Source organism: Enterococcus sp. DIV1279b, from assembly GCF_050531515.1.
GTDB classification, from domain to species: domain Bacteria; phylum Bacillota; class Bacilli; order Lactobacillales; family Enterococcaceae; genus Enterococcus_D; species Enterococcus_D casseliflavus.
Genome location: NZ_CP172891.1, coordinates 1,980,001 through 2,037,671 on the forward strand (window position 1 = coordinate 1,980,001; position 57,671 = coordinate 2,037,671).

Below are 57,671 nucleotides of genomic sequence, written 5' to 3' on the forward strand. Positions count from 1 at the left end.
CGTGGTGTGACGGGCGGTGTGTACAAGGCCCGGGAACGTATTCACCGCGGCGTGCTGATCCGCGATTACTAGCGATTCCGGCTTCATGTAGGCGAGTTGCAGCCTACAATCCGAACTGAGAGAAGCTTTAAGAGATTAGCTTAGCCTCGCGACTTCGCAACTCGTTGTACTTCCCATTGTAGCACGTGTGTAGCCCAGGTCATAAGGGGCATGATGATTTGACGTCATCCCCACCTTCCTCCGGTTTGTCACCGGCAGTCTCGCTAGAGTGCCCAACTAAATGATGGCAACTAACAATAAGGGTTGCGCTCGTTGCGGGACTTAACCCAACATCTCACGACACGAGCTGACGACAACCATGCACCACCTGTCACTTTGCCCCCGAAGGGGAAGCTCTATCTCTAGAGTGGTCAAAGGATGTCAAGACCTGGTAAGGTTCTTCGCGTTGCTTCGAATTAAACCACATGCTCCACCGCTTGTGCGGGCCCCCGTCAATTCCTTTGAGTTTCAACCTTGCGGTCGTACTCCCCAGGCGGAGTGCTTAATGCGTTTGCTGCAGCACTGAAGGGCGGAAACCCTCCAACACTTAGCACTCATCGTTTACGGCGTGGACTACCAGGGTATCTAATCCTGTTCGCTCCCCACGCTTTCGAGCCTCAGCGTCAGTTACAGACCAGAGAGCCGCCTTCGCCACTGGTGTTCCTCCATATATCTACGCATTTCACCGCTACACATGGAATTCCACTCTCCTCTTCTGCACTCAAGTCTCCCAGTTTCCAATGACCCTCCCCGGTTGAGCCGGGGGCTTTCACATCAGACTTAAGAAACCGCCTGCGCTCGCTTTACGCCCAATAAATCCGGACAACGCTTGCCACCTACGTATTACCGCGGCTGCTGGCACGTAGTTAGCCGTGGCTTTCTGGTTAGATACCGTCAAGGGATGAACATTTTACTCTCATCCTTGTTCTTCTCTAACAACAGAGTTTTACGATCCGAAAACCTTCTTCACTCACGCGGCGTTGCTCGGTCAGACTTTCGTCCATTGCCGAAGATTCCCTACTGCTGCCTCCCGTAGGAGTCTGGGCCGTGTCTCAGTCCCAGTGTGGCCGATCACCCTCTCAGGTCGGCTATGCATCGTTGCCTTGGTGAGCCGTTACCTCACCAACTAGCTAATGCACCGCGGGTCCATCCATCAGTGACGCAAAAGCGCCTTTCAACTTTCTTCCATGCGGAAAATAGTGTTATACGGTATTAGCACCTGTTTCCAAGTGTTATCCCCTTCTGATGGGCAGGTTACCCACGTGTTACTCACCCGTTCGCCACTCTTTTTCTTTCGATGGAGCAAGCTCCGGTGAAAGAAAAAGCGTTCGACTTGCATGTATTAGGCACGCCGCCAGCGTTCGTCCTGAGCCAGGATCAAACTCTCATAATGATTTGTTTGAATGACCATACGGTCATTAAGCTCATAAAAATTAACTTTGCTAGCTATTGCTTGCATGTATTTGTTTCAATAAATTGAAACGTCCTACACATTGGTTCGTTTGCTTGCTTTGTTCAGTTTTCAAAGGTCTACCGTGCTGTGTTAGCAACTTTTATATCATATCAGAGCGACATTTGATTGTCAACTCTTTTTTTAAAAGTTTTTTTCGCTCGTTGTTTTTCAACTTCGTAGCGGCTGTCTCAGCGACTTAATTAGAATAACAAATGATTTGTTATTTGTCAACAACTTTTTTCAATTAATTTTGTTGATTTATCAACATCAATTAACTGTTTTATTATTGCGACTTCGTTATAATATCATCTGTTTTATTTTTGGTCAAGTCTTTTTTTGAAGATTTTTCAACTGTTGTTTTGACCCGCTGGCTCAATTGCCAACGTTGAATACTTTATCATTCTATGAATGAAAGAGCAAGCTTTTTTTCTGAAATTTTTCCAATTAACAAAAATAAAGAAAAAAACTACCAAAAGGTAGTTTAATCAATATCGATCGTGCGGAAACGGATTTGATTTTGATCGTCTCGTTTTAAGGTTGTTTCTTCTTTCAAATAAGAGAACTTCTTCTCATCGATCGCTGGATTTTCAAGCATTTCTTCATACCCTGCAAAAATATCATGGATGTATTTTTTATAAGCTTTTTTCTTTTTGATTCTTTTCTTCATTTGGCACCGTCCTTTACGTGCTTATCTTAGCAAGCCGAAAGGATTCTGACAACCATTATCCACATTTTCATACCAAAAATTCACTTTGACACACTTTTTCCATTCTTTCGGCCAAGTGACAAGAATAGAAAAAGAATGTTTAGTTTGTGATCAAACGTTTTTGAAAAGCCAATCGCTCTCCATTCGGAAAAGGAAATGTTACCTCTCCTTTATATTGATAGCCAGCTGCTTGGATATTCTTTTGCATCCCAATATTGGCTTTATACGTATCGATACGCAAATCAACGATTCCTTGCTCTAATGCAACCACTTCAAGAGCTTGCAGCAATTTGGCACTTAACTTTTGCCCTTTAAAATGAGAACTGACAACGACGCGATGAATGGATAGATACGGACCATTTCCATCCCACCCTGCGCCGGTAATTGCGTTGTAGACAGGATCATCACCAGAAACCAGTGCCGCAGACGCTGCGATTTTCCCATCTATCACTAACACATAGCTTTCGCCTTTTGCAATATCTTCTTTGATTTGAGTTTCTTTTGGGCCATAGCCATTTTGCCATTGTGGTGATCCTTGAGCTTTTAAAAAAGCAATTCCTTCCTCAATCAGCGCCATTAACTCCGTTAAATCGCCCTCAGTTGTTTTACGAAATTTCTCCATTTAACCCCACCTTTCTTCTATGACTTTCTTCTATAAAAAGAAACAGAGGATGATAGAAAGTCGTCAATAGTCGTTTTAATCAATCGTTTTTAGTTTGCCTTGAAATTCACTGATTGATTGATATCCTTTTTCTTTCATGATCGTTTCTAATTCTTTCGTCAATCGTTCAAAGATAGCCGGCCCTTCTTTTTGCAACTCTGTGCCGATCTGCAACATAGAGGCACCACACAACAAATGCTCATACGCATCTTGACCATTACGAATCCCACCAGTACCAATAATTTTGATTTCTGGCTTGAGACGTGTATAGAAAGCCCGCACATTGGCTAATGCCGTCGGTTTCACATATTCGCCTCCGAGACCACCAAAACCATCTTTTGGTTTGATGACTACCGAGTCAGTAGCAGGATCGATGAATAAAGCATTCCCAATACTATTGATTGAATTGATATAGGTTAACGGATACTTATTCAATATCTTAGCCATCTCATCAAAGTGAGCCAAATCAAAGTATGGCGGCAATTTGACACCTAAAGGTTTTGTGAAAAAACCAAAGACTGTTTCAAGAATTTGATCGGTCAAAGGAAAATCATAGGCAACTTGTGGTTTTCCTGGCACGTTTGGACAAGAAAGATTCAACTCAGTGATTCCTTCAAAATCACTTTCTTGGATCTTCTTCAATAACTCAATGTTTTCAGCCACGCTCATACCAGCGACAGAGAAAAAGAAAGGCGTTTGCTGAATCATTTCCTGCTGTTTTTTGATGGCATAATCTAAGTAGTAGTCCACCCCTAGATTTGGTAATCCCATCGAATTGATGCTTCCTAACGGTAAATCGGTATAACGTGGTTCTGGATTTCCGGCACGTGCTTCTAGCGTTGCACTCTTCGTGACAAATGATCCAGCTGCTGATACCGCTAATTCATCTAATTCCTCGATCGTCATACAATGGACCCCTGAGGCGTTCATAAACGGATTTTCGTATGTATATTTCCCAAAATTCGTAGCTAACATTGATTCATTCCTCCAATCTTTTCAACTAGTTTACCGTTTCATTTCTGAAAATGCAACGGTGTCTTTGATTGGGACAGGTTTTAGAAGGAGCAACCTCTTTAATCACTGTAGCAAATCAAAAAACCATATCCATACAGCTTATTAAAGCTTGCTGAATAAATATGGTTTTTGAAAACAATCTGTTTGTGCTGTAATCAAATGTTGGTTTTTTAGAGCATGATCATGATTTTATTAAAGCTTTCACTTCTATTTACCGCTAAATCAAATGCTCTTTGAAGATCCTCTAACGGAAAGCGATGGGAAATCATATGACTGACACTTAAGCGTCCGCTTTCTAAAAAGGTGATCGAATCAAACCATTCTTTACCTGGGAAAGGTGCAGAATAGCTATTCCAAAAACCCTTAATGGTTAATTCACTGCGAAAGATTTTTTCAAATGCCCGTTGCTTAATCAAAACATCAGAATAAGCGATCCCTTGAAATCCAATTTTCCCGCCTTTTTTTGTCACTAAGAGACATTGTTCTTCGGTTATTTTAGTACCTGCACATTCCATTGCAATATCTACGCCTAAACCATTCGTTATCCGAGAAATCTCTTTTTCAAGATCTTGAACACTAGGATCGATCGTATCGGTGACACCTAAATCTAAGGCTTGTTCCAGTTTCTCTGATTGAATATCAATGCCAATGATCGTTTTCACACCCGCAATTTTTAACCATTGGATCGTCAGCAACCCAATCGTTCCTAACCCAAAAACGGCAACGACTTTGTCACTTGAAAGAGAAAATGTTTGTGAAAAACCAAGAACGATTTTTCCTTTTTGCAATTATTTCTGAAGTCACGTAAAAAACAAAAAACCTCGTAACAATGAGTCACGAGATTTTGGTGAAGCAATCTATTCTATTTATGAGTATTTAAAAACGATCCGTAGCTCATCACTTCCGCCAATAAAACGAATGGGTGAACTAAATTAAGCCATTCCTCGCAGGAAATTCCCTTCGGTTTTGGTTTTATTTATGCGACCTCATAAGTAGAAATTCTCAAGTGTTACTCGACGATACTGGCGTTTTCCATCGAAAGCGTACAATTCAAATCATTTCAAATGATAAGACACTTGAATAGGAGTTTTTTAATTGACTGTTCAACTTTTTTGAAATTGAAAACGAATAAACACATACTATATACATACAAATTTTTTACCTATCAAGTGAATTAAACCTTTTTCTTTGATACCTCAACACTCCAGTATCTCCGATGACGTATAATTTGTATTTTCCATACCCTACTTTAAATTCTAATCTTTCGCCACTTGCGATTTCAAATAAAAGATAATAGGTAATGGATTGATTCGTAAAGCCGTTTGCAGCAATATTCGTGCTACTAGTCATTCGTTTGTCTACTAGCGTGGCAAGTACTGCCACTTCTGGCGTAGATTGATCCTTTAAGAATTCGACAATATGATATAAGATAACTGCGACGAAAATAAAAGCAAATAAAGTAAATAGAAAATCCACAAAACACACTCCTTTTTTGTTTTTATGATCAAGGGAATCAACCAAATCATTTTTACAACTTAACTATAATTATACATTAATTCAATTAATTAATCTCGAATCTCTAATAAAAATATGTAACTCGCTAAATGATTGACCGAAACTGTAGTTTGGCTATCGTTTTCCTATATGTATGGTTGCATAGAACACATTTGTATATTTGTTAACCAAGAGTCAGTTGCTAGGATGAAATCACATGACCTTTGAAAAAACATTCCTAGAATCATCCTTCTTCATTCTACATTGACTCCTTAAGGAAAATTCATCGTATCCCAAAGTCTCTGACTAAATTCAGTAACTTTTCTTTAGACATGTTTTCTGGGATGCACCTTAAGGTTATCAATGTGGATGAATAAGAATTTATTCTGTGCTCTTTTTTTGTCAAAATGATCGAAGGTTTATAGAAAGTATTACTATTTCGGCAAAGTTAAATACTAACTCACTTTGAGTTGTCATATGAATGGAAAATACGTTGAGCTTTCAGGTTTAAAAATATATGATTTTCTTTAATGCTTTTAGTAAAAAAGTATAACTTTTTCACCAAGTAACTGTTTATTTAAGAAAGTATTCTAAAAAAAACTCTTCTACCAACTTTTTCAAAGTTAATAAAAGAGTTCTGTGTTTATATCCTCATTTTGCCAACTGTCCGACACCTAAGAAAACAGCTTGTTCCATCTAGTTAACAAATATGAAACAACTTTCTATGATTGAAAATCCTTAACGAATCCCCAAAGCAATCCGTGCATAACGACTCATTTTATCAGTCGTCCAAGCGGGATACCAAACTAGTTTTACTTCTGGATTTTTGACTTCTGGAATATCGCTTAATGCTTCGTGTATCGATTCAGTCAATACGTCGGCTAAGGGACAGCCCATTGTTGTTAAGGTCATTTTGATTACGGTATTGCCTGTTTCTGCATCAAATTCGACTTCATAAACTAAGCCTAGATTCACTATATCAATCCCCAACTCAGGGTCAATCACGGTTTCCAAGGCAGCCAAGACACGCTCTTTGATTGCTTCTGCTTCTACTTCAGTATATGCCACGGTTGAAGACCTCCTTTAATTCTTGTTTCAAATAATACCTTCTTTTGCAAGATTTGTAAATGGACGATCCTGGATTATGGACGGCTTTTCTTGTGTATTTTCAGTTCTGGGAAGACTCCCGTCGTTTTAAAGGTCCGTTGTTCATCATCTGTCGCAAAACGACCTGTGATCGATTGGGTCGGCACAAAGTTAATAAACGCATTGCCGTCTGCTTCTAAAACGGCTTGTTCTAAATCGTAGATCTCGTAGCGGGTCACGACCATCATGATCATATTGCCCGGTACGCCTGAATAGCCTCCGACTGAGGGGAACAAAGTCATGCCGCGAAACACATGCTTAGAAATATTTTTCCCAACAGCTTCCGCATTGGTCGTAATAATCATCGCCGTTACCTTTTGATGACTTGTGTGCAGCATGTCCACCACGTAGCTCATTGCGAAAATCGAAATGATCGTGTACAACGCACTTTCCCAAGAAAAGACGAAACCTGAGACCATGACAATAATGCCATTTAAAATAAACATATATTTACCGACTGTTTTTCCAGTCGTTTTTGATAATATCAACGAAAGAATATCCATTCCGCCGGTGGTAAAACCCATTTTCAGTGAAAACGCAACGCCGACGCCCAACAGTACGCCACCTAGCAAAGCATTAACCAAAATATTGTCGGTGATCGCTCCTTGCGGAAGGACAATTGTTAATACGGAAACGACAACGACATTGATAAAGCTCAACAGTGTCGATGATTTCCCGAGTTTGATGAACCCGAGAACAAAGATAGGCAAGTTTAAGAGGAAAATAAACAGCCCTGTACTAAGGTGAACGCCAAAATGTTCCAAGGCAAGTGCCACGATCAATTGGGCGACCCCGTTCATCCCAGCGGAAAGAACGTTTGCGGGAATCAAAAAGAAATTTAAAGCAATGGCTGCAGTGATACCTGACAGCAAAATAACCCCTATTTTTTTCAATCGTTCTGATTGTTCGTGCTTCGTTAATAACTTACTCACAATGATCTAGCTCCTTCACTAAAAATCTCCTTCCAAAGAATAGCAGTTTGTGTGAAAAAATGAAACAATTATTTGCAAAAATTTACTTTTGATTCCCGCATCGTTCGCCTCCATGTTAAAATCATAGGTAAGAGATGAGAGGAGTGATTGATTTTGGCAAAAGAAGCAAGTTTTGATGTCGTATCTGAGATCAACACAGAAGAAGTAAAAAACGCCATTCAACAGGCGGAAAAAGAATTGAAAAACCGATTTGACTTTAAAGGCTCCACGGTAGAAATCAAGATGACTGAGGGCAAACTGACGATCGTTGGAGATGACGAATTTAAGTTGGAGCAAATCAAAGATGTGCTCTTTGCGAAGATGATCAAACGGAATGTACCAACGAAAAATATTCAATTTGGCGAAACGGAGCATGCCTTGGGGGCAAAAGCTCGTCAAACGGCAGAATTGATCAATGGGATCGATAAAGAAAACGCCAAAAAAATAACGACAGCGATCAAAAACGCCAAGCTAAAAGTTAAAACTCAAATTCAAGACAATCAAATTCGGGTAACCGGCAAAAGTCGTGACGATCTGCAAGAAGTGATCCAATTGTTGCGTAAACTGCCCCTGACGATCGATTTACAGTTTACAAATTATCGCTAATCAAAAAAACTAGAACAGAGTCTAACGTGATGGTTAGGCAAAATCAGCTTTATCTACTGATTTTGCGCAACCGCTCTTGAAAGCTCTGCTTCTAGTTTTTTTCTTGCCAAAAATGAGTCAATGCCTTTGATAACTCTTGCGGCCGACGAATCTGCAAGGCATGCTGCCAGTGCAGTGGGAAAAGTTCTTGGTAACGCGGTGTCCGAAAACGTTGATCCAGCAATAACACCACGCCGCGATCGCTGACATCCCGGATCACTCGACCGGCTGCTTGCAGGACTTTATTCATCCCGGGCAGCTGATAGGCATACGCAAAGCCAGCTGCCTTTTTCTCATCGTAATATTCCCGAATCAATTCTTGCTCGTGATTGATTTGCGGCAGTCCGACTCCTACCACTGCCGCACCGATCAAGCGATCGCCTTTCAAGTCGATCCCTTCAGAAAAAATTCCACCAAGGACACAAAATGCCACTAATGTTTTTGGCTGGCTCTCTTGTCCGTCTTGACTTGTTTCTAGCAAGGATGATCGTTGCCGCTCAAGAGATTGAAACTGTGCAAGAAACGCCTCGCGCTCTACTTCGTTCATGGCTGTCCCCTGAATCAAGACCTCCACCTCTGGCGCCTGTTGGGAAAATGCTGCCGCCACATCATCCAAGTAACGATAAGAAGGGAAAAAGACCATATAGTTTCCCGCTTTCGCTGCGGTCATTTGCTGGATTGCATCAACGATTGCAGGAATGCTGGCTTCACGTTGGCGATACGTTGTTTGGATATAGTCTGCAATAAAAATCCCCTGATTTTTCGGATCAAAAGGACTTGGCAGGCGATAGCGCAAAGCTTCATTGCCGCCTCCTAACACCTCTTGATAATAGGACAAAGGAGTAAAGCTCGCAGAAAACAACAGGCTGGCCTTGCCCTTATCTAACACAGATTCCAAAAACGGCGCTGGTTCGATGCAAAATTGCCGTAGTTTGATATCATAGCGGTCGATCTCCACCGTCGTTTCGTAGTGATCATCATAAAATTCACTGATCTTCAAATAATGGTTAGCTTCAAAATACACTTGCAGCACTTCTTCTTGCAATTCATGCTCAGGATTTGCCGGCAACCATTCCTTCATCAATTCAGCTACTTTGTAGAGCTGATTGACCATCGTTTCATGGGGAGCTGCTTGATGGTGATATTCCCACTCTTCCTCTTTTGCTATTTGAGCAATAGCCGCAAATTCTTTGTCAACTTTGTTTAGGGCGCGTTTTAATTTTTGCTGGTCATTGGATAGTTTCTTCTTTAATTCCTTAAATGGCTGCCGGGTAATGGTTGCCGAATACATTTCTTTGGAACGGTTGACTAAGTTATGGGCCTCATCCACTAGAAAGAAATATTCTTCATCCGGCTCCTCAAAAAATCTTCGCAAATAAACGGTGGGATCAAACAAATAATTATAATCACCAATAATGACATCGCAAAAGACACTGACATCCAGTGAAAGCTCGAAGGGACAGACCGTATGTTTCTTTCCGTAGGTCTCGATCACTTCTCGGGTTATTTGGTTCTCGTGATGCAACAGATCCCATAATGCTTCGTTGATTCGATTGTAATAGCCTTGCGCATACGCACAGTGTTCTGGCGTACAGTTTCGTTCATCTAAAAAACAGATTTTGTCTTTGGCGGTAATCGTGACACTTTTGGTTTCACTACCGTTGTCTGCTAACTTGCTCAGTGCATCTTCGGCCACTTGTCTGGTGATCGTCTTCGCCGTCAGATAAAAGACCCGATCAGCCCCTTCTTCCCCTAGCACTTTTAATGCGGGAAACAGCGTTGACATGGTTTTTCCAGTTCCAGTTGGCGCTTCCGCAAAAAGTCGCTTGCCATTTTTTAGTGTTTTATACGCCGCTGCTGCTAACTCTCGCTGCCCTTTGCGAAAGGTTTCAAAGGGAAAAGACAGCAGCTGCAAAGACGTATTGCGGACACGGCGCCAATTCTCTTGAAAAACTAACCATTTATGATATTCCTGAAGTAATTCTTCATAAAAAACAGCTAATTCTGAAAACTGAAATGTTCTTCTCGTACGGGTGGTCAGCTTTTCAGTGGTTTGATAATAAGTCAATTGTACGGCGATTCGATCGATGGGTCTCTTCGGATCATTACCTTCAGCAGTAGGTTCCGCTTCTGGTTTCTCTTGATTTTCACTGTCACTAAGCGCTGCTTGTTCATTTTCTTGTAGTAAAAACAAATAAGCATAAACCATTCCCTGGGCAAAAAACAAATCGATTTGATCTTCAGGGATATCTTCGAACGCTGGTTCTGAAGTTTTGATCTCATCGATCACCCAAGAATTAAGAGTTGCATCAAAAAAGAGACCATCGGCACGACCTTCGACAGTGATCGAATCTTTCTCAATTTGGCTTTCTCGTTTGAAAAAGACTTCTTTTTGATACGCATCCCCAGCCTCTTTTTGTAGTTGGCGATGGATACGGGCGCCTTCTTGCGCGGTATGATTACTGACTTTGCGGCTATCAATATCGCCTCGGCGCAAAATAAATTCTACAATTTTTCTAACCGCAACTTTTCCTTTATACACGTGTTCACCTTCTCGTTTGCCATTATAGCGGATAGATTACTTTTGGAAAAGCGAACAGAAACAGCTTTTCATCCTCTGCGGAGAGTATCCTATCCAAACAGGTTTTATCACCATGAAAAAACCACTTGCAACAAAACACCTACTCATCAGATAATTGACTTCATTTTTTTTTCCAGAAAATGGGTTTGGCGAAGGATTTACAAAAAAGCCTACTCTACTCACCTAAGCAAGTAAAGCAGGGCTATTTTTGAAAGATATTTATTGATCGACTTGAATATCATAACTGACACCATTTTGGTCAAAAGCTTGTTGATTGTCTAGATCTAAGGTGAACTCAAAGGTCCGTCCATCTGCTTTGATTGTCAAATGCTTCCCTTCAACCGTGTATGATGCATCTTGATAGGTGATCTCATAAATTTGATAAGGGTCGTTGGACAACTGTACCTCTGAATGGGAAAAATGACGCTGAAAATCACTTTCGATTTGTCCTTCATACAAGGCAACATCACTAGAGCTGGCTGAACTATCTTCTAAATCTGCCATCGGCAAATACTGCTTAACGATCGTCAACTCATTCTCATGAAAATCATAAACCCCTTGGCTTTGCGGAAAGATGACACTCTCATCTTGGATCAGCATCAAATCAAGGTCCCCATTTTCAACCGTTTTTGAGGCGGAAGTAACAGTTTCAGAAACTTCTTTCGAATCGTTGATGGTTAGCTCCTCTTGGCCACAGCTCACTAAAGCGAGCGCGGCGAAGCATAGAGTGAAAAAAAATTGCAGGGATTTTTTCATAAAAAACACCTTCTTACAAAAAGTTGAGGTATACCAATCAAAACTAACGCAAGATACAGATCACACACTTTCCTCGAAGTTGGTCACGAAGAATGTTCATGCTTTTGTCAAAAACTAGACCCGTTTCAAACGAATCAACGCTTTCTTATTTTAATTAGTATAACAGCAGTTTTTTGCTAATGCGGTTTCTTAGAAAAATTTTCGAATTCCCACAATAATTCTAAGCTTTTCTCTCATCAAACTATTGGTTAGCCTTATCACCTGCCTGCCAAAGGTTGATCACAGCATCTTCACGAAGTAAAGCCTATCCGTGCCAAGCACAGGTGTATCCGTAAGCACAGCAAACGGTTCGAAGCCGACTGCTTGGTAGAATTGCGGCGCTTGGTAGTCTTGGGTGGTAACCGTCACGGAACGACACCCCGCTTTTTTACCGTGATCAAAAAGTGCTTTTATCAATTGTTTCCCGATCCCCTGATTCTGATGGCTTGGATCAACTGCTAACAATTGAATATGGATCGTATTGCCTGTCCGTTTTCCAATCACCCCACCAAGTTGATCCTGATTGTCAAAAAAAGCAAATGAAAGCTGCTCTTGATCGGAAAAGGCACTCACTGCCTCTGTTTTTTTCGTTGAATAATTTAGCCATTGACAGACTGCCTGACGATTGTCTTCTGCGTTTATCGTTTTTATCATTAATTTTTCACTCCTAAAAACCTTTCTTTGTTTCCTCTTATACTTTAAGCTATACTTATAGTCAGACACAAGTATTTGTGATCCTAGGAGGTTTTAGCATGAAAATCATTGGTTTAGTGACAGGACCCGTTCAAGAAAATTGTTACCTAATTTGGAAAGAAGATGTTTTGTTGATTATTGATCCTGGAGCAGAAGCAGCGAGATTGATCGCTGAGATCGAAAAAACAGGCGCAAAACCAGCAGCGATTTTATTGACCCACACTCATTATGACCATATCGGCGCAGTTGACCATTTGCGGGATTATTATCAGATCCCCGTTTACGTGAGTCCGCTTGAGCAAGGATGGCTAAGTGATCCTATGAAAAACCTTTCTGGCCGTCATCCTGAATTAGGAACCATCACCGCACGTCCAGCTGAATTCGAGCTAGAGTTGAAAGAGTACGAGATAGCTGGCATGTCCTTTAAGGTTGTTGCAACCCCGGGTCATTCCATTGGCAGCGTCAGTTTTATTTTTGACAATTTTGTCGTTTCCGGAGACGCCTTATTTAAAGGTAGCATTGGTCGGACAGACCTGCCAACCGGAAATTTGGAACAATTGCTGACCAGCATCCAAACGCAACTCTTTGTTTTACCGAATCAAATGGCGGTCTATCCTGGCCACGGAGAACCAACAACGATCGAAATTGAGAAACGGACCAATCCGTTTTTTAACGCATAAACGTATGACGAATCAAAAGGAGGAATAACTAGTTATGGCAAAGACGGAATTGTATGTCGTGCGTCACGGAAAAACAATGTTTAACACATTGCAGCGGGTGCAAGGCTGGTGTGACACACCATTGACTCGAACCGGTGAACAAGGCATCCACTATTTAGGCCTTGGGTTACGCGATGTGGATTTTGTAGAAGCAGTATCCAGTGACAGCGGTCGCGCGATTGAAACCATGCGTCTGATACTGGGTGAACATGTCAGAGGACCGGAGATCCCTTATCACATCGACAAACGGATTCGTGAATGGTGCTTTGGCTCACTTGAAGGGGCCTATGATGCAGAAATGTGGGGCGTTCTGCCGCGGATTCTTGATTTTCCTGATTATGATGAGATGATTGCTAATCATGTCACGTTTGAGGCGATCGCCAATGCGATCTACCACGCCGATACAGCCAATTGGGCGGAAACCTTTGATGTTTTGACCGAACGTGTCAAAACAGGGTTTGAAGATATCGCCTATCGCGTTGAGAAAAAAGGCGGCGGCAATGCGTTAGTTGTGTCTCACGGCTTAACGATCGCTTTTCTTTTGCATCTGATCAATGATGAGAACAATGTTCGTATGGATATTGAAAATGGTTCGGTCACTCGACTGATCTACGAAGACGGCAGCTTTACCATCGCCGAAGTTGGTAACACAGAATACATCAAAAAAGGCTTAGCGCTCTCTCAAGAGCTTTTGTCCTAAGAGAAACCTCTGACGGCTAATCAATTTCTTCAAGAAAGGAGCAGTTTTTGTTTTAAAAACTGCCCTCTTTTTTTAGGAAAAAGATTGGTATTCGAATCAGGAAACGGTATACTAAGAGTTGTATTTTGTCATAGAAAGGACTGGACCAATGTTTTTTACAAATTTTATAAAAGCGATTTTATTTGGGATCATTGAAGGGATCACGGAATGGCTGCCAATTAGCAGCACTGGTCACTTGATTCTTGCCGACGAATTTATCGGTTTGAATGTTACCCCCGAATTTATGACGATGTTCAATGTTGTCATTCAATTGGGCGCGATACTAGCGGTCGTCTACTTATATTTCCATAAACTGAACCCTTTTTCCCCACAAAAAAATGAAATAGAGAAAAAAGATACGTGGACGTTATGGTTTAAAGTTATTGTTGCGGTCTTGCCATCGGTTATTATCGGATTGCCGTTAGATGATTGGTTAGATGCGCACTTCTACAACTTTTTCTCCGTTTCGATCGTCTTGATCGTTTATGGGATCGGCTTTATCGTAGTTGAAAAACGAAACAAGAATAAAGCACCGAAATGTACCGATTTGAACAAATTCACCTACAAAGCGGCCTTGATTGTCGGCATGTTCCAGGTATTGGCATTGATCCCAGGAACTTCTCGTTCTGGTGCTACTATCTTAGGTGCTATCATGATCGGCGCTTCTCGTTATGTTGCTGCTGAATTTTCATTTTTCTTAGGTATTCCAACCATGTTTGGTGCCAGTGCCTTGAAAATCTTCAAGTTTTTGAAAGATGGCAATGCCTTTGATTTACAAGGAACCGTCATCTTATTAACAGGAACCATCGTCTCATTCATCGTTTCGATCATCGCGATCCGTTTCTTGATGAACTACATCAAGCGTAACGATTTTACCGTATTTGGATGGTATCGTATCGTTTTAGGAATCATTTTGATCGGCTATTGGCTGATCCAATTATAAGCAAAAAGAGCAACTCTTGTGGCACTTACCTGCCCAAGAGTTGCTCTTTTTTTGTTTGAAAGGTCTCTAGTTCCTCACGTGTTTTTGATTACCATACCGTCAATAATATCCACCGCACTTTCGGTGTCGTTGATAATTGATTCAAAACGATCATAAACATCTTTCCATTTAATGATTTCAAGAACGTCCGTTTCGTCTGTGAATAACGCTTTTTTCATTTTTGAATACAAACGGTCTGCTTCTGATTCAATCGTATTCACATCATTAATCATTTGACGCAATGTTTTTGAATTTTTGAACTTAGGAAATTCTTTTAAGGCCGTTTCAACGCCTTGTGTCGCTTGAACGATCATTCCAGCAAATAAGTTGGTTTCAGGGCGGATCTTCGTAATGACCAAATTCTCAAATAAATAAGTCAGTCCCATAATGCCATCCAAAATATCATCTAGACGCTCTGAAATGACTAGGATGTCCTCGCGATCGATAGGGGTGATAAATGAATCATATAACTCATTGGTTAGCTCAGCGATCACTTTATCCCCTTCTTTTTCCAAAGCATGAATCTCAGCTGCTGCTTCGGTCAATGCTCGTTCAGAATAATCGTTGATCAAAAGCGAAAAACGTTTGGCAGCTAAATGGCCGTTCGTCGCCAACTGCTCCATTGCTGCAAAATAATCGAATCCTTTTTTTCGTGCCATTACTTTCTCTCCTCACAAAATTAGCAATAAAATTTTCACCATTAGAAACGCAATCAATCCACAGCCAGGAAAGGTTAAAATCCAAGCATAGATCATTTCTTTTACAATGCGCCAATCAACGCTAGAAAAACGCCGAGACGCTCCAACGCCCATGATAGCGGTCGTTTTCGTGTGCGTTGTTGAAACTGGGATACCAAATACGGAAGACAAGAACAAACAGATTGCTGCAGTAACATCTGCAGAAAAGCCTTGGTATTTTTCCAGTTTTACCATATCCATCCCCACTGATTTAATGATCTTCATCCCACCGACCGATGTACCGATCCCCATGGTCAAGGAACAAAGAACCATCACCCACAGTGGGATGGCAAAGCCATTGCCGGTCTTTTCAGCAAGATTGTTGTAAAAAAGGCCTAACATGAACACACCCATGAATTTTTGTCCATCTTGGGCACCATGCAAGAAGGCATTGGCACCAGCCGCAATGGCTTGACCAACTGTAAAAATTTTGTTGGCTTTTCGCCGTTGGGTATCGCGAAAGAGCCATACGATCAGTTTCGTGATCAGAAAGCCGCCAATGAAGCCCATCAACGTAGAAACGACAAGACCGATCAAAACTTTCAGCCACTCCTCGCCATTGACTGCATGTAACCCACCAAGGGCCATGGCTGCACCAGTCAGTCCTGCGATCAACGCGTGGGATTCACTGGTTGGGATCCCAAAATACCAAGCTGCGACCGTCCAAACAACAATTGAAAATAAGGCAGCGGCTAATGCGATCTGTGAGACCCGAAAACTCCCGCCTGAATCAAAAGTCACAATGTTGCTGATGGTTTCTGCAACTTGCGCATTAAAATACGTCATCACTAGCACACCTAAGAAATTCATCACGACAGCCATGCCAATGGCGATATTCGGGCGTAAGACTCTCGTGGAGACAGCGGTTGCAATAGCATTCGGCGCATCCGTCCACCCGTTGACGAAAATCACCCCTAATGACAAGACAATCGTTAGAAACAAAGCGATATTCACATAGATTCCCCCATTTAAAAATTCCGAAGTAATCATAGCATAGAAAGCTCTTTCTGTGTAAACTTTTTATAACTATTCAGTAAAAAATGTGCAAAGAAGCATTTTTTAAAACCATAAAGCAAAAAATAGCACGGTCAAAAAACAAATTTTTGTGTTAAGTAAAATTTCTTTACAACTTTTATTGCAATCACTCTTGGCATTAGGTATAATGACTAGTGTTGATTTATACGTTTTCTAAACGTAATTGAACTTTTTTTTCGGAGGTGAAATACATGCCAAACATTGAATCTGCAATCAAACGTGTTCGCACAAGCGAAGCGGCTAATGCTAAGAATTCATCTCAAGTAAGCACAATGCGTACAGCAATCAAAAAATTTGATCAAGCTGTTGAAGCTGGTGCTGATAACGTAGATGCGTTATATAAAGATGCTGTTAAAGCAATCGATATGGCTGAGACTAAAGGATTGATCCACAAGAACAAAGCTAGTCGCGACAAATCTCGTTTAAGTAAAAAAATTGCAAAATAAGCAAATTAAGAAAGGCGCAGCAATCATCGATTGCTGCGCCTTTCTTTTTGACTTACTGTTTGCCATGTTTTAAAACAAATAGCTGGAACAAATACTCTTTGTCCATCTGACCACTTTTCACTAAGTAATCATTTTCGATCAATTCACTATATAGTGCCGCTAATTGCTTTTCTCCAAACCCCCGAGCTTGCTGCATCGCTAACTTCACTCGGTACGGATGAATCCCCAACGTTTCTGCGATATTGGCTTGCTGGTAGCCAATTTTCATCAAAATCGCCGCCTGTAACAGCAGACGGACTTGGCTGATCAAGATAGCATTGATCTTGATCGTCTCTTCCCCTTGCAATAATAGATCGTCATACAAGCGCAACGCATCCGATACGTTCCCCTTTAAGACATCGCTGGTTAATTCAAAGACATTGTGTTCCAACGTCTTAGGGATCAACTGCAAGACGATCTCTTTCGTAATTTTATTGCCATTTCCTGCATACAGCCGTAGTTTCTGTAACTCCTGCATCGCTTTTGATAGGTGCAGATCCGTTAACCGTAAAAACAAATCAAACGCCTCTCGGCTCATTTCGATGCCATCATTGGCCAACGACTGTTGGAGATACTGACGCACGTCGGCTTCTTTCATAGGTGCGACATCAATCACAACTGCGGCTTTCTTCAACTGCTTAGTAATTTTTTTCCGTTCATCTAATTTATCGACATCTGCAAAAATCACCATTACCGATGATTCCAATGGGTCTTTGATATAATTCAAAAAATCATCTAGGTCATGCTCAGGTGCATTGCTCTTTTTTTCAGCCGTTAAGAAAAATGGCCGCTCAACGAACAGTAATCGCTGATCGCCAAAAAAAGGCAACGATTGGGCTTCTTGGATCACCATATCAAGGGGATCTTTCTCCATGTCAAAGGAAGCAAAATTCAGATCATCTTTCCCAACGGAAAAACGCTCCAAAAAGGCCGTGCGAACTTGCTCTTGTAAAAACATTTCACTGCCGATGACCAGATAAATCGATTGCAACTCCTTGGTTCGAATTGCTTGCAACGCTTTTTGTAATTCCATCGTTCCCCCCGCTTTCATTCTTATCCTACCATTAGTCAATCGGATAGTCTAGCAGCGTTTTTATCAAAAATGATTGTTGTTTTTCAGACCAAATAAATTGGATCATGCCCTGCTGATCGGTTCGCAAAACGGTCTGATTTGCCAATGTTTCAAGCACCTCTTCATGAGGATGCCCGTACCGATTGTTCCGTCCACTTGAAACGATCCCGAATTGGGGATCGATTGCCGCAACAAACTCAGGTGCCGTCGAGGTTCGACTGCCATGATGCCCTAGTTTCAATACATCAACTTTTAAATTCGGATAATCATGAATCAACTTTTTTTCCCCTGCTTGTTCGAGATCGCCAGTAAACAAAAATGTTTTATCCCCTACCTTGGTTTTAATCACCATCGAATCTTCGTTTTGTCCTGCACCTGATTCTGGTGCCAATACTTGCAACTGAAGGAAATCACCCACCACTTGGCCAACCGTCGTCCAAACAACGCTTGTCTGCTTAGGCAGTTCGTTTAAAAGCTTGGCGATGCGGTGATCTTGTTCACTTCCTGGTACAAGATATAACGTTTCAACAGGGATCGCCTTCATCAATGCTAGCGCATCTCCCATATGGTCCGTGTCCCCATGAGTTAGAAACAAACCAGTAATCTTCCTGACTCCTTCCCCTTTCAAAAAAGGAATCAATGTAGATTCCGCGGCAGCTTGTCGTTTGCGCTCTTGCCAGTTTTCTTTCGGAAAAGATAGAGAACCTCCAGTATCGATCACATAAACTTCGCGATTTTTTTCTGCCTGTAAAACGATACTATCGCCTTGACCAACGTCGACATAACTAATGGTGGGTAAAACGCGATTCTGTTGAAAGACCATTGGTACAACAAGCGAAAAACAGATCACCAGCAGCCACCGTTTCTTTTGGTAACAGAGCAGGCCAAGCAAACAACAACTAGCTGCCAATCCTGCAGGAAGGGCACCCACCGTTATCGATACGCCTCCTACAGCGCCCACGACAACTTCCATAAGTAATAAAAGCTCTTCAAAAAGCGCAATCAGCCCACTGATGGTTGGGAAAAGCGTCCCAGCAATGAACATTAAGAAACAGGCTGGCAGCAAAACCAATTGAAAAAACGGTAAAAAGACAAACGTCAAAAAGCCCCCAAATAATGGAAATTCATAAAAGAGCGAGACAATGACAGGCGCAGCCAACACCGTGAGGAACTGACTGCGCCAAAACCACGCCAATTTGATCGGTCGCTGCATCATTATCAGGAAGGTCATCAAAAGACTTAGTTGCCCCGATGTTTGAAGCAATACTTTGGGATCAACGAATAAAAGAGCCGTTAAGACGATCCCATAATGATCACTTGCCGATAGCCGTTGTTGATAAAGAGTGGTCACTTGAGTAACCCACAATGCCAAGACAGCACGCCAGACACTAATGCCGCCGCCACAAATCCCAATTACGACCAATAAAAAGACCCCCATTGGCAACAGCATTTCTTTTTGCGTAAACCCCAATCGGCAGAAGCATCCGCGAAACCACTTGAAAAATAAGACGACATGCATTCCTGAGATCGTAAAGAAATGCAATAAGCCACTAGCACGATACATTTGACGTACTTCTTGAAAGTCATGGTCTTTAAAACCAAAGAGCAACGCATTGATATAGGCTGCTGAGCGTTCAGGAAAGATTCGTTGCACAGAAGAAATAACCTCTGCTCGAACTTTTGCAAGCGAAAAGTCTGAGTCTGCTGCTTCCATTCCTACAACTTGCTCGATATGGACTGTGCCAATAATTGATCGACTGGCTAGATAGGCAGAATAGTCAAACCCGTGTCGGTTTCGTGGTTTTTCAGGAAGAGAAAAAAATCCTTTCACCAGCAGCTTTCTTCCCCAAACGGATCGATCCTGCCATTGCTGTTTTTCAGTCTCTGAAGAAATCGTGTAACGGCCAATCACTTTACCTGCGGAAGATTTTGCTTCAAACGTAAGCAGATCGCCATTGATTTTGATCGTGTCTGGCAACACATTGACTACCCCTTGATACTCACCTTCTTGTATGTTTCCAGTCCGAGAAAGACAGACGCGGACACTTAACAGCAACAGTCCGACAAAACAAATCATGCACAAAAATGCTTGTCGTCTTAAGACAAGCATCACGAAATAATAAAGTGCAATGAGTCCCAGTAAGATGGACTGCACATAGTAAGCAGTCACCGAACAAGCAAAAACAATACTAAGAAATAAAAATGAATCAGTTCTCTTTTGTTGGTTGTGCATCATTCAGCACACCAAATGAAAGTTTTTCAAAATACACCGGATCAAGTTCAACTTGGTGGACGGAAGCACCTACTTGTTGAATCAATTCCATTGCATACTGATTGTTACGATAGTCATTCAAATAATGGATCGTTTTGACTCCTGCTTGCAAAATTGCTTTCGTACAGGGAAGGCAAGGGAAATGCGTCACATAGATTTCCGCATTGTCTGTTGACACCCCTAATTTTGCACATTGCAATAAGGCATTCATTTCTGCATGAATCGTCCGAATACAATGGTCATCGACAACATAACAGCCATCGTCGATGCAGTGTACATCGCCACTGACTGACCCATTGTAGCCTCCAGCGATGATTCGGCGATCTTTGACTAATGTAGCGCCGACTTCAAGTCGGGAACACGTACTGCGTAAAGAAAGTAAAACAGCTTGCGCCATAAAATACTGGTCCCAAGGGATTCTCGTATTGCTCATTCATTTGCTCCTTTGCGATTGATTAGTTCTATTCTAATCGAATTTCTTGAATTTTCAACCGTCATTTCTTAGTATTTCTTACTTTTATTTGGTTCAGTCCGTCACTGTAATCATCTCTTTCAAGGACTCAAAGGTCTTCTCTCCGATGCCTGTGATCTTTTTTAGGTCATCAATCTGTTTAAAAAAGCCATATTCTTCGCGGTAAGCGATGATTGCTTCTGCTTTTTTGGCACCCACACCTGGCAGTTCTTGCAGTTGCTGCGCATTGGCTTGATTCAGATTGATTTGTGTCACTGCTGTCTGGCTGCCACCTACTCCTGAAGCATTCATCTCCGTAAACGCTTGATCCTCTTTATGCGGGACGATCACCATCTGTTGATCTTGCAGCACCTGTGCTAAGTTTATGGCTGTTTCTAACGCCTCTTCTGTCAGACCACCTGCTTGTTCGATCAATTCATACATCCGCGCACCTGATTTTAAACGATAAATGCCCGGTTGGTGCACTTCTCCTTTGACATCGATAACTATCTCATACCCTTCATCGTGAAGACCATCTTCTTGAAGGGTTCCACCTTCCTCCATTTCAGACGATTGGCCTGCTGCATCTGCCATTGATTGCCAGTTTGTTTCTTTGTTTTGCGAGAACGGTACAAACCAGATGATCAGCAAAACCATCAAAACAGCACCACCAACTGCAAATCGCCAATAGTCTTTGAGCAGCTTCCATTGATCCATTTTCACCACCTCATAGATGAAATACGCAAAAAATAGAAAACGACAGAAAAAAGTCAACACTTTCCACGTGTCGACTTTTTCACTAGCTAAGAAGTAATCGTATATATACAGGTAACTTTCTGTTGGCTCCCCACATCCTCTATTTTCTCGCTGACTTTTCTAAAACCTTTCATCTGACTGATTTCATAGCCACATGTTCGTGGCAACTCCACCGTTAAGCGAACGGTACGATCAGTCTTTTCCCAGCTTAAAGTTACTAATCCAAACGTACTTTGTAAGGAGCCTTTGACATGAGCTACAGGTACATCGAAGGCTGGTTGTATCAGTATCCCAGCGCTTGTCATCTGAATGCCTAATAAATGACGGACAAACCAATACCCATAAGAAGCAAACATGGCATGATTCAACGAACCCTCGTAAGTGGCTGAATGTTGCGGCGTTGGAAAATGTTCCATCAAAGTGCCGTTTCCGCTTGCCAGCATTGCTGCATAACTAGGTGCAGATTTCCTCGTTAACCAATTAAAAATAATATCATTATAGCCAGCTTCAGCCAGCAACTGATAACTCCATGCCATCCCGAAGATGCCGAAAGAGAAAATCCCCTCTTGCTGCTTGATCCGTTGTACTAATTTTGGCAAGATTTGTTTTTTCTCACTGAGTCCTGTTTTCATTGCAAAGATCATGCTAGACAAGGTGCCCGCACCGTATTGCTCATTTCCTTTAGAAAACTGCTGTTTGATTTGCTGTGTCGTGTACTGGATCGCTGCTGTCACTCGCTGACAATAGTCCTCGTTACCAATGATACTCAAGTCGATCAATTCTTGGTAACGCTGTAGTAAATGCAGATACATGCAGGCAGAGCAAAAGGACTGATCTGGCGAAGTAATGACCCCGTTTCGCTGAGTTTCATCAATTGCTCCCCAATCACCGAGGCAGCACTGGGCGATATAATCAAAATCAAAAGCGAGTAAATAGTTGAGATGCCGTTCCAACTGTGGACGCAGCTTGGCAACCGCTGCTTGTTTCCCATAGGTCTTGACCAATGCCAAAGCAAGCTCTGGAACTACCAATTGCCACCCTAACGCACCACCACCATTTGATGGACCATTTGTCATGATTCCTACAAATGGCGCAGTTGCAGTCATTGCACCATCCGGTCGTTGGTCGTTGGCAAAATCCCACAACACTTTTTCCAACAACGGCTCAATCGCCAGATCTGCCATCTGTGTTGGCAATAAAGCGACGATGTCTCCGCCATATCCGAACCGCTCACGGGTGCAGTCCTCAAAATACGAGTGGATGTTGTTCAACCGCGTGGCTTGGCCAACCGCCCATAACTCATTTAAGAAGGGATCGGAGGTTTCAAGGGTTACCAACGATTTCACATCCGTATGCAGGCGATAGGCTTTGATTGCGCCTACATTCGCTTGAAGGTTGTTAGCAGGTTTCGTCTCGATCAACGCATAGCGAAAGGAATGATACGTGTAGCGGTTTTCAAAAACGAACGTCCTCGCTGCCGTTTTCTCAATGATGTCTCGTTGAACGATGGGATCATCTGGCTGCTTCCCTTCATAGGGATCGTATATGCCATAATTTCCACTGATCGTAGACGTATAATCTGGGTTGCCTTGCTCATCTAATGTTTCTGCATAGCTGATTCTGATCTGACCAATGAAATCTTTCTCAAGTGTACAAGCAAATTGACCGCTGATGATTTGACCGAAGTCAATAAGCAGTCCCGCTGCAGTTTCGGTCATTTTTTGGGGAACGATCGATTGTGTGCGCTTGATTTTAGGAATAAAGCTTGGCTTAAAACGTCCCGCGGGACCAGCAATTTGTACCGTTTTTCCTTCTGGACGAGGATCAGGTACATCGGTAACGATTTCTCCTATATAAAGATTGTTTTGCAAATAAGGCCCAAAACTACTTTGCCACTGATTGTCTGAGTAAATGTAGCGATTCTCTCCTCCGTCATTTAACTGAAGCTCCCCCCAGAAACAGGGTTTACCGATCGCTAGTTGTTTGCGGATGTTATACCGACCTAAAATCTCAATCGGAGCAGGGTTGTACCAGCCATTCGCAAGTTCAACTTCGATCCGATTGTCTCCCTCCTGTAAAAAATCAGTTAACTCATAAGTATCATAGTAGACGACTCGATCATAGTTCGTTACATCACTGTTTAAATAAACATCTGATACCGTTTTTCCATTAACAGACAAGCGATAAAAACCAAGCCCGCAGCAATCGATCACTGCATAGGAAGGACACTTTTCCAGTGTGAAGGAGCGGGACAAGCAGCTATTTTTCTCTTCTGAAAAATAAAACCGTTCTTTTTTAATTGGATCATCTAAGCGAGTGATCCACTTGCCCATGGTTTCTTTAGGTTGCTCACGCTTTTCTATCGTGAAAAACACACTGCTGTAAATGGTGACATCGTTGCCTGCTCCTGCTGTCAATTTGACTTGATATTTTTTTCGCTGTGGATGCTGTGGTAAATGGACCGCCATTTTATTCTCAGAAGCGGCTATGTTGGAAACGTCATACACTGCTTGCTGCTGTTCATTGAAGAGTTGCAATCGATAGCCTTGGTGATTGGTCATTGACCATTCAATAAGGATCGGATCATTTAAATCCACTGTTAATGGCTTTGTCTTCCCGTTGATGGTTATCGTTTCTTTCATAAGCTGCTCCTTTCGTGGGTTATTGTGCTTCTTCAATACAGATCTGCTTATCAGCAACTTTGATAAATGGCAACCAAATCATCGTTGCGATCACGATCAAGACGATTTGTAACAATGCGCCCATGATACTACCAGTGACAAAATAGCCGCTAATGATCGGCGGAGTCGTCCAAGGAATTTGTGCAAGCCCTGTTGGGATCGGGACTAACCCGAAATAAAAGGCAAAGTAAGCGACGATCGTTGTAACGGCATTCGCAAAAACAAAGGGAATGAGAAAACTGAAATTCAACATTAACGGTATCCCGAACAACGCTGGTTCACCGATATTGAAAATATAAGGAACACTAGCAATTTTTCCAACCTCTTTGTACTGTTTGCTTTTTGCTACGATCAAAATAGCAATGATCGCACCGACGACCCCAATCGAGGCAAAATGATTCCGAAAGCTCATACTGATAATATTCGTTGGAATCTCTCCCGCCACTGATGCCACACGATTTTGATCTTCAAGGACTTGATGGATTGGGTCCATCACTGCTTGAATGATCGAAGTTCCATGAAGGCCAAAAAACCACAAGAATTGCTCGAAAATTTTCACAACGACCATTCCAACTAGGGAGCCACCTAACATAGTTAATGGAATCCCAAGGGTCCCATTGATCAACGTCATGGCATCACTGTTAAATAAGGCTTCGATGATGAGTCGGATGACCCAAATCGTCGTGATGACAAGAAAAGATGGAATCACCGATTCGAATGGACCAGAAACAGCTGGTGGTACCGCTGCTGGCATTTTGATTTTGATTCCTTTGCCCTCAATTTTTTTATAAAGAACTGTACTAAAAATACCGACAATAATCGCTAAAAACATCGATTGCGCGCTAACGCGGGTGATATCTAAAAAAGTCCCTGCTTCCATTGCATCCAACGGTGTTAATAGTAAAAAGGAAACAAAAGCAGTTAAGACACATTGCAAAACATTTGTTTCAAGTTTTTCTGCCAGTGATTTTGCGAGGGAAATGACAACTAGCAAACCACCGATTGCGAGTGTGGCATTGTTGACATAGAGCAATTTCTCTTGCCAGACACTAGCATCTTCTGTTCGCAACACAATAGTAATAAAATCGGTCACTTGTTGGATCGGAAAAAAAGCAATAATCAAAAAGATCGACGCAATAAAGGTGAATGGCATGTAAGCTAACATTGCATCCCTAACTGAAGTAATATAAATATTCCCATTGACTTTACTTGCAAATGGACCAAGGGTACTTTGGATCTTATCCCCTAATGATGGTTTGTCGTGGTTCATGGTGATTCCCCATTTCTTTCGAATTTGCTGGTACTATTGACTATTATTATCATCCGGATTATGATAATTGATAACGCTACCATACAAGTATTATATACTATCTCTACCTGTCTTCAATGACGATACTCTACTATTTCATTGACTATTTTTTACCTAAGGAGAAAGCGATGGATAAACAAAACATTCTGCAGCAGTTACAACAATTGACGACTACTGAAGAAATAGCCCTTAAAAAGACGCAAACCCTTCCATACAATTATGAGGATTTCAAGAAAGTCTACACTGAGAAAAATGAGCCAATTTACCAATATACCTTCGAAAAACACCTTTCTCGTCTCATACGAAAACGACCGCAGGATAGCGGATTTCTTAAGACAAGCCAGCTCTTGATTTTAAAACATGCACGCTTTTCTTCTACGCCACTACATCAGCATGATTTTATCGAAATGAATTATGTTTTTTCTGGAACAGTCACGATCATGATCAATGAGAAAAAAGTGATCCTAAAGGCAGGTGACTTTTGCTTACTAGATACTGGGGTGATCCACCAAATTATCGAAACAAATCAAGACGACATTGTTATTAACTTTTTGATCAGCAAAGAGTACTTTTCCACCCAGATGCTCAGTCGGTTGGCCTCCAATAGCATGATCGCCGATTTTGCCATCAATGCGTTATCTGAAAGCCAAAAGCACAATCAATACTTAGTGTTTGAAACGAGTAACAACGACTATTTGATTGATGCGATTTTCGGGGTCTTGGCCCAGTTCTTCAATCCCTCCTTCGGTTCTCATGAGGTCATCCATTCCTATATGATCATTATTTTTTCCGAACTTGTTCGTAATTTCCAAGAAAAACAACGGATCGAGTCGCAAAACAGTGACCAATTGTACCTCGGAGAAGTGTTGGACTATCTGGAGAAACATTTCGCTACTTGCACACTAGCTTCGGTTGCGGAGACATTTGGATACAACCCGAGCTATTTGAGTCGCCGTATCAGTCAGCAGCTTGGTGGATCCTTTGTGACGATCCTTCAAGAATTAAAACTCAATCAAGCCAGTTTATTGTTGAGAAACTCTTCCCTACCTGTGGAACAAATCGCACACCAAGTCGGCTATAAAAATGTCTCATTCTTCTATAAGCTGTTTCAAAAGAAGTATCAGTGCTCTCCTCATGCCTACCGTCAAAACTAAACAATACTGCTGCTCACCATTTTATCGACAAAAAAACACTGCTCACTTGATGCTGCTAACGCAGCAATCTCAAATGAGCAGTGTTTTTTAACTAATCAGTTTCAAGCAATTCAGGAATTTACGACGCCGATTCTCGGTGATACAACGTTGTATAATATGGCTGTTCGCTGGTATCGATCGCAATACCGATCCCGAGAAATTGATACTCATCATTTAGAATCGTTGCCCGATGTCCCTCTGAATTCATTAAACCTTGATGGGCGTAAATACTGCTGGCTTGGCCAAATGCCAAATTTTCCCCTGCAGCAGTGAAGCTGATCCCGTCTTCTTGCATCCGATCAAATGGAGTTGATCCATCTAATCCGATATGGTCAAAGTATCGATGTTCTGCCATATCTTGGCTATGCTTCACGGCAGTCTCACTGGTTGCTTCGCTGAAACCAAGGGGTGACAAACCAAATTTCACTCGGGTGGCATTCGTTAATTCAAATAACTGTGTTCGTAAACCGCTTAAAATGGCGGCTTGATTTTGGCGAAAATCATTCGCATGGCGTGTTTCTAGGGAGCGATTGATGATTTGGATCGCAGTCACTGTATCTTCGGCATGAACATCATAGAAAAAAGTAATCAATTGATCGTCTTGCAAGAACAGATCATAGTCGGCATCCGAATCGATGCGATACCGTCGTGATCCTCGTTGTAGACTTTCTTGACGCGTCCCCATCTGATTACGAACGCTTGCTTTTGAAGATCCGATACCTAGCGTGTCATCGATAAGAATCGTATCTTGATTCGTATAGATCCCTTGCGCAATATCATGTTCATCGTACATCACCATCATGAAGTTACGAAAATCATCGTGATAGGAAGTCCAGTTCAGTCCATACCGATTCGCTGATTCATTGATCGCTTCCCCAAAGGTTTCTTCGATCACTTGTCGTGATTCATTATATAAATATGTCTGGGCAGGCGTTTCTGCCGCTGGCCTTGCTGAAGTGTCTTGTGAAAGAGAAAATTGGGACGAGAGAGATTGAGTGATCTCGTTGAGTCGGGCATCACGAAATGCCAAGCGCCCGTCTTGCCATGTGATCATCTGGCTTGCAAAATAAAGAAGCCCGATGAGAAAAATGCTTTTGATCAAGAATTTTATTTTTTTCATATGACACCTCCGTCAATGAATCTTTATGTGTTAGCTTTAGCGCGATCGTTTATCCATTCTCATTCATCCCTAGATTGGATCGCTGATGCACCCTTCCTGTCTTTTCTAAAGACTATCATTCCTGTGGGAAGTTGACCAGCTGCATCATGAAATTTCTTAGATGATCTAGGTCTTTTTAAGCTCCTGTTAAGAAACTTTTTTTACTCACGAAAACTTTGCAGCGCCATCGAACGCTCCATCAAGGGATTGGCGATTTTAGCTAATGTATGTCGATCGTATTCTTCTGGTCGCTTGATAGTGAGGTAAAGAATAAACTGTGGATCATCCGTTGGGTAGATGGAGACCGCCGAATAAATATAATCAAACTCTCCCGTCATGTAGCCTTGACCATTCTCATTGGCGATCTGAGCAGTCCCAGTTTTGACAGAAATCTCATGGTTCGTCAGTTGGTATACATCATAAGCGGTGCCATAACGTTCATCCGTCACTACATCGGTCATGTATTCTAAAACAGCATCAGCTGCTGCTTGTGAAATAGGCTGGGAAACGACTTCTGGAAAAACTTGGGTCTCTTCCCCTACTCGCCGAATCAACTGCGGACGTATCATCTCGCCACCATTGGCAAATGCACTAAATAGCTGCATCATCTGCATCTGATTGACGCCGATCGCATGGCCATAGGAACTCATGGCATAATCCACCCGATTTCTTGAAGGTAAGATCCCAGGCACTTCCCCAGGAAGCTCACTTCCTGTAACTTTCCCTAGTCCAAAATCAGTTAAATACTGTGCCCAATTATCAAAACCGATCCGTTGCTGAAGTCGAACCATCCCAGTGTTGCTTGACCAAGCTAACGCTTGCCGCATCGTCAACTCACCATTTGCTCCTGAGTCGTGGTCATTAATGACTCGATCTTCAATCTGCATACTCACAGGATTGTAGCGTTCCGTCGGATCAAAAACACCTTCATCAATAGCTGCCGCAACGGTTGCCAGCTTCAAGGTCGAACCAGGCTCATACATCTCTTCCGTAAAAAGATTACGCCAAATAAAGTGTTCATCCGCAATTCCTTCTTGGGTCTCTGGATGAAAACTAGGTCTTTGAGCCATCGTTAAAATCTCCCCAGTTTTCGCATCCATCAATAAAGCCGTTAGATTTTCTGGTCGTGTTTGTTCCATAACTTCATCCATCACTGATTCAGTGAATAACTGCAGATGAGCATCTAATGTCGTCCAAACATCATTCCCATCTACTCCTTCTTCTACGGTTTGATTGGTTGCGGGAACAGGATTCCCTGAAGCATTGACTTGAAAGGACTCTCGCCCATTTTGATTCTTCAAAAAGTCGTTGAGTACATATTCTAATCCAGAAACTCCGACTCGGATCTCTTCATCATCTGACGTTGTCCCTATCAAATGTGAAGAAAAGATACCATTCGGATAACTGCGACTTGAACGAGCATCGAAATAGATACCATTGATTCCAGCTGCATCAAACGCCGCTTCGATTTGATTTCGAGTAGTCACACTTAGACCACTGCCAACATTGCCAAATTCCACTTGAAAGACAGGCGGATCTGTTTGATTCGCACCATCTGACAAGATTGACAAAACTTGCTCGTTAGAAATAGGTAAATACTCCGAAAGAATCGCTGCGGTCTCTTCAAAGCGCGCTCTGTCTAGATACATGGGTCGTCCATTATCAATGTAATCTTCAGAAAGAACCGCTCGAACAGTATAGGAAAGAATATCTTGTGCGATCACTGTCCCCTGCCGATCAAAAATCGCCCCTCGACTTGTTTCGATCGATCTTGAACTATAATACAAATTTTCTATTCTTTCAGACAAAGAGACGCCAGCAATCACGCCGACTTGAACAATGTAAATCAAACGTGCAGAAAACCCCATAAAAAGCGCAAGACTGATTATGTATAACCAATGACCGACTAGCTTACGATTTTTCTTTGCTTTTTTCTTTCTGACCATATGATAGTCATACATTGCCAAAGCGCTCCTTTCGATTGAATATACCTCTATAGTATTGGGTATTTGTGATGATCTTGTGAGGGAAAGAACAATTATTTTTCAAAGAGTCATTTTCCTATTAAATCAGCGATTATGCTGTGATATACTTTAAAAAATATAAATTATTTTTAAGGATGTGAATAAATTTGCAAAAAATATTGATCGTTGATGATGATACTCATATGCGTGCCTTAGTGAAAACTTATGCGGAGATCGAAGGGTATCTATGTTTTGAGGCAGCGGATGGAAAAGAAACTTTGGAAAAATTAACCAATCATTCATTCGATTTGATCCTCCTAGATGTCATGATGCCGGGAAAAGATGGCTTTCAGACGCTTTCGGAAATCAGAGGCAGCTGTAACACGCCAGTCATTATGATTACCGCTCGAAAGGAAGAGTATGACAAACTCTTTGGCTTCAATCTCGGTGCCGATGATTATATTGCCAAGCCATTTAGCCCTAAAGAGCTGATGGCTCGCATCAAAGCTGTGTTGAAACGAAGCAGTCAGTTTCAGTTCGAAAAGATCGTTTTTGGTGATCTCGAAGTCAATGTTTTTTCTCATACTGTAACGATCAATGGGAATCCTCTGCCGCTTACGCCAAAAGAATTCGATCTGCTGGTCTATTTGACGAAAAATAATCATATCGCTTTGAGCCGAGAATCAATTTTAGAAGGTGTCTGGGGCTTTGATTATTTCGGAGATACCAGAACAGTGGATACACACATCAAGTCCTTGCGAGAGCGTCTAGGGGATTACCGAGAGTTGATCCAAACGGTTTGGGGAGTTGGGTATAAATTTGATTATGAAGACTAGTCGATTAGGTTTTACTTACATCAAAAGTAAATTACTCGTGCGGCTTTGGTCCGCCAATATGCTGCTGGTCATCATTGGCATCGCTTTTTTGTGGACTGTTCAAATTTTGCTCTTTGAACCAAATTATATCAATGTAACGAAAGAATCACTTTTAGAAACAGTTCAGGAAACAGCTGCCGCTATTGAAGAAATGGCAGTAGATCCAGATGATTTACCAGAAGAGCCATTACTTTTCCTCAGTAAAACGATCGTTGGGACTCTTTTCTTAGTCGACGAGGATGGCGAAATTCTGGCGGCATTTAACAATGGACAACAATTAAACATAGATGGGTTGAGCAACGAATACAACTGGTTGTTATCTCACGCACCAACTGTCCTTGATGGTGAGAGCCTGAGTGCTGTAGAAGACTTTGAAAAGTCTTCTGCCATTCTTATTGGCGTTCCTACCACTCTTTTCCAACGCCCAGCTGCCCTTTTGCTCTCCAATACGATCACTCAAATCGAAGCGCTTCAAAGCTTGAATCGACAGCAACTCTTTCTATTCACCATCATATTAACTATTTTTGCGTCAACGATCTCCTTTTTTTTAGCACAGCATTTTATTCGCCCAATCAAAACCATCAAAGAAGCCATCATCCGCTTAACCAACGGCGAGCTTTATTCCGTACCCAAACTTAAGCGTAGTGATGAATTAGGTACACTTTCTGAATCGGTTGCGGACTTAAGCACAGAACTTCAGCGAGTAGACGTCTTGCGAAAAGAAGTCATTGCCAATGTTTCTCATGAACTACGCTCCCCCCTCGCGTTGATCACTGGCTATGGGGAGATGGTACGTGATGTATCTGGAAACGACGAACGTCTTCGAAAAGAACATATGGACCTAATTATCAGCGAAGCCCACCGTATGAGTGCTATGGTCGATGACATCATGGATTTCTCTATCATGCAAGCTGGCTACACACAACTTAAAAATGAAATCTGGAATACATACGAGGTGGTTTCCTCCGTCGTTGCTTACGCAAGAGGGATCGCCAATCAATATGACATCACTGTCGATTTTGAAGCAGATCGTACGAATGGAAATGCTCTTTTTGATCGCATCAAAATGGAACAGGTTTTGCGTAATTTAATAAACAACGGCATCAACCATACACCTAAAAATGAACGACTCTTAATCAAATTAACGAATACATCTGCAGGAACAAAAGTTGCTGTCATCAATCCTGGAAAAGATATCCCTCCAGAACAACTCGAACTTATTTGGGAAAGATACCAACGCGTCCAACATCAAGCAGGACATAAAGAAGGAACCGGCATCGGCTTAGCGATCGTAAAAACCATTTTGACTTCTCATGCCTTCGAATATGGCGCTGAGTCGAAAAATGGCGTGACTTGTTTTTGGTTTGTTGTGCCGAGACTAGAAGATCAATGAGAACTACGTTTATACCGTTCATCATGAGTACTGAATGACTTACTTTCTATGCACAAAAAAAAGCCTTGATTTCTCAAGACTTAATGATTTCTTGTATTTCAGCCATTGATTGGACGGTATGGTCGGCAGATACATCTTTTAAGAGACCTTCTATATCATAAAATATCGTCTTGACACCTGCTCCTTGTCCTGCAAAAACATCCATCGTGCGATCGCCGATCATGACAGTCTGATCTTTGTCTAGTTGATACTTTTCAACAAGATAAATCAGGGAAGTTGGATCCGGTTTGCGGGGGAAGTTGTTTTCTGGGCCAACGATCTCAACGATCAGGTCTGCCATCTGTTCTTTTTCTAACAACTCTTTCGTTGAGACGACATCGCGGTGGGTCAAAATGTAGTTCTTGCCCCCAGCAGCAACCACGGCTTCTAATGTTTCTTTGGTTCCTGCAAAGGAAAGCGGCAAACGATCATCCAGCGCTTCATTTGCTTTGAATGCTTTAGTGAACTCTTGAAAATCTAAGTTGTATTTTTCAGCAACTTTTTTGGAAGATGAATCTTTCAGTATATAATAAATCTCCGCTGGATCTGGATCAAAGCCATACTCCTTCAATGTCTTGATAAAAGCTTTTAACATGATTGGGTAGCTGTCGTAAAGTGTTCCGTCAAAATCCCATATGTAAGATTGGTACATGATATCCCTCGTTTTCTCCCTTTTTCAAATGAATGAAAGTTCCATTCATTTTCAGTAACTCTAAAAAGTTTACCACACTTTGTTTGGTTTGTCTTATTTATCAAGGGATTTCCTCTACAAGAAAAAACGCCATTGACCATACAATCCTTCCGCTTGCACAAACCTACATGCAAGCGAATGTATTGCAGAACAATGAACGTTCTTCCTTACGAAAAATTACCAGCTACCAGAAACACCGCCACCGCTGCTGCTTCCTCCGCTAAAGCCGCCAAAATCATTCGAAGAACTTTGCGTATCGGCAATGACTTGTTCTTGATGGGTCACATGATTATTCATCATCACAAAGAACAACGCCATATTCATACCATGGGGGTCATACTCTTGGCGAGCATTATTCAAAACGGCTGCTCGATCAGAAGCATCAAATGAGGATAATTTGTTCGCTAAATCTGGGTGATTTTGATAAACCTGTTTCAAGTCAACTTGGAACAAGGCATCTGTTTTCACTTCCGCTAGAACATCAGAAACTTCTTTTGGAATGGCTTGTACCATCTCAGGATAGGTCGCTTTTTCCGTCACAAGTTGAGCTAAGTATCGTCCTTGCTCATTGCGTCTTCTGATCTCTTCTTTGGCTTGCTTGGCTATTTCTGCTCGATAAGCATCTGCTAAAGGCAGATTTTCGGGTAACACCGCATCAGTCAAATCGTAGTCTGCCATCCGTTCAGTCACTTCCCTGCCTAATTGGGCTTCATAGGTTTTTAAGGTGTCATGTTGTGTAAGGATCACCTGACCGAACTGTTTGACCGTGGTTTGTTTCTTCATCAGCAAGTTTGAAAAATAGGCGCCAATTGCTGGATTCGTCAAGCTGTGTTGGATGACTCGTTTATCCGCTGTCGACAATCCAGTGACCGAAGTCAATTTCGCTGGCACATAAGTCCTCGTCACATACTGCGTAAATGCTTTTTGACAATCTTTTGCTGTCTGATACTGATGGTAACGCTGATAGTTCTTTCTATTGCTAGCCCATTTCAAGAAATCTTTCTGTTGGAAGTGACTATCTTCTAACAGATGTTTCGGCAATGGCAGGTGCTCTTCAAAACGCCGTTTGGTTTTAAGATGGCGAATACCGATGAACCCGACAAGGCCTGCAGCAGCAGCTGCTACGACACCACTGACGATTTTGCCAATAGTGAACCACATCTGCTTAGTGGCTTCTGCTTCTTGTGCCTGTTTTTCTGCTAACATTTGCTTGCCATCTTGATAGATCGTCCCTAAACCAATCGTTTCATCCGCTTCTTTCATTCGCTGATAGACTTCATTAGAAGCTGCCAATATCGCTGTATCATAATCTTCATCTCGTAATGCGTCTTTGGCATCTTCATCCACTAAATCATCTTCCGATAGCTCACTGAAGACATAGGATAGTCCATCGCCATAACCCAGACGAAATTCACGATCGTCAATGGCAAAGAGAAACAATAGTCCATTATTGTCCTCTGGATTTCCTAAACCATACTCATTGAACAGTTCCAAATTACGCTCTTCAATCGATTGCCCATCTAAAGAAGGGATCGTGATCACAGCATATTCTGGTGCTCCAGTCAATGATTGAAAGCCCTCTTTATTCAAAGTATCGATTTGTTTGATCGTCTCTTGTGAAAGGACCCCGGCATCATCACGAACAAATGTCTGTCCAAAGGCAATTGATGGTTGAAGGACAAAAAATCCCATCAAACCAACAAAAACCAACATCCCAAGTTGGAAGATTTTCTTCATTTTACCACCCCTTTTCATCGTGTTATCTTTCATTGTATTCGATTTCAAATGATAAAACATCCGCCTTAAGCATGAAAAAAATAGTTACATGACTAAAAAACCTTTAAAAGACAGCATTTTGGTCGGTCTTTTAAAGGTCATTTTATCATATTTTCCTAGTAAAGGAGTACAAATTAATTTTTGAATGAATGGATCGGAGCGGGAATACGCCCCCCACGTAAAATGAAATCAGTAGACTGTGCAGGATTGGTTTTCATCACTGGTGCCGTCCCTAATAATCCACCAAATTCAATGCGGTCGCCGATTTTTTTGTCTTTCGCTGGAATGATTCGGACAGCTGTCGTCTTGTGGTTGATGACGCCGATCGCTGCTTCATCCGCAATCATTGCGGCGATCGTCTCAGCAGAAGTATCTCCTGGAATCGCAATCATATCCAAACCGACAGAACAGATTGCCGTCATGGCTTCAAGTTTTTCTAAATTCAATAAACCAGTTTCTACAGCCTTGATCATCCCTGCGTCTTCAGAAACGGGGATAAAGGCACCCGACAGCCCCCCAACATGATTACATGCCATTACGCCGCCTTTTTTTACTGCATCATTTAACAAGGCCAAAGCCGCTGTCGTTCCGTGGGTACCGACAGATTCTAGACCCATTTCTTCTAAAATCAATGCCACACTATCGCCGACTGCAGGAGTTGGCGCCAGCGAAAGATCGACGATCCCGAATGGAACGCCCAAGCGCTCTGAAGCCACGCGCCCGACCAATTGCCCCATCCGCGTGATCTTGAAAGCTGTTTTTTTGACTGTTTCCGCCACGACATCAAAGGACTCGCCTTTGACTTTTTCCAAGGCACGTTTGACGACACCAGGTCCGCTGACACCAACGTTGATTTCCACATCAGCTTCACCGACCCCATGAAAAGCCCCCGCCATAAAGGGATTGTCTTCCACTGCATTCGCAAAGACGACGAGCTTCGCACAGCCCATATCTGATGCCTCAGCCGTCTTCTTGACTGTTTCTCCCATCAGACGTACTGCATCCATGTTGATCCCAGCTTTCGTTGATCCAATATTGACCGACGAACAGACAAAATTGGTTTGAGCCAAGGCTTCTGGAATCGATTCGATCAATGCAAGGTCGCCGCCTTGATAGCCTTTTTCTACTAGTGCGCTATAGCCGCCGATGAAATTGACTCCGACTTCTTGCGCCGCTCGATCCAAGGTCTTCGCAACTTTGATACAGTCTGCGGGTGTCGGCTGGCAAGCTGCCACTACGATCGCTACAGGGGTAACCGAAATCCGCTTGTTAATGATCGGAATGCCATATTCACTTTCGATCTCTTCGCCGACTTTGACAAGATCTTTCGCTTTTGTTGTAATTTTTTGAAAAATTTTCTCACAGGTACGATCAATGTCGGCGTCAATACAATCCAATAATGAGATCCCCATTGTGATGGTACGAATATCTAAGTTTTCTTCTTCCACCATGCGAATGGTTTCAAGTATTTGATTTGTCTCCATAGTGCCTCCTATAATTTGTGCATGGTATCAAAAATCTCTTGATTTTGAATACTGATTTTTACACCTAATGTACGACCAATTTGGTGAAGCTCCTCACGAACACCATCAAAATCTTGATTGGCATCCATGTTTAAAAGCATCATCATCGTGAAGTAATCTTCCATGATCGTTTGGGACACATCTAAAATATTGATTTCTAATTCTGCTAATTTCTGGCTAACACCAGCAATGATTCCAACCTTGTCTTTTCCAATAACGGTTAATACGGCTTTCATATCCTCCCGCCTTTCATAAAATTTTTCTTATTATAGCACAACAAAACCACATTTTCGATGTAACATCAAACGAAAATGTGGTTTATTCTTTAAATGTTCGTTATTACGCCCGTTCAATCAAGTTTTCTTGGCTATCAAACTCATAAATGATCGGCTGTGCGTTAGGAATATCGATCGTATCCATGGCATCTTTTGGCACGTCTTCCAAGTATTTGACTAACGCCCGCAAGCTGTTCCCATGACCAGTAATGAGAATATTCTTATGATCTTTAAGTAACGGAACCACCTGGTCTTGCCAAAATGGGACTACTCGCGCCACCACCATCCCCAGATTTTCTCCCTTAGGTATCAAGCGAGGGTCTAAAGAATCATAGCGTCGGTCTAAATCATTTTCCTCCACATATAAAGGCGGTTCATCATATCCACGTCGCCATTTTTGCACCTGTTCTTTTCCATACTTTGCCACCATCTCATCTTTATTGACCCCTACTAATTGGCCATAATGACGTTCATTTAGGCGCCATGTTTTTTTCACAGGAACCCAAAGCTGATTGCTGGCTTCCAGAACGGCATCGCAAGTGATGATCGTTCGCTGCAGCACAGATGCAAAGGCAAAATCAAAGGAAATCCCCAATGCTTTGATCTGTTCCCCCGCAGCCCAAGCTTGTTGTCGGCCTTTTTCGGTCAGAGAAACATCCAGCCACCCTGTCCAGTAATTTTCAAAATTTGCTTCGCTTTCACCATGTCGAATCAATACGACCTTCATTCTATCGCCTCCTCTTCTCTTTTATTATCGCAAGAAATCCAAAAAATGTCTTATGTTTCGTTTTTGCCGCTTTGTTTCAGACAACTTTTTATTTTGTCATTGCAGATTCTGTTTCTCGTTTAAGCGAAGCTGCTTTCTTTCTTCATTATCCGTTATTTTCTAAGCATCCTTTCAAATAGATGTGTTTAGAAAATGGCTGCTGCTCCTTTTCCACTTTCTTCTTCCTTGGATTGCAAATAATTTGAATAAATGGTTTTACGCTCTACAACAATTTTTGACTTTTTTTCTCTGACTTATTGACTTCAACTGATGTTATGCTATGATAGTTTCTATCACTTATATGTATTTTTATACATTTATTAGTTATTATTTGCATTTTTAATAGATGCGCAGAAAAAGTTAAAGGGGCGTTTACATGAAAAGGTTTAGTAAGGGTACTGTTTTATTAGGGATCATCACAGCGTTGCTGCCGTTTTTCTTTGTCGGACAAGCACATGCAGAAGAAACCGATCCAATCTATGAAAAAGTCAAAGAAAATGGTGTATTGGTCGTGGGTTTATCTGCCGATTATGCACCATATGAATTCCGTACCAATGTTGATGGAAAAAATGAAATCGTGGGGATCGATATCTCGATTGCTCAAAAAATTGCAGATGACTTAGGGGTCGATCTGAAAATTGAGGAGCTTGGGTTCGACGCGCTGTTAGGGGCTCTAAAAACGGGTAAAATCGATGTCGTCATCTCTGGGATGGCTGCGACGGATGAGCGCCGTAAAGAAGTCAATTTCACTGACACCTATATGGAAGTCCAACAGACCGTCCTGGTTCGAGCAGAAGACGCGGATCGTTTCCAATCGACGGCTGATTTTGATGGTGTAGCTGTCGGTGCACAACGACAAACCACACAAGAAGAGCTGGCAAATACAGAATTGACTGGCTCGACCGTCACCTCTTTGCAAAGGGTGCCTGATTTGATCACCAATCTAAAATCACGCAAGATCGATGCGATCGTGATGGAAGGTCCCGTCGCCGAAGCTTATGTGACGGCGAATGATACCTTGGCATTAGCCGAAAATGTCACGTTTGAAAACGGCGTGAAGGAGACCGCGATCGCCATCTCGAAAGAAGCACCAGTTTTACTGGAAAAACTCAATTCCTCCATTGAAACTATCATTAGTAATGATCTTTTAAGCCAATACAAAGAAGATGCCTATCGATTGATGTTTACCGAAGAAGGCACGATCGATGAAGAGCAAAGCTTTTGGGAAAAATATCTGCCTTTTTACATCACTGGAACTGGCTATACGATCTTCCTAGCCTTGGTTGGGGTATTATTCGGCTCTATCGGTGGCAGCTTATTAGCCTTTATGAAGCTTTCTAAGTCAAAAGCACTGAAAGTCATTGCCGCTGTCTATATTGAATATGTTCGGGGAACACCTTTGTTAGTACAAATATTTATTGTATACTTTGGAACAGGCGTGTTAGGCTTAGAGCTTTCGAAATTAGCTGCTGGCTGTATTGCCTTAGCACTAAACAGTGCCGCCTATGTGGCAGAAATCATTCGTGCTGGGATCAATGCCGTCAATAAAGGACAGCTGGAAGCCGCTCGTTCATTAGGAATGAATCAGATCCAAGCGATGCGCTTCATCATTTTCCCGCAAGCCATCAAAAACATCTTGCCTGCTCTAGGAAATGAATTTGTCACGGTCATCAAAGAGTCTTCGGTCGTATCGGTGATCGGTGTGTCTGAACTGATTTTCCAAACAGGCGTCGTTCAAGGGGCCAGCTTCAAACCGTTTTTACCATACGTTATCGTATCATTGATCTACTTTGTATTGACCTTCGCCCTCTCACGTCTATTGGGTGTTGCTGAAAGGAGAATGAAAACTAGTGATTAAAGTTGAAAAATTAGTGAAAACATTTGGCGAGAATACCGTCTTAAAAGAAATCGATCTTGAAGTGACACCTGGTGAAGTCGTTGTGATCATCGGACCCTCAGGAAGTGGGAAAAGTACTTTCTTACGCTGCTTGAATCTTCTTGAACAGCCGACTGGCGGGAAAATTACCTTCGAAGGCAATGATTTATTGGCAAAAGGGGTGAAAATCGATCAGATTCGTCAAAAAATGGGAATGGTCTTTCAAAGCTTCAATTTATTCCCTCATAAAACGGTGTTAGAAAATCTGACTATCAGCCCGATCAAAGTCAAACAGCAAGAGCAAGCTGCTGCCGAAGAGACAGCGAAAGGATTGCTGGAGCAAGTTGGCTTAGCTGAAAAAGCGGATAGTTACCCCTCTAGCCTTTCTGGCGGGCAGCAGCAACGGGTGGCTATTGCTAGAGCGTTGGCAATGGATCCTGATGTAATGCTCTTTGACGAACCAACCTCAGCATTGGACCCAGAAATGGTTGGAGAAGTGTTGACAGTCATGCAAGCTTTAGCAGAAAAAGGCATGACGATGGTCGTCGTTACCCACGAAATGGGCTTCGCTAAAGAAGTTGCCGATCGTGTCATCTTTATGGCTGACGGTATCATTCAAGAACAAGGAACACCAGAACAGATCTTTGAGCATCCGCAAAATGCGCGGACACAGGATTTTTTAAGCAAAGTTTTATAGAAATTGGAGATGACAAAATGAACCGTCCGTTGATTGCAGAACGTTTTTTACAACCAGAAGAAAATCTTTTAATGGAGATCGCCACTCTTGCGAAAAAAACCCCAAATTTGATTGATTTGTCGATTGGTGATCCTGATTTGATTACAGATGCGACAATCATTGATGCAGCTTTTGCTGACGTCAAAGCAGGTCATACAAAATACACCGCTTCAGACGGCAGTGCTGATTTTATCCAAACTGTCGTTGATTTTTATCAAAAGCAATACCAGCTTACTTTTTCTCCTAGTCAAGTACGAGGAACTGTCGGTGCATTGCATGGCATGTACTTAGCTTTGGCTGCCATCATTGATCCTGGTGATGAAGTGATTATTCACGAACCGTACTTTTCGCCTTACAAACAACAAGTCGAACTAGTCGGTGGTGTGCCAGTCTTTATTCCGACCTTTGAAAAAGATGGCTTTCAAATCGACGTCGAGGTTTTAAAGGCCGCTATCACTGAGAAAACCCGTGCAATCATTATCAATTCACCCAACAATCCTACTGGTGCTGTTTTTTCTCCAGAAACTTTTGAAAAAATCGCAGCAGTTGCCATTGACCATGACTTACTGATCCTCTCAGATGAAGTCTATGAAGCCTTTTGCTTTGATGACACCTTTGTACCGATGGCAGCCTTCGCACCTGAGAACACCATCACATTCAGCAGTTTCTCAAAAGCCTTTGCCATGACAGGCTGGCGGATCGGTTACATGATCGCACCTGAATCGATCAATCTTACGGCAAAACTGATCAATGAGGCGATCGCCTATTCGGCACCAACTCCTTCACAACGGGCAGGTATTTACGCATTGAATCACTATGATACCCTCGTGCCGCAAGTGGTTGCTGTCTTTAAGGAACGACTGACTTACATTGAACAACGGGTTGCTGAGATCCCGTTCCTTTCCTTATCCCCAGTCAAAGGAAGCATGTATGCCTTCATCAACATTGAACAAACGGGGTTGGACTCTGTCAGCTTTGTCGAGAAATTATTAAAGGAAACCAGTGTGCTGATGATCCCTGGGAAAGCCTTTGGAGAAACGACCGGCGATGGCTATGTTCGCTTAGCTGCCACCCAATCGTTGGACTTGTTAAAAGAAGCTTTCGACCGGATTGCCGCGTGCTCATTTGATTAAAGAAAATCCCACTCACTTCTAGTGTGTGGGATTTTTTTTGGTGGCAGCCGTTTTTCAAAAGTATCACGTTCCATATAAAAAAGGGACAGAAGAATCCGATTTGATTCTTCCCTCCCCTGACTATCTGCTCGTTTTTACTTTTTTGCTTCTTCCAGCAGTTTTGCCATCGCTTCTTTTTGATAAGCTTCTGTCAATTCAGCGATTTTTGCTTTTTGGGCTGCCTCATCCATAGTTGGATCAGCCATTAATGCAGCTTGCATTTTTTCTTGGACATACGCTTGTCCTTGTGTTTTCATGGTGTCCGCTTGTTCTTTCGCTAAAGAAGCCAGTTTTTTTGCTTGATCCACACTCAAGACTTCCCATGAATCTGGCAATGAGAACGTATTGGTACGGCTGACATATTGGCCATCGTTATCAGCGATCCCGAACAAGAAGCGTGATAGGTCACTTTTATAAACCCAGCGCGTCGTTTTTGTTTCTAATTGAGCTGAATCAGCCCCTGTTTCCACAACATTAGTCACTTTATCAGTACCGGTTTGTTTGGGTTCCTCTTGATCAGCATCCGTTTTATATAGGTAGATTTTTTCCGTACCATCTCCTAATGGCTGATACAATAGCAAATCAAAATTCTCGTTATCGGCACTAGAAACCAGCGGGGTTGTTTTAGCAGTTGTTTCTTTTTCCATTCCAAAATGATAGGTCAAATTGGCCATCAATGCGACGACACTTGCCACGAAGACTAGACCTAAGACCAATGATAAACCTGTTTGCAGCTTGTTTTTGGCAAAGACATTCAGTACCGCAAACCCTAACACGCTAAGAACGATCAAAAGCAAGATCATTTGTCCGCACCTCCTTCAAGAACCGTCAATCGTGGTTCTTTTTTCTTTAAGGAGAAGGCGATCAAGAATCCTAAGAAGCTAAAGACCGCTGCCACATAAAAGGCGGCATGGTAGCCAGATAAAGTCGCTTCAATTGCTTTTTCTTTGTATGCCAAAGGCGTTGCATCCAGCAAAGAATCACTTGGCAAGTTGCCCTTGGTGACGTTTGTCAAGACACTGATCAAGATAGCCGTACCAATTGAGCTGGCTACTTGACGGAACGTATTGTTTACCGCGGTACCGTGACTGATCAAATGACCAGGTAAGGCATTCATTCCTGAAGTCGTTACTGGCATCATCACCATTGAGATCCCGAACATCCGAATCCCATAAAGAATGATGATATGCAAAATCGGTGTATCTTTTGTTAAGAAAGCAAATGGTAAGGTTGCGGCAGTCAAGATAAACATCCCGGTGATCGCTAAACGTTTTGCACCATACTTATCAAAGATCGCACCAGTGATCGGCATCATGATCCCCATGATCAACGCACCTGGTAATAACATCAATCCTGAATGAAACGCTGATTCACCACGAATGTTTTGGATATACAATGGGAGAACCATTTCAGCACCGATCATCGCCATATTCGTGACCCCTGAAAGGATCGACGCCAAAGTAAAGGTCGTTGATTTGAACACGCGCAACTCTAAGAACGGATGCTCAATGTGCAATTGACGCCATGCAAAGAAAGCAATGAAAAAGACACCGGCTGCTAGAAAACCGATTACTTCCATACTGCCCCACCCTTTGTCGCCGACGCTTGAAAAGCCATAGAGCAATGTACCAAAACCAAGGGTTGATAAAATCGCTGAGAACAGATCGATTTTCGGATGCGACAATTCAATCACACTCTTCATTAGAAAGAGCGCTAAGACTAAGACTAAAACGACGATCGGAATGACCATTCCGAACAAATAACGCCAGTCATAATGATCAATGATCCAACCAGATAACGTTGGGCCTAAGGCTGGTGCCAACCCAATAACGATTCCTGACATGCCCATGGCTGAACCGCGTTTTTCTGGTGGGAAGATCGACAACATGATATTTTGCAAAAGCGGCATAGAGATTCCTACACCGGCAGCTTGCACTAAGCGTCCAATCAATAATGTAGAAAAGTTCGGTGCAGCAAAACAAGCGATCGTTCCAGCAAGGAAGATGCTCATTGCCGTTAAGTAAAGACTTCTCGAGCTGAACTTGTTGATCAGCCATGCGGTGATCGGGATCATGATCCCATTGACCAGCAAGAAACCAGTGGTCAGCCATTGGACATCAGATGCTGAGATGTCAAAGGCATCCATCAAAGTTGGAAAAGCCGTTGTTAACAATGTTTGGTTCAAAACAGTACAAAACGTACCGATCAGCAAAACCATGACCAGTAAGGAACGGTTGTAAGGTTTGCCGTAGATATCTAAAGGACGACTCGTTGACATATTTCACACTCTTTTCAGTATATTTTTCATAAAACCTTCTTTACTTTAAATCTTTCCCTGAAATTTGTCAACCTACTTGACATAAAAGTAAAACAAGTTACAATATTAACAAATACCTTTACAAGAATGGAGTCCGTATGTCTCATCTTTTTCGAAAACTCGTTGATAATGAAAACTTGTTGGTCGGCATCAGCGAACTTAGCCAAATGTGTGATATCTCCCCTCGCCAATTGCGTTATTGGGAACAAAAAGGATTTATTCAATCGGTCCCACAAGAAGAAAATGCCCCTCGAAAATACCGACTGCCCACGGTCGTCAAAGTGGAAATGATCAAAACGTTTTTAGATGAAGGCTTTACGTTGGCCAAGGCTGTTGAAAAAGCGGACAAAAAAATCAAGACCGCCCATCATATTCGCAAAGTGTTTTCTGGGGTTTTACAAAATTTAGAAGTCATCAATGAACGCTTTACGATCATCAGTCTGGGACCAGTAGATGACGAAGGAAAAATCCTCCATATCATTCACGATGAAGAAACAGAACGATTGCAATACGAAGTGCTGCCTGCTAATCAAACGATCGATTTTGAAAAGTTCAAGCAATGCACGTCAAAACAAGCAGAATAAAAAATCTGCCTAGCCTATTCGTTACGTGCAGCAAGTATCCATGACAATGATGCTTGCTGCACGTTTTTTGAATGTCTTGCCTTTGATTCAAAGAGGTGTTGATTCATTTACAAGCAAAAAACCTCATGATATAGTCGAAGGGAGAAACGAACCTTTAGTAGAATGGGAAGTGTCATATAAATGGAAAAAGAAGTCTTTACCCAACAAATCAAGGGCGGGTTGATTGTTTCTTGTCAAGCATTGCCTGGAGAACCCTTGTATACCGAAAACGGCGGTGTCATGCCCCTATTGGCAAAAGCAGCTCAAGAAGCTGGAGCTGTTGGCATCCGTGCCAATTCCGTTCGCGATATTCGCGAAATCCAAGCCGCTGTTGATCTGCCGATCATCGGAATCATCAAAAAAGACTATCCACCTGAAGAACCATTTATCACAGCGACCATCAAAGAGGTGCACGAATTAGCAGCTTTACAGATTGCGGTGATCGCTTTGGACTGCACCTTGCGCAAACGTCACGATGGCTTGACGGTCAATGCCTTTATCAAACAAATCAAAACTCTTTATCCCCATCAACTACTCATGGCAGATATCGCCACCTATGAGGAAGGCATCAATGCCTTTGAAGCGGGTGTCGATTTTGTTGGTACAACTTTGTCCGGCTATACGGCGAATAGTCCCACCAATGACGAACCAGATTATCAATTGATCCAGCAATTGGTTGCAGCAAAGGTTCCAGTGATAGCCGAAGGCAAGATCCACACCCCGAAACAAGCAAAGAAAATCCAAGATATGGGTGTGACGGGTATCGTGGTTGGTGGTGCCATCACCCGACCAAAAGAGATCGCCAGCCGATTCGTGCAAGAGCTGCGCAACTGAGTCGTTCATTTCCTAAAATAAGTCTTTCACTGCGCCTTGTGACAGAAGGCGCATTCTTTGTTGTCTTTTTGAGAAACGTTTATACTTAAAAGAGAACGAATGACAACAGAGAAAGCGAGTGAAGAAAATGACAAAAATCAATGCTGGTACAGCAATGATCAAGGTTTTTGAAGCTTGGGGCATCGACCATATCTATGGAATCCCCGGTGGATCTTTCAACTCAACGATGGATGCTTTGTACCATGAACGGCAATCGGTCAAATATGTTCAAGTACGTCATGAAGAAGCAGGTGCGCTGGCAGCAGCGGCTGATGCCAAGCTAACGAGAAAAGTCGGTGCGGTTTTTGGTTCTGCTGGTCCGGGTGCCACCCATTTGATCAATGGCTTATATGATGCTCAAATGGATAACGTGCCCGTCGTTGCCTTGTTAGGACAAGTAGCTTCGAGCTCGATGAACTACAATGATTTTCAAGAAATGAATGAAAATCCGATGTTCGCTGATGTCAGTATCTACAATCGCACGGTCATGTCCCCTGAAAGTTTGCCCCACGTGGTGGACGAAGCCATTAAAGCAGCCTACAAATTTAAAGGAGTCGCTGTGGTAACGATCCCGGTCGATTACGGGTTTGCAGAAATCGACGAACAGGAGATTGCAACCGCAAAAAATCATAAGACAGGTGTTCTCCAGCCTGATGAAGAGGATTTACAGGCTGCCCTTCCTTATTTTGAACAAGCAAAAAAACCCGTCCTTTATATCGGACAAGGTCTCTTTGGTCATTTTGATGCCATCGATGCTTTTTCTAAGCATTTCTCGATGCCTATCGCAGCTTCTGTCTTAGCCAAAGGCATCGTGCCTGATCTTTATGAAAACTTTCTTGGATTTGCTGGACGGGTTGCGACAAAACCTGCCAATGAAGCTTTGGCAGAAGCCGATCTCATCGTTTTTGTCGGCAGTGACTTCCCTTTTGGCCGCCGCTTTTTCAATCCTGGTGCCAACTTTGTCCAAGTTGATATCGACGCCTCGAAATTTGGTCGTCGTCATCAGACGGATGTCTCCGTTTTAGGAGATGGTGCGACTGCTCTTAGAAAATGGACAGAGATGGCAGCCCCTCGTCCTGCAGATGCTTGGTTAAAAGCCAATCAAGAAAACTGTCGCAATTGGCATGAATGGCGCCATCGTTTTTACCATGATTCGCAAGAGCCTTTGCGTCCTGAACCTGTCTATCGAGAAATCAACCGGATTGCAGCTCCTGATGCTCTGTTTGTCACGGATGTCGGTAATGTGACGATCCACAGTATCCGTCATTTAGAAATGACGGGTGAACAGCGTTTTACAACGTCTGGCTGGTTTGCGACAATGGGTAATGGTGTACCTGGTGGGATCGCAGCTCAATTGAGCTATCCGAATCGCCAAGTATTTACCTTTAGTGGGGATGGCGGTTTTGCGATGCAAATGCAAGACATCATCACCCAAGTGAAATATGATTTGCCAATCATCAACGTGGTCTTTTCCAATGACTCATTCGGCTTCATCGAAGCGGAGCAAGAAGATACCGAGCAAACCAAGTTCGGTGTCCAACTAGCCGGTGCTGATTTTGGTAAAGTTGGGGAAGCATTAGGTGCGAAAGGCTTCACGGTAACGAAGGAAGAAGAATTAGCATCCGTCTTTACACAAGCTAAAGAAATCAACGGACCTGTGGTGATCGATGTCAAGATCGCTAACGAACGACCTCTTCCTGTCGAAGAACTGAAACTTGATCCGAACCGCTTCAGCGCTGAAGAAATCGCAGCTTTTAAAGCAAAATACCAAGTCCATGATCTACCGGTTTTGAGTGAGTTGTACGTGGATTCTCAAGAGTAAATAAAAAAGAGAGAAAGACAGAAATCCTGTCCTTCTCTCTTTTTTTCATCAACCATTTCATGTTTCTAATGCATCGCCTTACTTATTATAAATTTTCGGGCCTTTACGCATGTTTTTTCGATCGTTTTTTGGGGATTCCATTTTTTTTGAACGGCCGCCGCCTTGTTTTTTCTTGATTAGTTCTAACATTTTTTCTTTTTGATCCATCGATTCCACCTCTATTTCTTAGCAATACTGTCGGTTGAAAAGAAGTGTTCCTGACTTCTTTTATGTTTGCGAACAACTACCTTCGATCTATGGTAATAGAAAATAAAAGCTGCCTCTTACGATTCAAATCATCTGCAGCTAATTTTGCCTTTTTCTAGTACCCTGATTTAATCTACTTGGATTTTCCTGGTTTGTCAATGGCTGATGAAAAAAAGCTGATTTTTGATCGGCTCTTTCAAAGAAATAAACCTCCCTTTGTTGTACTATTTGTTCAATTTTACTATTTTATTTAAGTTTTTTTATTATTTATTGGTATAATTATAACAGAATACCTATTCCGTTCTTTTCCTTCCCTCGTTCTTCTTTCGATTGTTTCTTAGCTTTCATTGTTCTTACAAATCACTCTATTTGAAAGGAGGTGGATACGTGCTGCACACTTATGCACCTGATCAGATTTATTTGTATGTATTGATTGGCTGTGCCATTTTAGCCTTTTTGCTGCTTCTGTTTGGCGATATCTTCGATTTTGATGGTCCAATTGATCCGATGTTGATCATCCCCTGGTTTGCCTTTACGAGTCTTTTCGGTTACTTAGGGGAAACTATTTTCCCAGGCTATTCGATGATGCTTTTCATTGGTAGCGCTTGTCTTTCTACAGGGCTCGTTTTTCTCTTGAATTTTTACGTGCTGATTCCCATGAGGAATGCTGAAGCGACGCTTTCGAGTTCCGAGAAAGACTTTGAAGGTCGAATCGCAACGGTGCTGACGCCGATTCCTTGTGAAGGAATGGGTGAAATTCAACTCACAAGTGTCACTGGTTCAAGTAATCGTCCAGCCTCGGCTTTTCAACCTATCGATGAACCATTAGCAGCAGGATCAAAAGTGTTGATTATTGAAGTCAAAGAGCGTATTTGCTACGTCGTTCCCTATACAGAAAAATTTTTGGACAACTAAAATAAATCACTAAAGAGGTGCATCTATGGATATTTTCTTATCACCAATTGTCTTTCCGATCGCAATCGTGGCGTTCATTTTACTGATGCTTTTGATCATCTTTGTCACGAAATATCAAACAGCCAAGCCCGATGAAGCGTTGATTATTAGCGGAAGTTACCTTGGCAACAAAAATGTTCATGCGGATGAGAGCAATAACAAAATCAAAATCGTGCGTGGTGGCGGAGCCTTTGTTTTGCCAGTGTTCCAACGATCAAACCGAATCAGCTTGCTTTCAAGCAAGCTAGATGTTTCAACACCAGAAGTGTATACGGAACAAGGAGTTCCCGTTATGTGTGATGGAACTTCCATTATCAAGATCGGCTCATCCGTGGAAGAAATCGCAACGGCAGCGGAACAGTTTCTAGGAAAAACCCGTGAAGAATTAGAAAATGAGGCACGAGAAGTCTTGGAAGGTCACCTGCGTTCGATCCTTGGTTCGATGACCGTCGAAGAAATCTATCAAAATCGCGACAAATTCAGCCAAAGCGTGCAAGAAGTGGCCTCTGTCGATCTAGCGAAAATGGGCTTGATCATTGTCTCCTTTACGATCAAAGAAGTACGAGACAAAAATGGCTATTTAGATTCTCTTGGAAAACCTAGAATCGCCCAAGTCAAACGGGATGCTGAAATTGCGGAAGCTGAAGCGCTGAAAGAAACCCGCATCAAAAAAGCCCAATCGGAACAAGAATCGCAAACAGCGGAATCAAAACGCATGACCGAAATCGCTGAAGCATTGAAGGAAAAAGAATTGAAGTTGGCGCTATATAAGAAAGAACAAGACATCGCCAAAGCCGATGCCGATCAAGCCTATCATCTGCAAAGTGCCATCATGAAACAAAAAGTCCGAGAACAAGAGATTGAAGTCGAAGTCGTTGAACGACAAAAACAAATCGAATTGGAAGAAAAAGAAATCTTGCGTCGTGAACGCCAATTTGATTCTGAGATCAAGAAAAAAGCCGATGCCGATCGTTATGCGCTTGAACAAGAAGCATTAGCGAAAAAAGCGTCTGCGTTAGCAACCACTGAAGCTGAGCAGTTTCGAACAGAGTCGTTGGCAAAAGCTGAAGCCGATAAGATTCGTCTGATTGGTTTGGCAGAAGCCGAGACGACCTTGGCGAAAGGAACAGCGGAAGCTGAAACGAAGGAAAAAATCGCTGAAGCCTTCAAGAAATATGATGAAGCAGCGATCCTTAGCATGATCGTTGAGATCATGCCGCAATTAGTCAAAGAGGCTGCCGCCCCATTAGGCAATATCGATAAAATTTCGGTCGTTGATACAGGATCAGGTGAAGGCGGCGGTGCCAATCGTGTCACCAATTACGCCACCAATCTTTTGTCGACCACACAAGAAACATTGAAAGAAACCCTCGGTCTGGATGTGAAATCGTTGATCGAAAACTTCGCCGGTTCCAATACGAGCGAGCCGCCTCAAGAATAAGAAAACCGCTGTTCGTCTTCATCGCTTCAAAAGCGACAAGGCGAACAGCAGTTTTTTTCTTACTCATTGCTATTGTGCTTACTCAGTGACCTCTTTGACATAGTTTGCAGGTACACCAGCCACGATCGTGCGCTCAGCGACATCTTTGGTCACCACTGCCCCAGCAGCAATGATTGCATGGTCACCGATGTTCACACCAGCCACGATCGTTGCATTTGAGCCAATCCAGACATTCTTCCCAATCGTAATGGGTGCTGGATAAAGCGTACTACGATCTTCAGGGTGAAGGCCATGATTCAAGGTAGCTAGAACTACGTTGTGCCCTATTAGGGTACCATCACCGATCGTGATCCCTCCTTGGTCTTGAAAATGACAACCGGCGTTAAGAAACACCCCTTTACCAATGCGGATGTTTTTGCCGTAATCTGTATAAAAAGGCGGAAAAAGCGAAAATGTCGGTTCAACTGCTTTCCCAGTCAATTGAGCAAAAAGTTCTTGTAATTCATGAGGTTCATGATAAACCGTATTGATTTTCATGGTCAATTTTCTCGCCTCAGCACTCAAAGCCATCATTTGTTTTGAAGCTTGCGAACCGGCAAGTAAGGGTTCACCACTTGCCATAATTTTGTTTAATTGATCGATCGTCATTTGTTTTTCTCCTAATCATTCGTTACTCACGAGTATTTTCTAGCGAAAAGACAACCTCCACGTCTTCTCCCCCCAATGCTTCCCTTAATCCTGCTGGATCTTCAATCACGCCGATACGACTATAGCCACCATAAGAATTGGTAAAGGTCTGATAAAACAGCACCAACGTATGACTATTCCAGCTCATGATTTCTCCTGCGTGAATGATCTCCGGCCGTTCTGTAGTCATTTCTGGCAAATTCTCAGAAAAACGATAATATTTCTCGTTGTTGTTCAAGTCACTCATTGTCAACGTGAAGGGCATTTGATTCATTAGGTATTCAGACGCCTCATTTTCATAAAACTTCGCTATAAAATCCTGTTGACCAACCGTAATGACGACAGCTGTTTGTGATTCAATCGTCGGTTGATCATGATCCTGACTTGCCTCAGAGGAAGTTTCGCTGGCAGACAGCGCATGCCTCTCCTCTGTTCCACTTGTCCCACAGGCACTTAGTAGGAACAGCAAGACAGCAGGGATGATTTTTATCAGCATGGTCTCGCTCCTTTCTGCTGATGATTCGATGTAGCGGCGGGCAACGGAATGCGTATTTTCTAAAACACGACTGCTCAGCAGAGGAAACGGGACTGAACAGTCGTGCAGCTGGTTGTTGCGGTTTAATTCAAATGCTCTTGGAAGAATTCGGTCATTTGGTTAAAAGGAGTCACCTCTGTTTGGTCGTATAGATCAACATGCGAAGCATTAGGAATAATTGTCAGCTCTTTGTTATCACCTTGCAATTGCTCAAAAGCGTCTTGACTGAAGTAAAGTGAGTGGGCTTCTTCTCCATGAAGCAATAAAACGGCGCTTTGGATCTCATCAATGTAAGACAAAAGTGGCATATTTAAGAATGACAGCGAAGACGTGACATTCCAACCATCATTAGAGTTCAAGGAACGTTCGTGGTAGCCTCGTTCTGTTTTGTAATAATCAAAGTAATCCTGCATAAAGACCGGCGCATCTTCTGGCAGTGTATCTGGTACCCCACCTGCTCGTTCGTAGCTGCCATTGGCAAAATCAACTGTACGTTGGGCGTTCAGCTGCTGGCGCAATTCATGGCGTCCTTCAGCCCCCATTTCATCAAAATACCCTTGAGCATTGACTCTCGACATGTCATACATGGTGGCAGAAACAGTCGCTTTCACACGGGTATCGATGGCTGCGGCGTTCAAAGCTAGACCACCCCAGCCACAAATCCCGATCAAACCGATTCTTTCTTCATCTACGTTTTCTTGGACAGATAGAAAATCGACGGCTGCTTGAAAATCTTCTGTATTAATGTCTGGGGAAGCCACATAGCGTGTTTCGCCACCGCTTTCACCTGTATAGGACGGATCAAAAGCGATCGTAACAAAACCACGCTCTGCCATCGTTTGCGCATATAGACCAGATGTCTGCTCTTTGACTGCTCCAAAAGGTCCGCTAACGGCGATTGCTGGAAGTGGTCCTTGCGCATCAATTGGTTCATAAAGATCCGCAACTAAAGTGATCCCGTAACGATTCTGGAAAGTCACTTTTCGGTGATTCACCGTGTCACTTTCTGGGAAAACTTTATCCCATTCATCTGTCAATGAAACATTTTCTGTCATCGTTTCTCCTCCTGAGCTGGCTTGCGGCTCTTCATTCGTCTCATCATTATTGCTGCTACAAGCACCTAAAACCAAAGGTGCCAGCACAACTAAAGACACAAGGGCCTTCTTTTGCCATTTTTTCATTTCATTCGCCTTCTTTCTCGGTCAACTATCCTGTACCTTAGGGCGATTCTCCAATGTTTCTCAACTGATCAAGGTCTGGATGATCGTTTTTTCTTGATCGCTTGAGCTATTTTTGGATAAACCTATTGTACTTGCAGCATCTTTCTATGTAAAATACTAATATCAAATACCCAACTATTCATATATAGCATAGAAAAAGGAGTATAGACCTATGGAATTAAAAAGTTTAACCACCTTTCTAACAGTTGCAGAAAAAGAAACGATTTCAGCTGCCGCAAAACATCTGCATCTCTCGCAACCATCCCTGTCACGACAGTTAATGGAGTTAGAAAAAGAATTAGGTGTCACGCTGTTCACCAGAGGCAATCGCAAAATCACGCTGACGGAAGATGGCGTCTTGTTTCGTAAGCGGGCGGAAGAAATTGTAGAATTGTTAGAAAAGACCCGTTCTGAATTTTTGTCACCTCGAGATACGATTACCGGTAACGTGTCGATCGGTGCTGGAGAAACCTACGTGATCCAGCTGTTGGGAAAAATCATCAAGGAGATTCAAGTTGAGTACCCTAACGTCAAATTTCATTTATTTAGCGGCAATGCTGACGAGGTCAAAGAACGGTTGGACAAAGGATTGTTGGATTTTGGCGTCGTGATCAGCCCCGTCGACGTCAAAAAATACCATTCCTTACGCTTACCTGCCAGAGATACCTGGGGCGTCTTGATGCGAAAAGACAGTCCCCTTGCTAGCAACGAAGTCATTACACCAAAAGATCTCTGGGAGGTTCCCTTGATTACTTCACGACAAAGTCTGGTCAGCAGTGAGCTTTCTAAATGGTTGAAAAAAGACATGAACAAATTGACTGTCGTTGCCACGTATAATCTCGTGTACAATGCGTCAAAGTTGGTTGAAGAAGGCGTCGGCTATGCATTGACCCTCGACAAATTAATCAACTTCACCCCTGACAGTCCTTTATGCTTTAGAAAATTGAGTCCCACTCTTGAATCAGATCTTGCAGTCATTTGGAAGAACACCCAAGTTTTTTCAAAAGCCTCTGGACTTTTCTTGGAGCGGATGAAGGAACGCTTTATAGAGGAATGATTTCAAATAAAAAAAGATTTATCTCAAAACAATTATGAGATAAATCTTTCTTTACGTTTTTTTCTGATTCTTTTTGAATGTGAACTCTTTAGACACCGCCATCCTCCAAGCTTAGCAAATTTCCTTCTGGATCGCGGAAATAGGCAATATGAAAAGCTTGGTCCCCTTCCCCCAAAACGGTTTTACTCACTTCAAACACTACACCAGCATTGTTCATTCTCGTATAATCTTCTTCAAAATCCGTGGTGTGAAACGTTGCCGAAAGCGTATCAGATGAAATCCGATTATCCGAAATCGGATAGCCCTCCATTTGATCGATCACGGCATCCACTTGGAACATACCAAAAAAAGGCGCCTCCTCTTTCTTCGATGCAAAGCTTGTATAAGGACCTGACTCATCGCCATAAGTTGGTACCAAACCAACTTTTTCCGTATAAAAATGATAACACTTCTGATAGTCTCCTTTGACTTGAACGCAAGCTGTGATTCGTTGAATAGTCATTTGTCTTTTCTCCTTTTCCAATGTGTCTTCCATCAATTCAAAAGTAATTAAAGCATATTTTACCCATAATAGCATATTTAGCGAGTAAAATTTATTTCATTGTGAATTTTATCCGATAATCTAATCAAAATTAGCTTTGGTTTTCCCAAGAGTTACTTATATTAAAACCCAATCAGAGGAAAGGCGATAAACTTAGAGTCTTCTGATTGACTTTTACTTTTCTTAACCTAAAAAATGGGTAAACTATAACAAAGATTCCTTTTTGATAGATGTAATAAAATCAGACTATCCAAGTTAAATAAACATACTCTTACTTTATTTACTTTTTTTGAACACGATCAATTCGGTGATATCTTCAAAGAGTGATGGATTAGCGACATCAAAAATCACAGAAAAAAACTTCATTTTCGTGCCTTAGTTGGCGCCTTAAGAATGGTTTCCTTTGTCTCATCGCTGACTGGTAAAGACAATAACTGTGTTCGGACTTTCTCGCTAAAGTGAAAGGAGACTTTGAAGAAGCCCTCCCACATCGAGAGCCAAAAAATTGGTTTCACTTTATTCGTTCCACGAGTCGTTGTCCATTTGTATTCGCCTTTTGACAACCACGCTTTTCCATCTTGGTAATAGCGCCAATCCATAAGAGAGATCCCCTCGTTTTCAAGGGTTTCGATAAAACGTTGATAAATGACATATCCTTCATCCAGAGATTCTGAAATCAGCTGCTCTGTTGGTTTCACGTTTTTGTCTCGAAACAATTGCTTTTTGCCTTCCATCCTTCCACTCAACTCCTTTGCGCTTCGTTTTTTAAGGTTTTCGCTACGTTACAATTTGATTTTGTTGATATCATCTGTAATGACCCAATCATCCATATTTTTTTCACGATTGTACTGAAATGGTGTTATTTCTTCTAATTCAGCGATTTCATAGACCGCTAGATACTTTTTCCCTGCCCATCGATCGACTTGTTTTTTCGATAAATTCAACTCTTTTTCATAGCGTTTAACAAAATCTATGGATTCTTCTTTCGTCATCTTTTCAGATTCAATCACGTTGGCAATGATGCCCCGATGAGTGATGGTCAAATCGCCGCCGGTCTCCACAAAATAAACAAGATCGTTGATTTTGGCTCTTCCTCCTAAAGGTGATTTTCTGCCGGCTGCCCCCCGAATAATCATTGTTTTGTCACCTTGAATCAGTTTCTCAAGCTCTTTGGCTTCCTTATTTAAATAGACCAAATGTTCTGCCCGACCGGCTTTTCCTTGATACCATTCTGCTGTCTTTGTCATAAGAAGTTCCTCTTTTCAGATGAATTGCTTTTTGCGCTGTTTTTTCCATGATGGCTAGTTATTGGAATGTTTTTTCAATCGTGTATAGGTGAGAGCTGCAACTGTTTAGATTGATGAATGAATAAAACTTTTGTGCAAAGGCATTAGGCGTGCCGCATCGGGCAAATGTTTCCGCATCTTCTTTCGTTTCGAACTTGGTGATGTCCGCCCAAGTTTCTCCATCTACTAATAATTCAAAAGAAAGGTATCCTCTTTGTTTGGAAATGTATTCTCGGTTTAATTGTTCAACGACACGAACAAACTCCGCTGTTGAAACGCCTTTTTTTAATTTGTACGAATTATGAAAAGCAACCTGTGCCATCGGGGCTTCCTCCTTTTAGATTCCTTCAAGAAATAGAGTGTTTAAAAAAAATACCAGTCCTCCATTCAACCGTTCAAATGACTTTTTTAACATCCGTTGTATTTCTACCCTGTCCTTTCTTAACAGTTGCAACAAAAAGTCTGTTCAGCAGGAGAGCATTTGGTACTAAAGCGAGCATTCAAGAACTTCCCCCAATAGTTTGTCGTGGGGAACGATCAAACATTTCTCCATTGCTTTCCAGTAACTTTCATACAACTTTTTTTGAGCTTTGCCATAATTCTCTTCGCTATCAAACTCCCAATAGTGAGCATATTTCACACATTTTATGACTCTCGTCAATGGATCTGGCAGGTGACCTTCCTTGATGGTCCTCATTTCTTTGATGTAATGGGTTCGTTTCATTAATCGAAAGAACAAAGCCCCCTCCATGGCCTTCATTGCCTCTGTTGCCTCCTGCATGACTGCTTCAAAGGTCTCAACACTACTGGGTTTCACTTGATAGATACTGATTTCTGAAAACACCCCGACCGCTCCTTTCACTTGTGATTTCCTTCTCAATCATAGTATACCAAGTTTACGTCGTTGATAGTTTGGTCATTTTATTCATTTCTCATTTATCTTCCGTTTATTATTGATTTAGCCTCCTACCTGCGGGATCAAATTGCTAAATTGTAATTTCATAAAAGGCTAGCAGCCGAGCTTTTTCAGTAGGTCACCTGCCTGCCATAGTCACAAAAAGGATCATTAAGCTTTCGCCTACAAAAAAAGCAATCAACTATTGACAGCAGACTGCTTTTTCTTAACGCTCATTAGTGCAAAAGGAACGGTTTTAGCTCTTTCTCGATAAAGTCGATGCGATCAAAGACAGTTGGCTTAAAATACGCCGTAATGGCGATAACAGTCTCTGATTCGGGATCAATATAAAGGACATTTCCACTATTGCCGATGGCGGCATAGGTGCTTTTCTCAGCATCCAAGATCCACCATAAATACCCATAACTCATATTTTGAAATTTCTCTATGTTTGTCTCTAGCGGATTGACCATTTCAGTGAGCCATTGTGAAGAAATCACTTGTTGTCCTTGATGGATGCCTTGGTTCAAGCATAGCTCACCGATTTTGGCTAAATCTTTTGCTGAAAGACAAAGCCCGTAACCTGCAGTGCCAATATTTAAAGGATCGCAAAACCAAACCGTTTTTTTTGGTGCCTTGCTCATCGTAAAGTGCTTATGCTCTTGTGCCGTTTCCGCATAATAATTGGTCAGTTCGGCTACACCAAGAGGTCGAAATAAATAATGGTTCGCATAATCAACGGTCGTCATTCCAGAAGCTTTCGCTAACAAACCAGTGAGGATCTGCAGACAAACGGTTTGATAATTGAATTCATTTGTCACTCCTTTTCTTCCTCCCAATAAATCAAGCGAGGCGCTGGTCCAGTCGTCACTCGAACAAACCTTTGTCCATGGATCACCTTTGCATTTATACGGGGCTCGCATCGTTAATAGGTGTTTGATCGTAATATCCTGAATCGTTTTTTCGCCCCGTTTTACTTGATAGTCTGGAAAATAATCGAGTACTTTGTCATTGACACTTCGGATGACACCTTGATCGATCGCTATCCCAACTAGTAGAGAAACGATACTTTTCGTAGCGGACATAAGGTGGCAAGTATCCTCTGGCTTATACTCATGCCATTCATCCGAGTAAACTTCCTTTCCATTTTGGTAGGCAGCAATTTGGCAAATATTAGGCTGGTTTTTACTGATACATGCATGCAGTTCTTGTCTATTCATTTGTGAAGCCTCCCTTCAAAGATAAGCATAATACCATTAAAAATTGTTTTCAATGTTATTTTTAAAATTGTTTTTGAAGGGTCTTTTAAAAGTCTATTAGCGATGAATACGCAAAAAAAAGCCCTCAATGATAGAGGCGCTTTACTTAAAACTTTCGAATATCGATTTTTGATTTCTATCCAGATTTTTTGAGAGGATCGTTATCAGCAATTCTTCTAATGCGGAAACAGTGGCGATGGTCCCCAAAATCAAGACAACAATTTTTGCAGGACTCACCATGAGCAGCAATGGGAAACTACCTAAAAGAAAACCGACTGCTTTGTTGAGCCATGTATGCAGACTACTAAAAGACCGATATTTTACATAGCCAATCAGATAACTGACAAAACGAATCATAGCAATTACTAGTAGCCAGACCCAAAGTGTATGAGCCGCCAACAACTGTGGTAGAAAAGAAAGAAAAACTGCGAGAAAAAAGCTTACATCTGCGAAACTATCTAGTAAGGCACCCACCTCACTCGTAAGATTCATCCTTCTTGCAAGCAGCCCATCGACGAGGTCGCTTAAAAAACAATAGGAATAGAGCAGCCAAAACCAGCCAGACATTGGCTGAAGGAATAGTAAAAGTGGTGCGAGAATCAGTCGAGAAGTGGTAAGGATATTGGGTAAATGATTCATTTGTTCTCCCTGCATTTCATTTTCTTCACAAATTTTGAAAACCTAAGATTATTTCACGTACTTAAAAGAAGTCCAAAGACTTTTAAACGTTTTTTCTTTTGAGCATCCTACAAGCCCTGATGCGAATGTTTCAAATCTGGTCCTTAGTCTTCCTTCAACAATCGTATCCGATCCGTACTTCCTGGTATCCGATTCTGCACCTTTGTCCATCCCCCTTCTTGGTACACTTCATATTCTTCAAAGCGGCAAGGAAGACCTTTCGCATGAGCGATATCACTTGTGTCCATCACTTGAAAATGCAGATGAGGCGAAGTCGAATTTCCTGAATGGCCAACGTTTCCGATCACCATCCCTTTGGTGATGTTTTGTCCTACGGAGACAGTGACAGATCCTTTTTGCAGA

General features: G+C 42.2%; 55 protein-coding genes, 1 rRNA gene and 1 pseudogene (2 of these 57 only partly in view). 17 read left to right on the forward strand and 40 right to left on the reverse strand.

Translation table 11 applies throughout. The annotated features are described in order from the left end of the window. The 8 genes and pseudogenes from IGI71_RS09345 to IGI71_RS09380 all read right to left on the reverse strand — a co-directional run. Positions 1-1,432: ribosomal RNA gene (locus tag IGI71_RS09345) — 16S ribosomal RNA — on the reverse strand (it extends 127 nt beyond the left edge of the window). A 541-nt stretch (positions 1,433-1,973) separates the two neighbouring features. Beyond that, positions 1,974-2,159, reverse strand: coding sequence for a hypothetical protein (locus IGI71_RS09350; protein ID WP_005230211.1), 186 nt, complete (start codon positions 2,157-2,159; stop codon positions 1,974-1,976). 139 nt (positions 2,160-2,298) lie between these two features. Next, complete coding sequence (locus tag IGI71_RS09355) at positions 2,299-2,820, reverse strand: GNAT family N-acetyltransferase (protein WP_430615498.1); 522 nt, start codon at positions 2,818-2,820, stop codon at positions 2,299-2,301. A 75-nt stretch (positions 2,821-2,895) separates the two neighbouring features. Beyond that, on the reverse strand, positions 2,896-3,834 hold the full coding sequence (locus IGI71_RS09360) for a dihydroorotate oxidase (RefSeq protein ID WP_430615501.1): 939 nt from the start codon (positions 3,832-3,834) through the stop codon (positions 2,896-2,898). Positions 3,835-4,043: 209 nt separating this feature from the next. Then, positions 4,044-4,601, reverse strand: a pseudogene (locus tag IGI71_RS09365) (zinc-binding dehydrogenase); the annotation flags it as partial. Between the two features lie 430 nt (positions 4,602-5,031). Further along, positions 5,032-5,349 (reverse strand): DUF2500 domain-containing protein, encoded by a 318-nt coding sequence (locus IGI71_RS09370; protein WP_015509816.1) that lies wholly within the window; start codon positions 5,347-5,349, stop codon positions 5,032-5,034. 756 nt (positions 5,350-6,105) lie between these two features. Continuing rightward, positions 6,106-6,435 carry a metal-sulfur cluster assembly factor gene (locus IGI71_RS09375; protein ID WP_005231940.1) on the reverse strand — a complete coding sequence of 110 codons (330 nt, stop codon included), beginning with the start codon at positions 6,433-6,435 and terminating at the stop codon, positions 6,106-6,108. A 74-nt stretch (positions 6,436-6,509) separates the two neighbouring features. Continuing rightward, on the reverse strand, positions 6,510-7,445 hold the full coding sequence (locus IGI71_RS09380) for a YitT family protein (protein ID WP_086299485.1): 936 nt from the start codon (positions 7,443-7,445) through the stop codon (positions 6,510-6,512). A gap of 153 nt (positions 7,446-7,598) precedes the next feature. Here IGI71_RS09380 and IGI71_RS09385 point away from each other — a divergent pair, with 153 nt between their 5' ends. Further along, positions 7,599-8,090 carry a YajQ family cyclic di-GMP-binding protein gene (locus tag IGI71_RS09385; protein WP_429961860.1) on the forward strand — a complete coding sequence of 164 codons (492 nt, stop codon included), beginning with the start codon at positions 7,599-7,601 and terminating at the stop codon, positions 8,088-8,090. A 91-nt stretch (positions 8,091-8,181) separates the two neighbouring features. On the opposite strand, the gene IGI71_RS09390 is transcribed toward IGI71_RS09385, so the two are convergent. The 3 genes from IGI71_RS09390 to IGI71_RS09400 form a co-directional block, all read right to left on the reverse strand. Next, a complete protein-coding gene (locus tag IGI71_RS09390) occupies positions 8,182-10,671 on the reverse strand; it encodes an ATP-dependent DNA helicase (RefSeq protein WP_430615506.1) in 2,490 nt (829 codons plus the stop codon). Positions 10,672-10,929: 258 nt separating this feature from the next. Beyond that, positions 10,930-11,466: a hypothetical protein gene (locus IGI71_RS09395; protein WP_016613385.1), complete on the reverse strand. Its 537-nt coding sequence runs from the start codon at positions 11,464-11,466 to the stop codon at positions 10,930-10,932. A gap of 279 nt (positions 11,467-11,745) precedes the next feature. Next, positions 11,746-12,159, reverse strand: a complete 414-nt coding sequence (locus IGI71_RS09400; protein WP_430615509.1) for a GNAT family N-acetyltransferase — start codon at positions 12,157-12,159, stop codon at positions 11,746-11,748. Between the two features lie 98 nt (positions 12,160-12,257). On the opposite strand from IGI71_RS09400, the gene IGI71_RS09405 reads away from it, so the two are divergent. The 3 genes from IGI71_RS09405 (at position 12,258) to IGI71_RS09415 (ending at position 14,599) form a co-directional block, all read left to right on the forward strand. Beyond that, positions 12,258-12,878, forward strand: a complete 621-nt coding sequence (locus tag IGI71_RS09405) for an MBL fold metallo-hydrolase (RefSeq protein WP_005236256.1) — start codon at positions 12,258-12,260, stop codon at positions 12,876-12,878. A gap of 34 nt (positions 12,879-12,912) precedes the next feature. Next, a complete protein-coding gene (locus IGI71_RS09410; protein ID WP_005236258.1) occupies positions 12,913-13,617 on the forward strand; it encodes a histidine phosphatase family protein in 705 nt (234 codons plus the stop codon). Between the two features lie 148 nt (positions 13,618-13,765). Then, complete coding sequence (locus tag IGI71_RS09415; protein ID WP_016620835.1) at positions 13,766-14,599, forward strand: undecaprenyl-diphosphate phosphatase; 834 nt, start codon at positions 13,766-13,768, stop codon at positions 14,597-14,599. 74 nt (positions 14,600-14,673) lie between these two features. Here IGI71_RS09415 and IGI71_RS09420 read toward each other — a convergent pair whose 3' ends face one another. After that, on the reverse strand, positions 14,674-15,297 hold the full coding sequence (locus IGI71_RS09420) for a DUF47 domain-containing protein (RefSeq protein WP_008381351.1): 624 nt from the start codon (positions 15,295-15,297) through the stop codon (positions 14,674-14,676). A 12-nt stretch (positions 15,298-15,309) separates the two neighbouring features. After that, positions 15,310-16,365: an inorganic phosphate transporter gene (locus IGI71_RS09425; protein WP_430615512.1), complete on the reverse strand. Its 1,056-nt coding sequence runs from the start codon at positions 16,363-16,365 to the stop codon at positions 15,310-15,312. Between the two features lie 236 nt (positions 16,366-16,601). On the opposite strand from IGI71_RS09425, the gene rpsT reads away from it, so the two are divergent. Beyond that, positions 16,602-16,856, forward strand: a complete 255-nt coding sequence (gene rpsT, locus IGI71_RS09430; protein WP_005230162.1) for a 30S ribosomal protein S20 — start codon at positions 16,602-16,604, stop codon at positions 16,854-16,856. 52 nt (positions 16,857-16,908) lie between these two features. On the opposite strand, the gene holA is transcribed toward rpsT, so the two are convergent. The 6 genes from holA to IGI71_RS09460 all read right to left on the reverse strand — a co-directional run bounded on the left by holA (position 16,909) and on the right by IGI71_RS09460 (position 25,397). Further along, positions 16,909-17,928 (reverse strand): DNA polymerase III subunit delta, encoded by a 1,020-nt coding sequence (gene holA / locus IGI71_RS09435; RefSeq protein ID WP_034869424.1) that lies wholly within the window; start codon positions 17,926-17,928, stop codon positions 16,909-16,911. Positions 17,929-17,959: 31 nt separating this feature from the next. Then, positions 17,960-20,203, reverse strand: coding sequence for a DNA internalization-related competence protein ComEC/Rec2 (locus IGI71_RS09440; protein WP_430615514.1), 2,244 nt, complete (start codon positions 20,201-20,203; stop codon positions 17,960-17,962). Beyond that, positions 20,175-20,672, reverse strand: coding sequence for a ComE operon protein 2 (locus tag IGI71_RS09445; protein ID WP_005230159.1), 498 nt, complete (start codon positions 20,670-20,672; stop codon positions 20,175-20,177). The genes IGI71_RS09440 and IGI71_RS09445 overlap by 29 nt, the downstream gene beginning before the upstream one ends. Before the next feature lie 93 nt (positions 20,673-20,765). Continuing rightward, the gene (locus tag IGI71_RS09450) at positions 20,766-21,407 is read right to left on the reverse strand and encodes a helix-hairpin-helix domain-containing protein (protein WP_430615516.1); all 642 of its coding nucleotides are present in this window, start codon (positions 21,405-21,407) and stop codon (positions 20,766-20,768) included. Positions 21,408-21,493: 86 nt separating this feature from the next. Continuing rightward, complete coding sequence (locus IGI71_RS09455; protein ID WP_430615519.1) at positions 21,494-24,088, reverse strand: family 78 glycoside hydrolase catalytic domain; 2,595 nt, start codon at positions 24,086-24,088, stop codon at positions 21,494-21,496. A gap of 19 nt (positions 24,089-24,107) precedes the next feature. Then, positions 24,108-25,397, reverse strand: coding sequence for a PTS sugar transporter subunit IIC (locus IGI71_RS09460; protein WP_128432641.1), 1,290 nt, complete (start codon positions 25,395-25,397; stop codon positions 24,108-24,110). 167 nt (positions 25,398-25,564) lie between these two features. Between IGI71_RS09460 and IGI71_RS09465 the strand changes: the two genes are divergently transcribed. Next, a complete protein-coding gene (locus tag IGI71_RS09465; protein ID WP_153884060.1) occupies positions 25,565-26,590 on the forward strand; it encodes an AraC family transcriptional regulator in 1,026 nt (341 codons plus the stop codon). 118 nt (positions 26,591-26,708) lie between these two features. On the opposite strand, the gene IGI71_RS09470 is transcribed toward IGI71_RS09465, so the two are convergent. After that, positions 26,709-27,749 carry a CAP domain-containing protein gene (locus IGI71_RS09470; protein WP_153884059.1) on the reverse strand — a complete coding sequence of 347 codons (1,041 nt, stop codon included), beginning with the start codon at positions 27,747-27,749 and terminating at the stop codon, positions 26,709-26,711. Between the two features lie 200 nt (positions 27,750-27,949). Then, positions 27,950-29,749, reverse strand: coding sequence for a penicillin-binding transpeptidase domain-containing protein (locus IGI71_RS09475; RefSeq protein WP_118215103.1), 1,800 nt, complete (start codon positions 29,747-29,749; stop codon positions 27,950-27,952). A 170-nt stretch (positions 29,750-29,919) separates the two neighbouring features. On the opposite strand from IGI71_RS09475, the gene IGI71_RS09480 reads away from it, so the two are divergent. Then, the gene (locus IGI71_RS09480; protein ID WP_005230154.1) at positions 29,920-30,588 is read left to right on the forward strand and encodes a response regulator transcription factor; all 669 of its coding nucleotides are present in this window, start codon (positions 29,920-29,922) and stop codon (positions 30,586-30,588) included. Then, positions 30,578-32,020 (forward strand): sensor histidine kinase, encoded by a 1,443-nt coding sequence (locus IGI71_RS09485; RefSeq protein WP_142964861.1) that lies wholly within the window; start codon positions 30,578-30,580, stop codon positions 32,018-32,020. The genes IGI71_RS09480 and IGI71_RS09485 overlap by 11 nt, the downstream gene beginning before the upstream one ends. A 73-nt stretch (positions 32,021-32,093) precedes the next feature. Here the strand turns inward: IGI71_RS09485 and IGI71_RS09490 are convergent, their stop codons facing one another. From IGI71_RS09490 to IGI71_RS09510, 5 genes are all read right to left on the reverse strand, one after another. Further along, positions 32,094-32,711 carry an HAD-IA family hydrolase gene (locus IGI71_RS09490; RefSeq protein ID WP_005230151.1) on the reverse strand — a complete coding sequence of 206 codons (618 nt, stop codon included), beginning with the start codon at positions 32,709-32,711 and terminating at the stop codon, positions 32,094-32,096. A gap of 216 nt (positions 32,712-32,927) precedes the next feature. After that, positions 32,928-34,520 (reverse strand): TPM domain-containing protein, encoded by a 1,593-nt coding sequence (locus IGI71_RS09495; RefSeq protein WP_153884089.1) that lies wholly within the window; start codon positions 34,518-34,520, stop codon positions 32,928-32,930. 140 nt (positions 34,521-34,660) lie between these two features. Continuing rightward, positions 34,661-36,010 (reverse strand): PFL family protein, encoded by a 1,350-nt coding sequence (locus IGI71_RS09500; protein ID WP_270288023.1) that lies wholly within the window; start codon positions 36,008-36,010, stop codon positions 34,661-34,663. An 8-nt stretch (positions 36,011-36,018) separates the two neighbouring features. Further along, the gene (locus IGI71_RS09505; protein ID WP_005230142.1) at positions 36,019-36,285 is read right to left on the reverse strand and encodes an ACT domain-containing protein; all 267 of its coding nucleotides are present in this window, start codon (positions 36,283-36,285) and stop codon (positions 36,019-36,021) included. A 103-nt stretch (positions 36,286-36,388) separates the two neighbouring features. Continuing rightward, positions 36,389-37,051, reverse strand: a complete 663-nt coding sequence (locus tag IGI71_RS09510; RefSeq protein WP_430615525.1) for a 2,3-bisphosphoglycerate-dependent phosphoglycerate mutase — start codon at positions 37,049-37,051, stop codon at positions 36,389-36,391. Between the two features lie 415 nt (positions 37,052-37,466). Between IGI71_RS09510 and IGI71_RS09515 the strand changes: the two genes are divergently transcribed. The 3 genes from IGI71_RS09515 to IGI71_RS09525 are packed head-to-tail and all read left to right on the forward strand — an operon-like array spanning position 37,467 to position 40,835. Beyond that, the gene (locus tag IGI71_RS09515; protein ID WP_413153809.1) at positions 37,467-38,948 is read left to right on the forward strand and encodes an ABC transporter permease subunit; all 1,482 of its coding nucleotides are present in this window, start codon (positions 37,467-37,469) and stop codon (positions 38,946-38,948) included. Next, positions 38,941-39,663 carry an amino acid ABC transporter ATP-binding protein gene (locus IGI71_RS09520; protein ID WP_005230134.1) on the forward strand — a complete coding sequence of 241 codons (723 nt, stop codon included), beginning with the start codon at positions 38,941-38,943 and terminating at the stop codon, positions 39,661-39,663. Before IGI71_RS09515 ends, IGI71_RS09520 begins: the two co-directional genes overlap by 8 nt. Positions 39,664-39,680: 17 nt before the next feature. Next, positions 39,681-40,835 carry a pyridoxal phosphate-dependent aminotransferase gene (locus IGI71_RS09525; RefSeq protein ID WP_115232426.1) on the forward strand — a complete coding sequence of 385 codons (1,155 nt, stop codon included), beginning with the start codon at positions 39,681-39,683 and terminating at the stop codon, positions 40,833-40,835. A gap of 134 nt (positions 40,836-40,969) precedes the next feature. On the opposite strand, the gene IGI71_RS09530 is transcribed toward IGI71_RS09525, so the two are convergent. Next, positions 40,970-41,677 (reverse strand): DUF4811 domain-containing protein, encoded by a 708-nt coding sequence (locus tag IGI71_RS09530; protein WP_005230129.1) that lies wholly within the window; start codon positions 41,675-41,677, stop codon positions 40,970-40,972. Further along, positions 41,674-43,152, reverse strand: coding sequence for an MDR family MFS transporter (locus tag IGI71_RS09535; protein ID WP_010749631.1), 1,479 nt, complete (start codon positions 43,150-43,152; stop codon positions 41,674-41,676). Before IGI71_RS09535 ends, IGI71_RS09530 begins: the two co-directional genes overlap by 4 nt. Before the next feature lie 137 nt (positions 43,153-43,289). On the opposite strand from IGI71_RS09535, the gene IGI71_RS09540 reads away from it, so the two are divergent. The 3 genes from IGI71_RS09540 to spxB all read left to right on the forward strand — a co-directional run bounded on the left by IGI71_RS09540 (position 43,290) and on the right by spxB (position 46,509). After that, positions 43,290-43,775: a MerR family transcriptional regulator gene (locus IGI71_RS09540; RefSeq protein WP_005230125.1), complete on the forward strand. Its 486-nt coding sequence runs from the start codon at positions 43,290-43,292 to the stop codon at positions 43,773-43,775. A 180-nt stretch (positions 43,776-43,955) separates the two neighbouring features. After that, positions 43,956-44,648 (forward strand): N-acetylmannosamine-6-phosphate 2-epimerase, encoded by a 693-nt coding sequence (locus tag IGI71_RS09545; protein ID WP_115232428.1) that lies wholly within the window; start codon positions 43,956-43,958, stop codon positions 44,646-44,648. A 127-nt stretch (positions 44,649-44,775) separates the two neighbouring features. Then, on the forward strand, positions 44,776-46,509 hold the full coding sequence (gene spxB, locus IGI71_RS09550) for a pyruvate oxidase (RefSeq protein WP_413153807.1): 1,734 nt from the start codon (positions 44,776-44,778) through the stop codon (positions 46,507-46,509). A 78-nt stretch (positions 46,510-46,587) separates the two neighbouring features. Here the strand turns inward: spxB and IGI71_RS09555 are convergent, their stop codons facing one another. After that, on the reverse strand, positions 46,588-46,716 hold the full coding sequence (locus IGI71_RS09555; RefSeq protein WP_005236316.1) for a hypothetical protein: 129 nt from the start codon (positions 46,714-46,716) through the stop codon (positions 46,588-46,590). Between the two features lie 408 nt (positions 46,717-47,124). On the opposite strand from IGI71_RS09555, the gene IGI71_RS09560 reads away from it, so the two are divergent. Next, complete coding sequence (locus tag IGI71_RS09560) at positions 47,125-47,670, forward strand: NfeD family protein (protein WP_016611105.1); 546 nt, start codon at positions 47,125-47,127, stop codon at positions 47,668-47,670. Positions 47,671-47,695: 25 nt separating this feature from the next. Then, the gene (locus tag IGI71_RS09565) at positions 47,696-49,150 is read left to right on the forward strand and encodes a flotillin family protein (RefSeq protein ID WP_005230116.1); all 1,455 of its coding nucleotides are present in this window, start codon (positions 47,696-47,698) and stop codon (positions 49,148-49,150) included. 78 nt (positions 49,151-49,228) lie between these two features. On the opposite strand, the gene IGI71_RS09570 is transcribed toward IGI71_RS09565, so the two are convergent. From IGI71_RS09570 to IGI71_RS09580, 3 genes are all read right to left on the reverse strand, one after another. Further along, positions 49,229-49,798: a sugar O-acetyltransferase gene (locus tag IGI71_RS09570; RefSeq protein ID WP_153884054.1), complete on the reverse strand. Its 570-nt coding sequence runs from the start codon at positions 49,796-49,798 to the stop codon at positions 49,229-49,231. 22 nt (positions 49,799-49,820) lie between these two features. Next, the gene (locus IGI71_RS09575; protein ID WP_016611102.1) at positions 49,821-50,333 is read right to left on the reverse strand and encodes a cyclophilin-like fold protein; all 513 of its coding nucleotides are present in this window, start codon (positions 50,331-50,333) and stop codon (positions 49,821-49,823) included. Between the two features lie 122 nt (positions 50,334-50,455). Further along, complete coding sequence (locus tag IGI71_RS09580) at positions 50,456-51,553, reverse strand: alpha/beta hydrolase (RefSeq protein WP_430615534.1); 1,098 nt, start codon at positions 51,551-51,553, stop codon at positions 50,456-50,458. A 211-nt stretch (positions 51,554-51,764) separates the two neighbouring features. On the opposite strand from IGI71_RS09580, the gene IGI71_RS09585 reads away from it, so the two are divergent. Further along, positions 51,765-52,649, forward strand: a complete 885-nt coding sequence (locus tag IGI71_RS09585) for a LysR family transcriptional regulator (protein WP_115232435.1) — start codon at positions 51,765-51,767, stop codon at positions 52,647-52,649. 88 nt (positions 52,650-52,737) lie between these two features. Here the strand turns inward: IGI71_RS09585 and IGI71_RS09590 are convergent, their stop codons facing one another. The 8 genes from IGI71_RS09590 to IGI71_RS09625 form a co-directional block, all read right to left on the reverse strand. Further along, entirely contained in the window at positions 52,738-53,151 is a 414-nt protein-coding gene (locus IGI71_RS09590) for a VOC family protein (RefSeq protein ID WP_034858575.1), read from the reverse strand. Between the two features lie 401 nt (positions 53,152-53,552). Next, the gene (locus IGI71_RS09595) at positions 53,553-53,924 is read right to left on the reverse strand and encodes a DUF3788 family protein (RefSeq protein ID WP_430615538.1); all 372 of its coding nucleotides are present in this window, start codon (positions 53,922-53,924) and stop codon (positions 53,553-53,555) included. A 48-nt stretch (positions 53,925-53,972) separates the two neighbouring features. Beyond that, entirely contained in the window at positions 53,973-54,437 is a 465-nt protein-coding gene (locus tag IGI71_RS09600; RefSeq protein WP_015509866.1) for a hypothetical protein, read from the reverse strand. 58 nt (positions 54,438-54,495) lie between these two features. Beyond that, a complete protein-coding gene (locus IGI71_RS09605) occupies positions 54,496-54,798 on the reverse strand; it encodes an antibiotic biosynthesis monooxygenase family protein (RefSeq protein ID WP_115232437.1) in 303 nt (100 codons plus the stop codon). A 165-nt stretch (positions 54,799-54,963) separates the two neighbouring features. After that, positions 54,964-55,338: a hypothetical protein gene (locus tag IGI71_RS09610; protein WP_118215120.1), complete on the reverse strand. Its 375-nt coding sequence runs from the start codon at positions 55,336-55,338 to the stop codon at positions 54,964-54,966. Positions 55,339-55,607: 269 nt separating this feature from the next. After that, the gene (locus tag IGI71_RS09615; protein ID WP_430615542.1) at positions 55,608-56,591 is read right to left on the reverse strand and encodes a serine hydrolase domain-containing protein; all 984 of its coding nucleotides are present in this window, start codon (positions 56,589-56,591) and stop codon (positions 55,608-55,610) included. Positions 56,592-56,732: 141 nt separating this feature from the next. Beyond that, positions 56,733-57,284: a CDP-alcohol phosphatidyltransferase family protein gene (locus tag IGI71_RS09620; protein WP_195961653.1), complete on the reverse strand. Its 552-nt coding sequence runs from the start codon at positions 57,282-57,284 to the stop codon at positions 56,733-56,735. A 128-nt stretch (positions 57,285-57,412) separates the two neighbouring features. After that, on the reverse strand, positions 57,413-57,671 hold the end of the coding sequence (locus IGI71_RS09625) for a M23 family metallopeptidase (protein WP_430615545.1). It continues 434 nt past the right edge of the window; 259 of the gene's 693 nt are visible here — the last part of the coding sequence; its start codon lies off the right edge, out of view; it ends in the stop codon at positions 57,413-57,415.

Bases quoted from the DNA above. Each gene is read 5' to 3' on its own strand.
- IGI71_RS09450 (WP_430615516.1), bottom strand. From the start codon at position 21,407: ATGGATCAATGGAAGCTGCTCAAAGACTATTGGCGATTTGCAGTTGGT.
- IGI71_RS09465 (WP_153884060.1), top strand. From the start codon at position 25,565: ATGGATAAACAAAACATTCTGCAGCAGTTACAACAATTGACGACTACT.
- IGI71_RS09355 (WP_430615498.1), bottom strand. From the start codon at position 2,820: ATGGAGAAATTTCGTAAAACAACTGAGGGCGATTTAACGGAGTTAATG.
- IGI71_RS09515 (WP_413153809.1), top strand. From the start codon at position 37,467: ATGAAAAGGTTTAGTAAGGGTACTGTTTTATTAGGGATCATCACAGCG.
- IGI71_RS09350 (WP_005230211.1), bottom strand. From the start codon at position 2,159: ATGAAGAAAAGAATCAAAAAGAAAAAAGCTTATAAAAAATACATCCAT.
- IGI71_RS09605 (WP_115232437.1), bottom strand. From the start codon at position 54,798: ATGGCACAGGTTGCTTTTCATAATTCGTACAAATTAAAAAAAGGCGTT.
- IGI71_RS09530 (WP_005230129.1), bottom strand. From the start codon at position 41,677: ATGATCTTGCTTTTGATCGTTCTTAGCGTGTTAGGGTTTGCGGTACTG.
- IGI71_RS09525 (WP_115232426.1), top strand. From the start codon at position 39,681: ATGAACCGTCCGTTGATTGCAGAACGTTTTTTACAACCAGAAGAAAAT.
- IGI71_RS09395 (WP_016613385.1), bottom strand. From the start codon at position 11,466: ATGAAAAAATCCCTGCAATTTTTTTTCACTCTATGCTTCGCCGCGCTC.
- IGI71_RS09415 (WP_016620835.1), top strand. From the start codon at position 13,766: ATGTTTTTTACAAATTTTATAAAAGCGATTTTATTTGGGATCATTGAA.
- IGI71_RS09615 (WP_430615542.1), bottom strand. From the start codon at position 56,591: ATGAATAGACAAGAACTGCATGCATGTATCAGTAAAAACCAGCCTAAT.
- IGI71_RS09595 (WP_430615538.1), bottom strand. From the start codon at position 53,924: ATGGAAGGCAAAAAGCAATTGTTTCGAGACAAAAACGTGAAACCAACA.
- IGI71_RS09585 (WP_115232435.1), top strand. From the start codon at position 51,765: ATGGAATTAAAAAGTTTAACCACCTTTCTAACAGTTGCAGAAAAAGAA.
- IGI71_RS09590 (WP_034858575.1), bottom strand. From the start codon at position 53,151: ATGACTATTCAACGAATCACAGCTTGCGTTCAAGTCAAAGGAGACTAT.
- IGI71_RS09440 (WP_430615514.1), bottom strand. From the start codon at position 20,203: ATGATGCACAACCAACAAAAGAGAACTGATTCATTTTTATTTCTTAGT.
- IGI71_RS09565 (WP_005230116.1), top strand. From the start codon at position 47,696: ATGGATATTTTCTTATCACCAATTGTCTTTCCGATCGCAATCGTGGCG.
- IGI71_RS09400 (WP_430615509.1), bottom strand. From the start codon at position 12,159: ATGATAAAAACGATAAACGCAGAAGACAATCGTCAGGCAGTCTGTCAA.
- IGI71_RS09455 (WP_430615519.1), bottom strand. From the start codon at position 24,088: ATGAAAGAAACGATAACCATCAACGGGAAGACAAAGCCATTAACAGTG.
- spxB (WP_413153807.1), top strand. From the start codon at position 44,776: ATGACAAAAATCAATGCTGGTACAGCAATGATCAAGGTTTTTGAAGCT.
- IGI71_RS09580 (WP_430615534.1), bottom strand. From the start codon at position 51,553: ATGAAAAAATGGCAAAAGAAGGCCCTTGTGTCTTTAGTTGTGCTGGCA.
- IGI71_RS09570 (WP_153884054.1), bottom strand. From the start codon at position 49,798: ATGACGATCGATCAATTAAACAAAATTATGGCAAGTGGTGAACCCTTA.
- IGI71_RS09420 (WP_008381351.1), bottom strand. From the start codon at position 15,297: ATGGCACGAAAAAAAGGATTCGATTATTTTGCAGCAATGGAGCAGTTG.
- IGI71_RS09535 (WP_010749631.1), bottom strand. From the start codon at position 43,152: ATGTCAACGAGTCGTCCTTTAGATATCTACGGCAAACCTTACAACCGT.
- IGI71_RS09495 (WP_153884089.1), bottom strand. From the start codon at position 34,520: ATGAAAGATAACACGATGAAAAGGGGTGGTAAAATGAAGAAAATCTTC.
- IGI71_RS09475 (WP_118215103.1), bottom strand. From the start codon at position 29,749: ATGTATGACTATCATATGGTCAGAAAGAAAAAAGCAAAGAAAAATCGT.
- IGI71_RS09460 (WP_128432641.1), bottom strand. From the start codon at position 25,397: ATGAACCACGACAAACCATCATTAGGGGATAAGATCCAAAGTACCCTT.
- IGI71_RS09575 (WP_016611102.1), bottom strand. From the start codon at position 50,333: ATGCTGATAAAAATCATCCCTGCTGTCTTGCTGTTCCTACTAAGTGCC.
- IGI71_RS09405 (WP_005236256.1), top strand. From the start codon at position 12,258: ATGAAAATCATTGGTTTAGTGACAGGACCCGTTCAAGAAAATTGTTAC.
- IGI71_RS09470 (WP_153884059.1), bottom strand. From the start codon at position 27,749: ATGAAAAAAATAAAATTCTTGATCAAAAGCATTTTTCTCATCGGGCTT.
- IGI71_RS09555 (WP_005236316.1), bottom strand. From the start codon at position 46,716: ATGGATCAAAAAGAAAAAATGTTAGAACTAATCAAGAAAAAACAAGGC.
- rpsT (WP_005230162.1), top strand. From the start codon at position 16,602: ATGCCAAACATTGAATCTGCAATCAAACGTGTTCGCACAAGCGAAGCG.
- IGI71_RS09490 (WP_005230151.1), bottom strand. From the start codon at position 32,711: ATGTACCAATCTTACATATGGGATTTTGACGGAACACTTTACGACAGC.
- IGI71_RS09620 (WP_195961653.1), bottom strand. From the start codon at position 57,284: ATGCAGGGAGAACAAATGAATCATTTACCCAATATCCTTACCACTTCT.
- IGI71_RS09425 (WP_430615512.1), bottom strand. From the start codon at position 16,365: ATGATTACTTCGGAATTTTTAAATGGGGGAATCTATGTGAATATCGCT.
- IGI71_RS09445 (WP_005230159.1), bottom strand. From the start codon at position 20,672: ATGAGCAATACGAGAATCCCTTGGGACCAGTATTTTATGGCGCAAGCT.
- IGI71_RS09510 (WP_430615525.1), bottom strand. From the start codon at position 37,051: ATGAAGGTCGTATTGATTCGACATGGTGAAAGCGAAGCAAATTTTGAA.
- IGI71_RS09505 (WP_005230142.1), bottom strand. From the start codon at position 36,285: ATGAAAGCCGTATTAACCGTTATTGGAAAAGACAAGGTTGGAATCATT.
- IGI71_RS09540 (WP_005230125.1), top strand. From the start codon at position 43,290: ATGTCTCATCTTTTTCGAAAACTCGTTGATAATGAAAACTTGTTGGTC.
- holA (WP_034869424.1), bottom strand. From the start codon at position 17,928: ATGGAATTACAAAAAGCGTTGCAAGCAATTCGAACCAAGGAGTTGCAA.
- IGI71_RS09410 (WP_005236258.1), top strand. From the start codon at position 12,913: ATGGCAAAGACGGAATTGTATGTCGTGCGTCACGGAAAAACAATGTTT.
- IGI71_RS09485 (WP_142964861.1), top strand. From the start codon at position 30,578: ATGAAGACTAGTCGATTAGGTTTTACTTACATCAAAAGTAAATTACTC.
- IGI71_RS09600 (WP_015509866.1), bottom strand. From the start codon at position 54,437: ATGACAAAGACAGCAGAATGGTATCAAGGAAAAGCCGGTCGGGCAGAA.
- IGI71_RS09360 (WP_430615501.1), bottom strand. From the start codon at position 3,834: ATGTTAGCTACGAATTTTGGGAAATATACATACGAAAATCCGTTTATG.
- IGI71_RS09545 (WP_115232428.1), top strand. From the start codon at position 43,956: ATGGAAAAAGAAGTCTTTACCCAACAAATCAAGGGCGGGTTGATTGTT.
- IGI71_RS09500 (WP_270288023.1), bottom strand. From the start codon at position 36,010: ATGGAGACAAATCAAATACTTGAAACCATTCGCATGGTGGAAGAAGAA.